The organism is Streptomyces achromogenes subsp. achromogenes, from assembly GCF_000720835.1.
Lineage (GTDB): Bacteria > Actinomycetota > Actinomycetes > Streptomycetales > Streptomycetaceae > Streptomyces > Streptomyces achromogenes.
Genome location: NZ_JODT01000044.1, coordinates 1 through 57,671, shown reverse-complemented (window position 1 = coordinate 57,671; position 57,671 = coordinate 1). Strand labels below are relative to the sequence as shown.

Genomic DNA, 57,671 nt, shown 5'->3' with positions numbered 1-57,671 from the left:
TCGACCGCCACGCCGTCCTCGGCGATGACGATCCGGTCGTGCGGGACGCCGGTCAGGGCGCCCAGCTCGGCGTTGGCCCGCAGGTGGCGCCATTCGCCGTGGACCGGCATCAGGTTTCTCGGGCGGCAGATGTTGTAGAAGTACAGCAGTTCGCCCGCGGACGCGTGGCCGGAGACGTGCACCTTGGCGTTGCCCTTGTGGACGACGTTGGCGCCCCAGCGGGTCAGGCCGTTGATCACCCGGTAGACCGCGTTCTCGTTCCCCGGGATCAGCGAGGAGGCGAGGATGACCGTGTCACCCTCCACGATGCGGATCTGGTGGTCGCGGTTGGCCATGCGGGACAGGGCCGCCATCGGCTCGCCCTGGGAGCCCGTGCAGACCAGCACCACCTCTTCGTCGGGCAGGTCGTCCAGCGCCCGGACGTCCACCACCAGGCCCGCCGGGACCCTCAGATACCCGAGGTCGCGGGCGATGCCCATGTTGCGGACCATGGAGCGGCCGACGAAGGCGACCCGGCGGCCGTACTCGTGCGCCGCGTCCAGGATCTGCTGGATGCGGTGGACATGGCTGGCGAAGCTCGCCACGATGATCCGCTTGCGGGCGCCGGCGAAGACCTGCCGCAGCACGTTGGAGATGTCGCGCTCCGGCGGGACGAAGCCCGGGACCTCCGCGTTCGTCGAGTCGGCGAGGAGGAGGTCGATGCCCTCCTCGCTCAGCCGTGCGAACGCGTGCAGGTCGGTGAGGCGGTTGTCCAGCGGGAGCTGGTCCATCTTGAAGTCGCCGGTGTGCACCACCATGCCGGCGGGGGTGCGGATGGCGACGGCCAGGGCGTCAGGGATGGAGTGGTTGACGGCGACGAACTCGCAGTCGAAGGGGCCGACGCGCTCGCGGTCCCCTTCCGCCACCTCCAGGGTGTACGGACGGATCCGGTGCTCCTGGAGCTTCGCCTCGATCAGGGCGAGCGTGAGCTTGGAGCCGATCAGCGGGATGTCCGGCTTCTCGCGGAGCAGGAACGGGACACCGCCGATGTGATCCTCGTGACCGTGGGTGAGGACGATGCCCTCGATGTCGTCGAGGCGGTCCCTGATGGACGAGAAGTCCGGCAGGATCAGGTCGATTCCGGGCTGCTCCTCCTCGGGGAAGAGCACTCCGCAGTCGACGATCAACAGGCGGCCGCCGTATTCGAACACGGTCATGTTCCGGCCGATTTCGCCGAGGCCGCCGAGCGGGGTGACCCGCAGGCCGCCTTCGGGAAGCGGCGGGGGCGGGCCGAGTTCAGGATGCGGATGACTCAAAAGACTCTCCTCAACCACGCGCGCCACGTACCGGTAGGGCACGTGGCGCGCGTGACGTTCGTGCAGAAGCAGTTGTGTGTGTGGGGTGCAGGCACCGGTGGCCTGCGTCTGCGGTTGTCGATTCAGTTGTGAAGCCCGTGCTGTGGTGCCAAGTCTTTAATCAGAGCTGTACCCCGCCGGCAGCAAGATCGATCTTGAGCTGGGCGATCTCCTCGGCGGAGCACTCGACCATGGGCGAGCGCAGCGGTCCGGCGGGCAGGCCCTGGAGCGCGAGCGCGGCCTTGGTGGTCATGACGCCCTGGGTGCGGAACATGCCGGTGTAGACCGGGAGCAGCTTCTGGTGGATCTCGGTGGCCTTGACGACGTCACCGGAGACGAACGCGTCCACCAGGGCGCGCAGGTCGGGGGTGACCAGGTGGCCGACGACCGAGACGAAGCCGACCGCGCCGACCGAGAGCAGCGGGAGGTTCAGCATGTCGTCGCCGGAGTACCAGGCGAGGCCGGAGCGCGCGATGGCCCAGCTGGCGCGGCCGAGGTCGCCCTTGGCATCCTTGTTGGCGACGATCCGAGGGTGCTCCGCGAGCCGGACCAGGGTCTCGGTGTTGATCGGGACACCGCTGCGGCCGGGGATGTCGTAGAGCATGACCGGCAGGCCGGTGGCGTCGGCGACGGTCGTGAAGTGCCGGTACAGGCCCTCCTGCGGGGGCTTGTTGTAGTACGGCGTGACGACCAGCAGTCCGTGGGCGCCGACGCGCTCGGCCTCGCGGGCCAGCTCGACGCTGTGGTGGGTGTCGTTGGTGCCGACGCCGGCGACGACGTGGGCGCGGTCGCCGACGGCCTCCAGGACGGCTCGTACCAGGTCCGATTTCTCCGCGTCGCTGGTGGTCGGGGACTCGCCGGTGGTGCCGTTGACGATCAGGCCGTCGTTGCCTGCGTCCACCAGGTGGGCGGCGAGCCGCTGCGCGCCGTCGAGGTCGAGTGCGCCGTCCGCCGTGAACGGCGTGACCATGGCGGTGAGGACCCGCCCGAAGGGGGTCTGCGGAGTCGAGGTCGGAGCCATGGGTAACACGCTACTCGGTGCGCGGTGCGGGGTCTGCTCGCGGGGTGTCGGGAAAGTCAGGACAAAGATGGAGCCCGGCACTGCCTGCTCGGGGGTTCAAGCAGTGCCGGGTCCGTTTGATCAGGCTAGATGAACTTCTCTAAATGCCGCAATACGGACACTTCGCCAGGCTGGTCCGTACGCCCGTTCCCGGTGCGGGAACAAGACTTCGTTACGGGGCCACACGACCGTTCGCGTTGAAGGCGGCGTACGTCAGCGGCATGAGCTTCGCCCACTCCGCCTCCATCTTCTCGCCCACCATCTCGATCTCCCGCTGCGGGAAGGAGGGCACCTTGGCCAGCTCGTGCTGGGTGCGCAGGCCGAGGAAGTGCATCAGGGAGCGCGCGTTGCAGGTGGCGTACATCGAGGAGTAGAGGCCGACGGGCAGGACCGAGCGGGCGACCTCGCGGGCGATGCCCCGGGCGAGCATGTCCTGGTAGGCGGCGTAGGCCTGGCGGTACGACTCCTCCATGGCCTCAGCGGCCAGGGAGTGCTGCTCCTCGGTGCCCGCCACGAAGACGTACTTGCCCGGCCGGCCCTCCTGCACCAGCTTGCGGTCGGTGTCGGGGACGTAGAAGACCGGCTGGAGCTCGCGGTAGCGGCCGGACTCCTCGTTGTACGACCAGCCGACGCGGTGCCGCATGAACTCGCGGAAGACGAAGATCGGGGCGCTGATGAAGAACGTCATCGAGTTGTGCTCGAAGGGGCTGCCGTGCCGGTCGCGCATCAGGTAGTTGATCAGGCCCTTGGAACGCTCGGGGTCCTTGTTCAGCTCGTCCAGGGACTGCTCCCCGAGGGTCGACACACGGGCAGCGAAGAGCACGTCGGAATCCGTCGCGCTGTGCTTGACCAGTTCGACGGTGACGTCACTGCGCAGGTCGATCTTCGGCTCATCCGGGGTGCGGGTCACGGTTGGACAGGTCCTTCCCACTGCTGCTTGAGGTTCGCGCCCACTGTACGGGGGGACTCGGCCGCGAACGAAAGTGACCTTGCCTGCGATTTTTTCCGGACATGGGGCACCTTTTGTGTCACTCGAACGTCTTTACCGGTGAAGCGTGCCCATTCGATCTCCGAATCCCCGAGAGGAGCGGCAGCCGCCATGTTCCGCCCCCAGCTACCGCCGGGAGGTACCCCCAGTGAACCCGTGCCCTTCGCCTTCCTGGCCGAGGCGGAAAGGTTCCGCAGCAATGTGACTCCTCCGCCCCGTCAGCGGGCGTCCTTCGGCGAGCTGGCCGGGCGCTGGCTGCTGGGCCTCACCCTCGTCGCCGGGATCGTGGGGGCCCTGGTAGCCGGCATGCCGGCGCTCTCCACGCCCTCCGACGCACCGGCTCAGCAGTCCCAGGCGTCCCAGGGGCGCTGAGCGCGGGCGCTGCCCCTTCCGGACGCGCACGGCTGGTGGGCGCACACCCGGCCGGATAGCCTCACCGGGCACAGCCCCCGCGAGGACCGAGTGAGGACCAGCCGTGCCCCTGCCCTTTCTGACAGCCGACCGCAGCTTCGAGACGGCAGCCGAGAGCGCGCTGCCCCATGACGACCCGGACCGCTGGCGGCGCCCGTACCGGCCCGGGCCCTGGCGGGTGGGTGCGGCCGCGCTGTGGCTGCTGCTCGCCTCGTTCGTGCTGTTCGGCGCGGTCCTCACCGCGCTGACCGGCTCGGTGCCCACCGCCGCGGCGGTGCTCGTCACGGGCCTGCTGATCATCGCGGGCGCGCTGCGGCTGCTGCGCATGGGGGTGTGGGTGAGCCGGCGCGGGCTGCGCCGGACCGGTTTCCTGCTGACCCGGACGCTGCCGTGGGAGCGGGTGGTGTCGGTGCGGACGGTGCAGCGGCCGGTGCGCTGGCTGGGGCTGCCGCGCACGGTGCAGGGGCAGGCGCTGGCCCTCGTCCGCACGGACCTGCCGCCCGACGACACCCCGCCGCTGCTGACCACGCACACCCTGGACTTCCTGGGCCGGCCGATGGCGTTCGACCGGGCGGCGGACACGGTGGAGGCGTGGGCGGCGGAGTGCGGGCGCGGCTGACCGCCCGGAGGCCGTGAAGGGCTCCGAGGGGCCCGGGCGGCTCGGTGGATGGGCGGCGGTGCCCGCGGGTGCGGCCGGGCGCCGCGGGGCCGGTGTCAGGCCCTGTACGGGCCGGGCCGGTGTCAGGCCCGTACGGGCTTTCCGTCGTGCAGGGCGATGGCCCTTTGCATCGCCTTGCGGGCCCGCGGGGTGTCGCGGGCGTCGTGGTAGGCGACGGCGAGGCGGAACCAGCAGCGCCAGTCGCCGGGGGACGCCTCCGTCTCGGCCTTGCGCCGGGCGAAGACCTCGTCGGCCGAGTCACGGTCGATCCGGCCGCTGGGCAGGCGTTTCAGCTCGTCCGCCGGCAGGCCGCCCTCGGCCTCCAGCTCGGCGGCCAGCTGGTTGGCCCGGCGGACGAACGCGGTGTTCTTCCACAGGAACCACAGGCCGATGACCGGCAGGATCAGCACCGCCACGCCGAAGGTGACGGTGAGCAGCCTGCCGTCCTGGATGAGCATGACGCCGCGGCTGCCGACCAGGAGGAAGTAGAAGACCAGGACGGCGGCCGTGACGAGGTAGGTGATCTTCGCGCGCATGACGTGTTCGGGCTCAGCTCAGGTCCAGGAAGTGTTCCAGGCCGAAGGTGAGGCCCGGAGTAGTCACCACGCGGCGGGCGCCGAGCAGGATGCCCGGCATGAAGCTGCTGTGGTGCAGCGAGTCGTGCCGGACGGTCAGGGTCTCCCCCTCGCCGCCGAGCAGCACCTCCTGGTGGGCGAGCAGGCCGCGCAGCCGTACGGCGTGCACGGGGACGCCGTCGACGCTGGCGCCCCGGGCGCCGTCGAGGGCGGTGGCGGTGGCGTCCGGCGCGGGGGCCGTGCCGGCCGCCCGGCGGGCCTCGGCGATGAGCTGGGCGGTGCGCGTGGCGGTGCCGGAGGGGGCGTCCACCTTGTTCGGGTGGTGGAATTCGACCACCTCGACCGACTCGAAGTACGGCGCGGCGAGCTGCGCGAACTTCATCGTGAGCACGGCCCCGATGGAGAAGTTCGGCGCGATGAGCACGCCGGTCTCCGGGGACCGTTCGAGCCAGCCCTTCAGCTGCGCGAGGCGCTCGTCGGTCCAGCCGGTGGTCCCGACGACCGCGTGGATGCCGTGGCGCACGCAGAAGTCGAGGTTGCCCATGACCGAGGCCGGGGTGGTCAGCTCGACCGCGACCTGGGCGCCGGTCTCGGCCAGGGTCTCCAGCTTGTCGCCCCGGCCGAGGGCGGCGACCAGTTCCATGTCCTCGGCGGCCTCGACCGCCTTGACCGCCTCGGAGCCGATCCGGCCCCTGGCACCGAGGACCGCCACGCGCAGCTTGCTCATGTTCCTGCTTCCTAACCGGTGGTGTTTCAGGCGACCGCGTCGTGCAGCCGGGCGGCCTGCTTGTCCTTGAGCGGGCCGATGACCGACAGCGACGGACGCTGTCCCAGGATGTCGCGGGCGACCGAACGGACCTCGTCCGGGGTGACCGCGGCTATCTTCGCCAGCATGTCGTCCACGGACATCTGCTCGCCCCAGCACAGCTCGCTCTTGCCGATGCGGTTCATCAGCGCGCCGGTGTCCTCCAGGCCGAGGACGGTGGAGCCCCGCAGCTGGCCGATGGCGCGGGCGATCTCGTCGTCCGACAGGCCCTCGCGCGCGACCTGGTCGAGTTCGTCGCGGCAGATCCGCAGCACGTCGTGGACCTGGCTGGGCCGGCAGCCGGCGTAGACCCCGAACAGGCCGCAGTCGGCGAAGCCGGAGGTGTACGAGTACACGCTGTAGGCGAGGCCGCGCTTCTCCCGGACCTCCTGGAAGAGGCGGGAGGACATGCCGCCGCCGAGGGCGGTGTTGAGCACGCCCATGGCCCAGCGGCGGTCGTCGGAGCGGGCGAGGCCGGGCATGCCGAGGACGACGTGCGCCTGCTCGGTCTTGCGGCCGAGCACGTCGACCTTGCCGAAGGTGCGGATCGTACGGCTGCCGTCGCGCGGGGCGATGGGCTTGGCCTGCGGGTCCTTCAGGGCGCCGGCCTTCTCGAAGGCCGCGCGGACCTGACGGACGACCTTGGCGTGGTCGATGTTGCCGGCGCAGGCGACCACGAGGTGGGTCGGGTCGTAGTGCTTCTTGTAGAAGCGGCGGATGCGGTCGGCGGTGAGGGCGTTGACCGTGTCGACCGTGCCGAGGACCGGGCGGCCGAGGGCGTTGTCGCCGAACATGGTGTGCGCGAACAGGTCGTGCACGCAGTCGCCGGGGTCGTCCTCGGTCATGGCGATCTCTTCGAGGATCGCGCCGCGTTCGACGTCGACGTCCTCCTCGAGGATCAGTGAGCCGGTCAGCATGTCGCAGACCACGTCGATGGCCAGCGGCAGGTCGGTGTCGAGCACGCGTGCGTAGTAGCACGTGTACTCCTTGGCCGTGAACGCGTTCATCTCGCCGCCGACGGCGTCGAGCGCGGCGGAGATGTCGAGCGCGCTGCGGCGGGCCGTGCCCTTGAAGAGCAGGTGCTCCAGGTAGTGCGTGGCGCCGTTCAGGGACCGGGTCTCGTCGCGGGAGCCGACGTGGGCCCAGATGCCGAAGGTCGCGGAGCGGACCGACGGCAGCGTCTCGGTGACGATGCGCAGGCCGCCCGGGAGGGTGGTCTTGCGGACCGTGCCGATGCCGCCTGCGCCCTGGACGAGGGTTTGGGTACGGGCGACGGCCCGCGCCTCCGAAGAGGGGCGGGCCGTCGCCTTGGAGCTACGGGACGTCACTGCTCGGCGTCGTCCTTCGCGTTCTCGTCGCCTTCTTCGCCCTCGACCACCGGGATGAGGGAGAGCTTGCCGCGGGAGTCGATCTCGGCGATCTCGACCTGGACCTTCTGGCCCACACCGAGGACGTCCTCGACGTTCTCCACGCGCTTGCCGCCGGCGAGCTTGCGGATCTGCGAGATGTGCAGCAGACCGTCCTTGCCGGGCAGCAGGGAGACGAACGCGCCGAAGGTGGTCGTCTTGACGACCGTGCCCAGGTAGCGCTCGCCGACCTCGGGCATCGTCGGGTTGGCGATGCCGTTGATCGTGGCGCGGGCGGCCTCCGCCGAGGGACCGTCGGCGGCACCGATGTAGATCGTGCCGTCGTCCTCGATGGTGATCTCGGCGCCCGTGTCCTCCTGGATCTGGTTGATCATCTTGCCCTTGGGGCCGATGACCTCACCGATCTTGTCGACCGGGATCTTGACGGTGATGATCCGCGGGGCGTGCGGGCTCATCTCGTCGGGCCGGTCGATGGCCTCCATCATCACGTCGAGGATGTGCAGGCGGGCGTCGCGGGCCTGCTTGAGGGCCGCGCCCAGGACGGAGGCCGGGATGCCGTCCAGCTTGGTGTCGAGCTGGAGGGCGGTCACGAAGTCCTTCGTGCCGGCGACCTTGAAGTCCATGTCGCCGAAGGCGTCCTCCGCACCGAGGATGTCGGTGAGGGTGACGTAGTGCGTCTCGCCGTCGATCTCCTGGGAGATCAGACCCATGGCGATACCGGCGACCGGGGCCTTGAGCGGCACACCGGCGTTCAGCAGCGACATGGTGGAGGCGCAGACCGAGCCCATGGACGTCGAGCCGTTGGAGCTCAGCGCCTCGGAGACCTGGCGGATCGCGTAGGGGAACTCCTCGCGCGTCGGCAGCACCGGCACCAGGGCGCGCTCGGCGAGGGCGCCGTGGCCGATCTCGCGGCGCTTGGGGGAGCCGACGCGGCCGGTCTCGCCGGTGGAGTACGGCGGGAAGTTGTAGTTGTGCATGTAGCGCTTGCGGGTCACCGGGGAGAGGGTGTCCAGCTGCTGCTCCATGCGGAGCATGTTGAGGGTGGTGACGCCCAGGATCTGGGTCTCACCGCGCTCGAACACGGCGGAGCCGTGCACCCGCGGGATGGCCTCGACCTCGGCGGCCAGGGTGCGGATGTCCGTCAGCCCGCGGCCGTCGATGCGCTTCTTCTCCTTGATCACGCGCTCACGGACCAGCTGCTTGGTGAGCGAGCGGTACGCGGCGGAGATCTCCTTCTCGCGGCCCTCGAACTCCGGCAGGAGCTTCTCGGCGGCGAGCGCCTTGACGCGGTCCAGCTCGGCCTCGCGCTCCTGCTTGCCGGCGATGGTGAGCGCCTGGGCCAGCTCGGGGCGGACGGCCGCGGTCAGGGCCTCGAACACGTCGTCCTGGTAGTCCAGGAAGATCGGGAACTCGGCGGTCGGCTTGGCGGCCTTGGCGGCGAGGTCGGCCTGGGCGCGGCACAGCACCTTGATGAAGGGCTTGGCGGCCTCCAGACCGGCGGCGACGACCTCCTCGGTCGGCGCCTCGGCGCCGCCCTCGACCAGCTTGATGGTCTTCTCGGTGGCCTCGGCCTCGACCATCATGATCGCGACGTCGCCGTCCTCCAGGACACGGCCGGCGACGACCATGTCGAAGACGGCGTCCTCCAGCTCGGTGTGGGTCGGGAAGGCGACCCACTGGCCGCTGATCAGCGCGACGCGGACGCCGCCGATCGGGCCGGAGAAGGGCAGGCCGGCCAGCTGCGTGGACGCGGACGCGGCGTTGATCGCCACGACGTCGTACAGGTGGTCGGGGTTGAGGGCCATGATCGTGGCGACGACCTGGATCTCGTTGCGCAGGCCCTTCTTGAAGGACGGGCGCAGCGGACGGTCGATGAGGCGGCAGGTGAGGATGGCGTCCTCGGAGGGCCGGCCCTCACGGCGGAAGAAGCTGCCGGGGATCTTGCCGGCGGCGTACATCCGCTCCTCGACGTCCACCGTGAGCGGGAAGAAGTCGAGCTGGTCCTTGGGGTTCTTGGAGGCGGTGGTGGCCGACAGCACCATGGTGTCGTCGTCCAGGTACGCCACGGCGGAGCCGGCGGCCTGCTTGGCCAGGCGGCCCGTCTCGAAGCGGATGGTGCGGGTGCCGAAGGGGCCGTTGTCGATGACGGCTTCGGCGTAGTGGGTCTCGTTCTCCACTAGCGTTTTCTCCTCGTCTTCGTCCTGTGCCTGCCCGTGTGGCAGGGGGACGGCGTGTGGAGAGGCGCTCCGTGCGGTGCGGGCCGGTCTTCGATCGAAGCACCCGGGGCGTTTTCCCCGGGGGCCACTACCGAGGACCGGCGGCGACTGGGTGCGCTTCTCCTCGTTCTGTCTCGTACGCGGTGCGTTGTGCTACCACACTACAAAGCGTGAGTGACACTCCGCACGTTTCCACCGATACCACGGTGGTCGCCAGGTATGCGGCTCAGTCCCGCATACGGCAAAGGGAGCGGTCCCCGAGGCGTCGGGAACCGCTCCCCTCATGGCGTCTTACTTGGCGCCCGCCGCACCGCGGCGGATGCCGAGGCGGTCGACCAGCGTACGGAAGCGCTGGATGTCCTTCTTCGCCAGGTACTGCAGCAGCCGGCGGCGCTGACCGACCAGGATCAGCAGGCCACGGCGGGAGTGGTGGTCGTGCTTGTGGGTCTTGAGGTGCTCCGTCAGGTCGGAGATCCGACGGGACAGCAGAGCGACCTGGACCTCGGGGGAGCCGGTGTCACCCTCCTTGGTACCGAACTCGGCGATGATCTGCTTCTTCGTAGCGGCGTCGAGCGACACGCGTACTCCTCATGGTGTGTGAGTGGCCACCGAGTGCCCCCGGTCTGCGTCTCGGGGGAGCTTCCGTTACTCGGGAGGCGGGGATCCGCTGGGCGCGGCCTCCAGAACAGCGAACGGTTCCGGGGGTGCGTACACAAACGGCCGTCACTCAGGGTACCAGGCGATGGCGGGCGGCTTACGCCCGGTCGGCGAACGCCGCCGGCACCGTGGCGGACGCCACTAGGGTGAGCCCCGGGATCGTACCTACCTCGGGAAGGGGTCGCCGCAGATGGCGGAAACGGAAGCGGAGATGAAGGCGCGCAAGGAGCGCGAGCGGGACGAGCTGTACGCGCTCGACATCTCGGGTGTGGAGTGGCACTGCGCGCCGGGTACGGAGGAGCACGAGGAGCGGGTCGAGATCGCGTACCTGCCCGGTGGCGCGGTGGCGATGCGGTCCTCCCTCGACCCGGACACCGTGCTGCGCTACACGGAGGCGGAGTGGACCGCGTTCGTGCTCGGGGCGCGCGACGGGGAGTTCGATCTGAAGCCGATGGCGCACAACGGGGGCCTGGACGTGCAGTGAGCCGCGCGGTGTGACCAGCGGCGTGGGAAAAGGGGCGGTACGCGCGCGTGCCGCCCCTTTTCGCGTCGTGATGCCGTTTCCGTGGTCCACGTTTTCCGCGTCGTGGTCCCGTCAGCTGGTCATGGCTCGGGCCTTGGCGTACACGTCGAAGACGGCCAGGGCGAGCGGGATCAGGGTGAGCAGGACGAAGCCCTCGCAGATCTCCAGGAAGCGGCCCCAGAAGGGGGTCAGGCCGCCGCGCGGCAGGATCAGGCCGAGGGCCGTCACCAGGGCGGTGGCCAGGGCGATGGCCGCGATCAGCCAGATGGTGCGGATGTCGAGGTCGGTGCGGTCGCCGGCCAGCGCGGCCCGCATGATGTGCTCCGGCGGGTTGAGGGCGAGGCCGAGGCCGAGCAGGACCAGGCAGGTGAGGCCGGCGGCGAGCACGGGGGCCACCTGGGCGGTGTAGCGGAACATGCCCGCCCGCATGAGCATGGCGATGCCGGTGGCGAGCGCGAGCAGCTGGGCCCAGACGTCGTCGGAGAAGCCGAGCACGGCCGCGGCGCCGACGGCGAGCAGCGCGCAGCCGCCGACCATGCCGACGAGGAGTTCGTGGCCGCGCCGCGCCTGCGCCTCGACGCGCTCGATGTCCACCGGTTCCTGGGCGGCGGGCTCGTTGCCGTAGGCGGGGCGGGGGGCGCCGCCGCCGCTGGGGTTCTCGAAGCCGATCGGCAGCCGGGCGAACCGCATGGACATGCCGGGCAGGAAGGCGAGGGCGCAGACGGCGACCGGGGCGCACAGGGCGGCGGTCTCCCGGGGCGCCCAGTCGGTGAGGGTCGCGATGAAGACGGCGACCAGGGCGACCGCGGAGGCGAACACGAAGGCGACGAAGGGACCGTCGCCGTGGGGTGAGCACAGGGCGAGGACGAGGGCGGCGACGAGGACGGCCGCGCACGCCAGCAGGAACTGGAGTCTGCCGATGCCCTCGCCGGCGCTCAGCGGCAGCAGTCCGCTGCCGGCGACGCCGATGTTGGGCAGCGCGCCGAGGCCGAGGGCGACGGCCGAGCCGCGGTCGTCGTAGACGCGGGCGCGGACGGCGGAGAGCACGACCAGGAGGACGCCGGTGACGGCGGCGAGGATGCCGGCCAGGCCGTGCATGTCGTGGCGCGGGTCGGCGGTCCAGGCGACGAACGCCAGCAGCGCGGGCAGCACACCGCCGCCGACGAGCCCGGCGGCCCGGGTCAGGTCGCCGCTCCACAGCTTGTGCCGCTTGGTGACGGAGGAGGCCACGGCCTCGGCGACGTCGTCGAAGACGGCCGGCGGCAGGGACTCGGCGAACGGGCGCAGGGTGAGCAGTTCGCCGTCGAGGATGCGCTGGGCGGCGAAGGACCGGGCGCTGTCCAGCACGGTGCCGTCGGTGCGGACGAGGTGGTAGCCGACCGGGGCGCCGGCCGCGGGGCTCTGCTGGGACAGCCGGAGGATCTCCGGGTAGAGGTCGGCGACCGGGACGTCGTCGGGCAGGGCCACGTCGATACGGCTGTCCGGCGCGACGATGGTGACCCGGCAGAAGCCGAGTCCGGTGCCGGACCCGGAAGGGGCTCCCGTCCCGGGTCCGCCGGTGGCGGCGGCCGTCATGCTCACCTGCTGCTCCCCCTCAGTGGTGGTGGTGATGCGTCTGTGTGGTGCTCGGTGCTGATGGTGCTGTGTCGTGCTCGGTGGTGATGGTGCGGCTGTGTCGTGAAGGTCCCGTGCCGGTTTGCCCGGCGTACGGCGGCCCGGGTGCCGCAAGCCGGGATTCCGGGGTCTTCCCGCCTCGTCCCCGAGGAGTTCGTCCCGGTATATCCGGCCTGCTCGGCGTGTGCTCACGCGAACATCCGGCACCCTACCGCCCACCCGACCCGCGTGAACTCAGTAGGATCACGCGGCGGCCTGCGCTCGCCGGACACGGGGCGGCGGGCGGAAAGCCTGGGTCGGGCAAGGGAATTGGTGAGCGGTGAGCCAGATTGTCGTCAAGCGCCCCCCTAGGGCGCTTCCGTCCGAAGTGCCCACGGAAGAGGTCGTTGTCCAGCCACCGCCCGAATTGCCGCGGGGGCATCAGGAGAGCGTGCTGATGCAGCTCCTGCCCACGCTGGGCATGGGCGGCTCGGTGGTCTTCTTCTTCACGAACGGCCAGCCGTTCATGAAGATCATGGGCATGATCATGATCGCCTCGACGGTGGCCATGTCCATCGCGATGGTGGTCCGCTTCCGCCGCGGCTCCCAGGGCCAGCTGGCCGACATGCGCCGCGACTACCTCAGCTATCTGTCGCAGACCCGCAGGTCCGCCGTGGCCACGGCGCGGAAGCAGCGGGACGCGCAGTACTACCTGCACCCCTCCCCCGAGCAGCTGTGGGCGCTGGTCGCCGAGGGCAGCCGGGTGTGGGAGCGGCGGCCCGGCGACGAGGACTTCGCGCACGTCCGCATCGGGCTGGGCGCGCAGCCGCTGGCGACCCCGCTCATCGCCCCGGAGACGGGACCGGTCGAGCAGCTGGAGCCGCTGACCGCGGGCGCGATGCAGCGCTTCCTCGCCGCGCACGGCACCGTCGGCGAGCTGCCGATGGCGGTGTCGCTGCGCGCCTTCTACCACGTCACGGTCAGCGGCGAACCGCAGTCCGTACGGTCCTCGGCCCGCGCCCTGGTCGGCTCGCTGGCCTCGCTGCACTCCCCGCAGGACCTGGTCATCGCGGTGGCCGCGGGCCGGGAGGCGCTGGCGCACTGGGACTGGGTGAAGTGGCTGCCGCACGCCCAGGCGCCCGGCGCGGTGGACGGCGCGGGTTCCCGCCGGCTGATCGGCTCCGACCCGCGCGAGCTGGAGGACCTGCTGGCCACGCGGCTGACCGGCCGGCCGCGCTTCCACCCCGCCGCCGCGCCGCTGCTGGACGAGCCGCACATCGTGCTCGTCCTGGACGACCTGTCCCTGCTGCCGGACTCGGTGCTCGCGAACCCGGAGGGCCTGCAGGGCGTCACGGTCCTGGAGGTGGTGCCCGGCGAGCTGACCACGGCGGGCGGCGACCTGTCCATCGTCGTCCAGCCCGGCCTGCTGCGCCTGGAGTCCGGGCACGGCGAGGTGTACGAGGGCAGCCCGGACGCGCTGTCCTACGAGTCCGCCGAGGCGCTGGCCCGGCAGCTGGCGCCGCTGCGCATGGCCTCCGGCGGTGACGACGACGAGCCGCTGCTCGCCAACCTGGAGTTCACCGACCTGCTGGGCCTCGGCGACGCGGCCTCCGTCGACACCAAGCGGACCTGGCGCCCGCGCGCGCTCGCCGAACGCCTGCGGGTGCCGATCGGACTCGGCGAGGACGGCCGGCCCGTGATGCTCGACCTGAAGGAGGCCGCGCAGGAGGGCATGGGCCCGCACGGCCTGTGCGTCGGCGCGACCGGTTCCGGCAAGTCGGAGCTGCTGCGCACCCTGGTGCTCGGCCTCGCGGTCACCCACTCCTCCGAGACGCTGAACTTCGTCCTCGCCGACTTCAAGGGCGGCGCGACCTTCGCGGGCATGGCGCAGATGCCGCACGTGGCGGCGGTCATCACCAACCTCGCGGACGACCTCACCCTGGTCGACCGCATGGGCGACTCCATCCGCGGCGAGCTGAACCGCCGCCAGGAGCTGCTGCGCGACGCGGGCAACTACGCCAACATCCACGACTACGAGAAGGCCCGCGCGGCCGGTGCCCCGCTCCAGCCGATCCCGTCCCTGGTGCTGGTGATCGACGAGTTCAGCGAGCTGCTGACCGCCAAGCCCGACTTCATCGAGATGTTCGTGCAGATCGGCCGTATCGGCCGTTCGCTGGGCGTGCACCTGCTGCTGGCCTCGCAGCGCCTGGAGGAGGGCCGGCTGCGCGGCCTGGAGACCTACCTGTCGTACCGGATCGGTCTGCGCACCTTCTCCGCGGCCGAGTCCCGCGCCGCGCTCGGCGTCCCCGACGCCTACGAACTGCCGAACGTCCCCGGCTCCGGCTTCCTGAAGTACGGCACGGACGAGATGGTCCGGTTCAAGGCCGCCTACGTCTCGGGCGTGTACCGCTCCGGGGGCCGGCGGACGGACCTGTCCGGCGGGCGGCTCCCGGTGGACCGCCGCCCGGTGCTGTTCACGGCCACCGAGGTGCCGGTGCAGTACACCGCGATCCCGCAGCAGCGCACCGAGTCCGAGCCCGAGGTGGACGAGGCGCTGGCCGACACCGTCCTCGACGTGATCGTGCGCCGGCTGGAGGCGCAGGGCCCGGCGGCCCACCAGGTGTGGCTGCCGCCACTGGAGAGCCCGCCCGCGCTGGACGCGCTGCTGCCGGGCCTGGCGGCGGTGCCGGGCCGCGGCCTGACCCAGCCGAACTACGAGGGCGCGGGCCGCCTGGTGGTCCCGGCCGGCCTGGTCGACAAGCCGTACGAGCAGCGCCGCGACCGCCTCATGCTGGACTTCTCGGGCGCGGCCGGCCACATGCAGATCATCGGCGGCCCGCAGTCCGGCAAGTCCACCCTGCTGCGTACCCTGATCTGCGCCTTCGCGCTCACCCACACCCCGCACGAGGTGCAGTTCTACGGCCTCGACTTCGGTGGCGGCGGTATGGCCGCGGTGGACGGCCTGCCGCACGTCGGCGGGATCGCCTCCCGGCTGGACCCGGAGCGGGTGCGCCGTACCGTCTCCGAGGTGTACGGCGTCCTGACCCGCCGCGAGGAGTACTTCCGCACGGCCGGCATCGCCTCGATCGCCGACTACCGCGCGCGGCGCGCCCGGGGCGACATCTCGGTCACCGACCAGCCCTGGGGTGACGTCTTCCTGGTCATCGACGGCTGGGGCAACTTCCGTACGGACTACGAGGGACTGGAGCCGGCGGTCCTGGACATCGCCGCGCGCGGCCTCGGCTACGGCATCCACCTCGTCATCACGGCGTCCCGCTCGATGGAGGTCCGCGCCAACCTCAAGGACCACCTGATGAACCGCCTGGAGCTGCGTCTGGGCGACGTGATGGACTCGGAGATCGACCGCAAGGTCGCGGCGAACGTGCCCGCGGGGGTCCCCGGCCGCGGTCTGTCCCCGCAGAAGCTGCACTTCATGGCGGCGGTGCCGCGCATCGACGGCCTCACCTCCGACACGGACCTGGCCGAGGCCACGGCCGCGCTGACCACCGAGGTCGGGCGGCACTGGCAGGCGCCGGGCGCCCCCAAGGTACGGCTGCTGCCGCGCCGGCTGGACGCGGCCGAGCTGCCTCCGGGCGACCGGTTCCCGCGGCGGGGCGTCGCCTTCGCGCTGGACGAGGAGAACCTGGAGCCGGTGTTCGTCGACTTCGACCAGGACCCGTTCTTCCTGATCTTCGGCGAGAGCGAGTCCGGCAAGTCCAACCTGCTGCGGCTGCTGATCAGGCAGCTGTCGCTGCGGTACGGCGGCGACGAAGCGAAGTTCTTCGTGGTCGACAACCGGCGTGCCCTGCTGGACGTGACCCCCGCGTCCCACCTGGCGGAGTACATCCCGATGTCCAGCCAGATGGACCACCACATGGCGGCGCTGGCCGACCTGATGCAGCGCCGCACGCCGACGGCGGACGTCACACCGCAGCAGCTGCGGGACCGCAGCTGGTGGCGGGGGCCGCAGGTGTTCGTCGTCATCGACGACTACGACCTGGTCTCCACCTCCAGCGGCAACCCGCTCAGCGGACTGACGGAGATGCTGCCGTTCGCCCGCGACGTGGGCGTCCGCTTCATCATCGCCCGCTCCTCCGCGGGCGCGGGCCGGGCCTCGTACGAGCCGTTCATGCAGCGCATGAAGGAACTCGGCGCCCAGGGCCTGGTCCTGGCCGGCGACCCGGCCGAGGGCGACATCCTCGGCGGCGTCCGCCACCGCCCGATGCCCCCGGGCCGCGGCGTCTTCGTCTCCCGCAAACGGGGCAAGCCGCTGGTTCAGACGGGGTTGGTGGAAGTGGAGTACTGAGGCGCTCCGCCATCGGTAGCTTGGACAGCCGAGCGTCCGGGCGGAGCACCGAGGAGACGGAAGGAAGCCGCGCATGGGCTGGGACGAGTGGGAGCGGTTGAAGGCGGAGGCGGTGCAGAACCGGTCGACGCGCCTACGCCTCGATCAACTGGCTCCCGGCGCCGCAGGCGCGGGCGGCCCGCGCGGTGACCTCACCGTCCACCAGAACGATCTGGCCGCGATCGGTTCCGCGGCACACGAGCTGTTCCAGGACTTCGGCCGGTTCAGCGACCACGCCCGCCTCTCGTCCATGGCGGCGGCCGGAGGGCTGAAGAGTCAGGGCTTCGACGTCGGGGCCGCCCTCGACCATGTCGCGGAGCGCTGGATCGGCCAGGCGCAGACGCTGCTGGACGCCTGCGCCCACATCTCGAACCACCTGCGGTACACGAAGAACCAGCACGCCGCCGACGAATCCCACATCGCCGGCACGCTCAGCAGCATCACCGAGCTGGATCACGGCTTCGACGAGCGGAACGGCAGCTGAGCACGATGGATCTCGACGCGTTACGCCACGGCCGGTTCGCCCAGCTCGGGGAGGCCATCGCCGACTGGGAGGAGATGACCAAGAAGCTCGCCACCCTCCGCGAGGACGCCCGAAACAACCTCAAGGCCCGTGCGGACAAGGCGAACTGGGCCGGCCTGAACGCCCAGGTCGGTCGCGAGTTCGTCGACAAGACAGCGAAGGAGTTCGCGGACGCCCACGTCCAGGCGGACTCCATCACGAAGATTCTCAAGGACACCCACGACGAACTCCTCGGCTACCGCGACCAGCTGAACGAGATCCTCGGGCGCGACCCGTACAAGTACTGCACGGTGATCGACACCGGCCACGGCACGTTCAGCGTCACGGGGAACCCCCGGCCCGACTGGGTGACGGGCCCCAGCGGTGACACGAGCCCCGTCAGCCAACAGGTCGTCAACGATCTCCGCGACGAGATCCAGCGTGTGCTGAGCAAGGCCACCGAGAGCGACAGCACCGCCGCCAAGGCACTCAGGCTGCTTGTCGATCAGTCCGCGTACGGATTCTCCGGCGCCCACTACGAGAACCGGGACGACGCCGCCAGGGCGATCGCGGACGCCGACCGGATGGCGGAAATCCTCGCCAAGGATCCCCATGCGGTGACGAGCACGGAACTCGCCGGACTCAATGCCGCCTTGGCCAGATACAAGAACGATCCACTCTTCGCCGAAGAGTTCGCCACACAGGTCGGCCCCAAGAAATTGCTCACCTTCTGGGCCGGCATCGCGGACCCCTACCAGAGCACTTACGCCCCGGACCGGGCCGAGCAGGCGAAGCGGCTGCAGAAGAATCTCGGGGTCGTCATCGGCCGGGCCACGTTCTCCGACAGCGACAGAATGCGGAGCTGGAAGAATCAGGTGATCGGCTTAGGCCCCGGCCAGCTCGGCATCGATGACGCGAACAACCCGACCGGCTACGCCGTCATGAGCAGTCTCATGCGTTTCGGTGACTACGACGACCAGTTCCTGAACCAGTACGGTGACAAGCTCCTCGCGTACGACAAGAAGATGAACGGGCAGGGCATCAACGCCTGGGTCAACAACGTCAACCAAGGCGACCTCAATTACTGGAATCATGAGAAAGACCGCGGCCGAGATCCTGTCACCGGGTTCCTGGAAGCTCTCGCACACAACCCGGACGCGTCCACGCAGTTCTTCGCTCAGCCCGGCGGTACGGGCGTCACCGTCGACAAGGACTCCGAGGTCAACGATCACCTGAAGTACCTGGTCAGGGAACGCGTCTGGGTGTCCGACGCCTCGCTCGGCGGCGGTCACGACCACGCCACCGGACGGGATGCGCTCGGGCGCGCCCTGGAGGCGGCCACCACCGGGTACCCCGCCGACGCCTCGCCGAAAGAGGTCGCAGCGGGTGATCGTCGTACGGCGGCCACGGCAGGTGTCATAGAGCAGGTCGTCCACCTCTACGGCGGCGAGGACGGGCCGAAGATGCTGCATGGTCAACCGGAACTCGCGGACAGCCTCGGCAAGATGGCCGGCGCGTACATCGACGACCTTGATTACGAGCTGTCCGGCATCGGTGATCACGGCAAGGACGCGGGCGACTTCCCCGCTCGTTACGGCGGGCGCGCGCGGTTCGGGAACCAAGGTGCGATCGATTTCCTGAGCGTCCTAGGGCAGGACGAACGCTCACACAAGGCCGTGACGGCGGCGCAGCACCTCTACACCTTGAGCATGCTGGACGCCCACCCGCCGACCAGCGACGCCCACATGAACCAAGCGCGGGACATCATGTCGGTGGGTGCCGAAGCCCGCGGGATCCTGGACAACTCGCGCGTCGAGCAGGCGGCGACCACCTACGGTGAGAACTCCGAGGAAGCCAACAAGGCCCTCGGGCGGTCGGCCGACTGGAAGAAACTGCTGGTGGGTTCGGTCGTCGCCGGCGGTGTCGCCTCCCTCCCGCTACCGGGCTCCACCGCCGCCGCGGTCGTCATCGCCCCCGTCGCCGCCGACACGATCACGAACGCGGCGAACACCCTGCTCGGGCACGCGATCGACAAGGCGACGGACGACGCCGAGTCCGATGCGCTCGTGCCCTCCCAAATGAGCAGTCGGCAGTTTTACGGCCGGGGTGTCGACGACATCGGATCGGTCTACGACTCGTACTTCAAGGATCACCCGACGGCTAGGGAGGTGGCCGACGAACAGCAGTGGATCCAGGAAACGAAAAGCAGTTACCTGGGCACCGGATCCCATGAGAACGACTACCGAGGCCGGCCTCCGTACAAGGACTGAGTGGGGATGAGAGTGTGGCGAGACCGAACATGTCGTGCATGTGGTGCGGCGCTTTCGCTCACTGTCGCGGTGCTGTTCACCGGAGCATGCGGCGGTACCTCCGATAAGGAAGCGACAGAATCGCCCGGTACGCCGGCGACCGCGAGCAGGGTCTGCGACGGGGCATTCGACGCTCCGGCAGCGGAAGCGTTGCGGCGCCTTGCCGGAACGGACAGGTTCGAGGAATCCGCTGGAGCGGGCACGAGGGATGAAACCACCGCGTTCTCTCTGAGGAACGCGGTCAAACACCTGCACGACGCTTACCGCCAGCGAAGCGCGTGCTGGGTGTACAAGACAAGTGACGACAGCGGGGAACCGCTCCTTGAGATCCGGTTCTCGGCCTCCCAAGGCTACCCCTCAAAGACCCGCAAGGATTCCGATACCGACAAAGTCACGTATCCGGTGGGCCGCTTTGCACAGGTGGGACCGAACGGGGCTGACCTCTTCTTCCAGTGCCCCACCAAGGCGCCTGCCGAGGGCGCTTACATGGGTGACACAGAATATGTGAAGGCGGAGCTTTTCTCGCCCCCGGGACACATGCGGGGTGACAGCATGGATCACGATCGCATGGTGATCCTCAATTCCATCTCCCGGAAAGTTGCCCACATCGCGGGGTGCGCTTCGCAGGCCGATTTGCCGGCAGTGGTTCCGACCCGCTGAGAAGCGGACGCGCTGGCCCGTCCGGCATGACAAAGGGTGGGCACCTCCCGCGCGTGCCCACCCCTTTGCGCTGCCTGTGCCGGTGTGGCTTACATGAAGTAGCTGGCGGCCTTGCGGTCGCCGCCCTGGTAGTCACCGCCGGCCGCGTGCACGACCTTGCCGATCTGGACCAGGGCCTCGTGGATGCCCTGCGCCTCGCGGTCCCAGGCGGCCTGCTGCTCGGTGTACGCGTTGTGGGCCTCGCCCTCCCACATGCTGGCCACGCCGGCGACCTTCTGCTTGATGGCCTCGAGGCCCTCTTCGAGCCGTCGCGCGTGGTTGGCCAGCTGGGTGGCGGTCTCATCGAGACTGCCGTAGGAAACTTCGAGCTCGCCGCTGTTGTTGACGCCCATGATTGCTCCGTTGCTGAGAAGTGGTGACCTGGCAGGGATCAGTAGCCGGCCAGCGCCGAGGTACCGCCACCGACGCTGACGTCGATGCTCTGGACCTGAGCGCGGACCTCGTCCTCCGTGCCGTCCTTGATCTTCCGCGTGGTGCTCATCGCCTCGATGAACTTGGCGAGGATGTTGCCGATACGCACCATGCGCTCGTTGATCTCGGTCTGCTTGGCGTTGAACGCGCCGGCGCCGATACCCTTCCAGTTGCCTTCCAGGCTGTCGATCAGGGCCTGCAGTTCCTTCAGCTGACCCTTGATGCCCTCGAAACGGTGCAGAAGCTCCTTTTCGAGGACGATGATGTCCTTGTCACTTACCTTCTGGCGCTGCGTCGCCATTTCCATGCCTTTCTCTGTGAACTGACCTTGCCGGGCGCTGAGTCGCATGACGAGCATCAGCACTCACGGCAAGCGGGTCTCTGCTCACTCGGCGAATGAGCAGGCATACGGGAGACCGCTCAGGCGTTACGGCGTGCGCGCAGCACGGCGAAACCAGCGCCTCCGATGACCAGTACGGCGGCTACGGCACCGATGATCACCCAGGTCTGAGTGCCGCTACCGGAATCGGTGTCCTTCGCGGCGGCAGCGGCGGTGGGACCGTTGGCGGAACCAGCCTCCTTGCCCGGCTTACCGGACGGACTCTTGGCCGAGGGGCTCGGGGACGCCGACAACGTGCCGTTCTCGGCGGCAAGCGGATCGACGTCGGGCGGTCCGGGGTCGATGTTCTTGTTGATCAGCACCCGGCGAGGACGGACACCGCCGTAGCCGAGGTACTTGCTGGGCGTGTCCTTCGGCCAGTCACGGGCGGCCGTGTCGACGAGGGACCGCAGGACCTGGTTGGCCGTCCAGTCCGGGTGAGCGGACCAGATCAGCGCGGCGGACGCGGAGGCGATGGCGGAGGCGGGGCTGGTGCCCCGGGTGTCGCAGTACTCCATGAACGTGCCATCGCACCAGGAAGGGATGTGCAGGCCCGGCGCCGAGAGATCCACGTAATTCCCGAACGTGGAGAACTTGGCCACGGTTCCGGTCTTGTCAAGGGCAGACACACCTACGACGCCGGGGAAGTTAGCCGGATAGGAGGGCATGTTGCCCTTGTCGCCGTCGTTACCGATGGAGGCGAAAAGCAATTTCCCCTTGGAAACCGCGTACTTAATAGCGGTGTCCGTGCCATCGTGGACGTCCCCGCCCCCAAAGGACATGTTGATGATTTTCGCATCACTGTCGGCAGCTGCCCGAATCGCCTTGGGAACGCTGGGTGTCCTGGCAATTTCCTCACCCACGAGCCTTCCACCATCAATGCGGAAGGGAATGATCTTAGCGCCCGGAGCGAGGCCCTTAATACCGCCGCCGGCTCCCGTGCCCGCGATGATCTCAGCCATGGAAGTGCCGTGCCCATCCTTGTCATGGGTGACGTGATAAGACACGGACTTGGGCACTTCGTCCACCAGCACCTGCCCCTTGAGGGAGGGAGTCGCCGGATTGACGCCACTGTCGATCACGGCGACCTTCACCCCCTTGCCCGTGCTGATCTTCCAGATGTCGTCAGCACCCATGAAGTCCAGGTACCACTCCTTGGACTGGATATCGACGGCTGCAGCCTCCGGAGCAAGCGTCGCCGACGTGACGACGAGCGCACCGAGTGCAGAACACACGGCGGACAGGCGCCGTGCGTTACGCCTCGTCAGGAGCGCCGTCATCGGGCCACGTCGGCCGGTCCCTGGCTTCATGCCTGTCTGTGTCCTCGCTCGTGTTCAGTCGCTGGTCTTCGGCGCATCGCGCCGCTGCTGCGACGGGCGGCGCTGTTCCTTCTCGGCACCCCCGCCGGTACGACCGGTCTCGCCGTCCGAGCCCCGGCGGCCGCCCACAGCACCACGTCCGAGCCCGGAGCCACTGGACTCTGAGCCCTTCGTCGAACCGCGGGGTGCTCCGATGGCACCGTCAGGGTTGCCGGCCGAGCGGAGTACCCCCTGGCCCACGCCGATTCCCGGCTTCGTCGTGGGGGCGCCGACGACGCCTCGCTGACCGATGGAGCCCTTCTGCGGCGTGGCGGAGACTGATTCCTCAGCGCCGACGACCATACCGCGCGGGACACGGGGGTTGGCCGTGCTTCCGGACGTACGGCCCGTAACGGGCTTGCCCCCCACGACGCCATTGCGCGCGGGGCCTGCGGGCCCGGTCGTTCCCGGACGTCCGCCAGGGGTGCCGGTCGCCCTCGGCGTACCGCCGGTGACGGGGCGGCCTGCCGGGGTGCGCCCGGACTGTACGGGCCCCCGTGCACCCGGCTGCCCCGCGGGGGTCGTGCGTCCCATCGCACGAGCGGCCTGGCCCATCGGTCCCTGCGGCACCCGGCTGCCCGGTACGGAACGTCCCGCCTGACCCACCGGTCCCTGCGGGACACGGCCGGTGGAGACGGTACGCCCCGGCTGGCCCGCCGGCCCCTGCGGCACTCGGCCGGTTCCGGTACCCGCAGGGCCGGTTCGTCCCTGCGCGGTCATCGGGGGCCGACCGCCCGGCCCGTAACCGGGGGTACGACCGGTCGGCACGACCGGAGGCGCCATCGGCCCGGTGGGCAGGGGCGGCATCGGCCCGCCGCCGCTGGTCGTCGGCAGAGTGGGCGTCGGAGAAGTAGGCGACGGAGCGGTGGGTACCTGCGGGGGCAGGGTGGTCGTGGTGTTGATCTCCGTGCCGACCTCGTGGCCGGAGGGCGCACCGGGCTCGTGGACTTCCCCGAGCGGCGGAACGGTCCCGTGTCCGTGGGCCGTTGTACCGTGCGACGTGGCCGCACCGGCGTAGCCTTCACCGGTATCGCCCCGGACCACAGCCCTCGGTGTCGACACGGACGACGTCGACCCTGAACCGTATCCTTCCCTACCCTCGTCAGCAAAAGATTTGGGTACCCCGATGCCCGGAATCGGCTCGATCGGCTCCGGTTCCTTCTCTTTGCTGAGGTCTATCGCCGCGACCTTGTAGTAAGAGGCCAGCCGGTTCATCTGGTTGATGGCCTCTTGCCGGTTCTTCTCGACCTTCAGCGCGGCCACGTAGTCCGGGTTGCTGTCGACCTGCTTGGCCTTGGGCAGCTCGGTGGGCAGCTTCTGCTCGGACGCCGGGCGGGTGTCCCTGGGCGGCATGGAGCTGCGGGCGGAGGCGAGTCCCGTGGCCGCTACGGAGAGGTGGGTGCCGGCCGCGTCGGCGTATCCCGCGAGGCTGTTGGTGTAGTGGATGAGCTTCTGCGTGTACTTGTGGAAGGCCTCGGCACCCTCGCCCTCCCAGTCAACCCTGAGGTGCTGCTCCAGGTCCGACGCGGCCTTGCGGATGTCCTTGCCGGCGTCGAACAGGGACTTGCTGGTCAGTTCGAGGTGCTCCGGATTGGCATGCTCGACCAGGTCGATCATGTCGTTGAGCTTGTGGCCCTCGAAGTTCGTCGATCCGACGAGGTTGACGCGGACACCGCCGAAGAACGGCATGTTCGCCAGCATGTTCTGCGCGGTCGTGATGGGTTTGACCTGCTGGCCGACCTCCTTGTCGACCTGCTGCGCAGCGGACTTGTACTCCGGTTGCTTCTTCCAGTCGTCGCTCACGTGAGGTCCGTCTTCCCCGTCGACTTGCCTTCCGCCCTCTGCTTGCCGGCGGCCTTCTGCACCTCGTCCTGGTACTGCGCGTCGAGTTCCGTACGGATCTTCCAGAACCGACGGTGGACCTCGGCCTCGGTCCCGTCATAGGTGGCATCCGCCGCGTGCGAGGCCAGCTTCAGGGCCTCGATGTGCATTCCCAGGGTCTTCGAAAGGTGAGTGAGGCGTGAGTGCACGGTCTCGTAGGCCGTGTGCAGATCGGTCGCCTCGTCGAACGGGGCATTCGTGCCTCCGAACGACGACCGGCTGAGCGTCTGCTGCGCGATCTGGGACGGACCTCCCTGGCCGCCCTCGAAGTCCTTCAGCGCGCCGTCGAGCTTGTTCTTGAACTCCTGCAGCGCATCGATGCCACGCCTCATGCCCGAGCCGCCACCGTCGCCCACCGCGACCCCTTCCCCGTTTCCCCGTTGGTAGAGCTGGACGGACCGGGCGGCACCCGGCCGCGGCACCGGTCCGTCGCGGACCACTGTAGTCACTGCGGAAATGGCGGCCAACTGAACTATGCGACGGTTCAGTTGCGAAGCTGTCCCGAAGTGACCGACTCATGAGCCACCGGATACCGACAAGGCGGTCAATAACGACAGAAGGGTTTCGTTTTCTACGCAGAAGCTTCACACGCGTACGGCGGCCGAAGCCGTCCGAGTGGCCTGGGTCCGCACTTCGCGATCCCGGAACCGCACCCCAGAGCAGCACCCTCCGCCGAATTTTCACGTCCGACAGATCGCACATGGTGGACATGGTGCAAATTTTCCATGGCGTTGGTTGCTAGGTTGTGCCGGCACCGGACTAACCACGGGGGAAGGGGCCCTTCCATGGCATGGGACGAATGGGAGCAGCTCAAGACGCAGGCTGCCCAGGGGCAGTCGGCACATATGCAGCTCAACCATGTCGACGGGGGCGGCGGCACGTACGGCCCCTATGTCATCCCCAGCAAGACCGGTGACCTCAAGGTCGGCCACAAGGACCTGGAGAAGATCGGCAGCGCCGCCCACCACTTGTACGACCAGCTGTGGGACAAGGCGCGCGTGGCGACCCCGAGCAGCGATTCCGCAGCCGGTGACCTCACCAAGCAGGGCTTCGCCCTCGGCGCAGGCCTCCAGCACGTGTCGAACCGCTGGGAAGAGCAGCTGAAGTCCCTGATGGACGCCTGCGCCCAGATCTCCAACCACATGCAGACCACCAAGGCCGTGCACGCGAACGACGAGCACTACATCCAGCGCCAGATGAGCAGCATCGACGCCCTGGACGACGGGTTCGACGAGCGGGTGGGGGCGCCGGGCGAGAAGAACTCCGTCTACGGCGAGAAGAGCAAGGGCGAGAAGAAGGAGTAGCGGCCCCGGGAGGAGCCCGCGCGGCCTCCCTCCGTACCAGCCGGCACCGCTACTTCCGAGGATGACGACACCGCATGGACTTCAACGCTCTTTACCACGCCAACTTCAAGCTGCTCGACGACGCCGTCAGCGACTGGTCGACGCTCGTGAAGCACCTCGCGGACCTGAAGAAGGACGCCGAGGACGATCTGCACAAGGCTGCCATCAAGGCCGACTGGGCCGGTGTGAACGCCCAGGTCTCCCGGGAGTTCGTGGGCAAGACGGCCGGCGAGTTCGGTGACGCCCACACGCAGGCCACCACCATCTACAAGATCCTGCTCGACACCCGGGACGAGCTGAAGACGTTCCACCAGCAGCTGACGGACGCCGTCTCGCGCGGTCAGAAGAAGAACCTGACCGTCGTCGACGCGGGCGGCGGCAAGTTCACGGTCATGGGCAACACGCGGCCCGACTGGGGCTCTGACCCGAGCGGCAACAAGAGCGCGACCAACCAGAAGGACGTCGACGACCTCCGCGACGAGATCCAGGGCATCCTCAGCAAGGCGACGGAGAGCGACAACTCCGCCAAGACGGTGCTGATGGCCATCGCCGACCAGAGCTCGATGGGCTTCTCCGACGCCAGCTACAAGGACCGGGACTCGGCGGCGCAGGCCGTCAAGGAGGCCGACGAGCTGGCGAAGCTCGCGAAGAAGGACCCGTCCAAGCTGTCGGTCGAGGACTTCGACAAGATCAACAACGGTCTGAAGAAGTACGCGAACGACCCGCTGTTCGCCGAGCGCTTCGCCACCGACCTCGGGCCGCAGAAGACCCTGGAGTTCTGGACCGGGATCAGCGATCCGCACAGCGGCAATTACGAGCTGGGGCGGAAGCGCCTCGACCAGTTCGACGACCTTCAGCGGAACCTGGGCCTGACCCTGGCCCACGCGACGCAGAGCGACTCGGCTGCCATGGCCGAGTGGAAGCGCCAGATGATAGACATCGGCGACAAGCCGCTGCACGGCGAGCGGGGCGGCGGCCCCATGGGCTTCCAGGTCATGAGCAACCTCATGCGAACCGGGGACTACGACGACCAGTTCCTGAAGGACTACGGCACCAAGCTGATGGCCACGGAACGGAAGCTCACCGGCAACGGTGACCACGAGAACCTGATGTGGCGGCTCTCGGGTGCGAGTTCATGGCTGAACCGGATCGGCGACGACAGCGGCAACGATCCGCTCACCGGCTACCTCAAGGGCCTGTCCAACAGCCCCGACGCGGCCACCGACTTCTTCAACCAGCAGTACATCTCCAAGGATGACCCGGACAACCCCTTCGAACGGGACACGGACGGCAACGGCAAGAAGGGCAAGGTGTCCTTGTCCAACTTCCAGTACCTGTTCGAGGAGCGCGACTGGCCCCCGGAGACGGACTCCCACGGGGACGACCTCTTCACCGGCCAGAACAACCTCGCCCTGGCCCTGGAAGCCGCCACTACGGGGCATCCGGCGGGCGAGATGCCCACCGACGACACGCCGCCTCACTCGGCCGATCAGGCGAAACTGATGCGGGCGATCGTCGATTCCGTCTCCGACGACCCCAGTCGTGTGAAGGACCACTCGTACATGTCGGACAGCCTCGGCCAGATCGGTGCCGAGTACCTGCCTGATATCCACCGTGCCATGGCCGACGGTCCTACGGTCAAGGACGGCAAGTCCGGTTGGGACCTGCTGTATCCGCTCGCCGGTACGGACGCCAAGCTCGACCACAGCGCCGTGACCCGGTTCCTGGTCACGGTCAGCCAGAACCCCGAGGGCTACGCCGCGCTGAGCGTCGGTGAGAAGGCGTACACGGCGAGCCTGATGGACTACCACCTGAACCCGGACCTGCCCGCTGACCAGCGCTATCCGCACGACGCGCACGACACGATCACGAGTATCTCCCGTAAGGCGGGTGAGTTCAGCGGTCTGCTCGCCCAAGGGCGGCAGGAGGCCGTTCTCGGCCCCGCCGGCGAGAAGGACAGCGACTACGACTACGCCGTCAGCCAGAAGAAGAACTTCATCTCGGGGTTCGTCGGGACGGGGGTCGGCGTGGGAACGAGCTTCATCGCCAGCCCTGCGGTCGGCGCGGGCGTGGGCGGCGCCGCAGGTACCGTGACATCCATGGTGCTGGAGGCCTTCTACAAGGACGATTCCGGCCAGTACCGTGCCGAGGCCGGTGAGGACATCGCCACTCGGTGGGAGACCATCAAGGACTCGACCACCAACATCAACTACAAGGCGGCTCACGAAGCGGCCAAGGCTCACCACGCCGACTACACCGACCAGATCGATACGTGGGTCAGCGAAGGGACAGCCACCGGCTTCAACGACGCCAACACCGACATTCACGCGATGGCCAAGGACATGGATACCGAGATCCCGGACTGAGCCGGGGCCGGTTGAACGTGCTCTCACTCACTGCGTTGGAAGGCGATATGCACAACATCTCCGGGCGCGGAGTCCGCTCCGTGGTCGCTCTTCTGGGGGCAGGGCTGCTGGTCGCGTTGACAACGTCCTGCTCGTCCTCGTCGCCTACGCGTGAGTACGCCGTGCCAAGTGATGTCTGCGGCACCCATATGGCCTCTTCATTGCTGGCGCCGCTGCTGCCACCCGGAAAGAAGGTCAGCGCCCAGCCGACGTCGTCGGTCGGTGTCAAACGCTGCCGGATTGTGGTGGACGGGAAGGTTGTCCTGTCCACCAGCATGGAGAAGCACGACGCGAACACCGGCGTCGGTGACGTCGCCTCCTCCACCTACGGTGTGGAACCGACCGACACCCGGGCGGACGGGGGCCACACCATCTACTCGAAGACCGGCGCCGTCAGTCTCGTCGAGTGTGCCGGCTCCCCCTCGGCGAACAGCACTGTCTGGGCAACCGTGCGCACCTCGCACGACGTCAAGGCGTCGTCGGTGCACGATTTCATCAAGGGCTACGCAACGGCCGTGGGCAGAGGTGACGCTTGCCGTGCTCTGCTCACCCATGGCAATGCGTAAACGACCGCTGCTTTCGCCCGCCGGTGGCGTCGTAGGTGTGGTGGGTCTTGGTTTCGGACTGGCCTACGCCTGCGGCGCTCCCCCGTTCGATGGGGAGCGGGGCGAGATCAAGGACGCGGCTGTCTGTAAGACCTTGGGGGGCTCGGCCGGGGCGGCTGACGCGTTGCGGAAGGTTTTGCCCGGCGAGTCCTCGTACTCCTTCGACGATCAGGTCATGCATCGCCGTATCGACGACACCGACCGTACGTACGAGACGTCCTGCTTCGTCAACGGTGGCGGGAAGATGCTGCTCGTGGCGACGGCCGAGATGGTGGGGTACGACAAGGCCGAGGAGTGGGTGGAGGACGTGGTCGCGAACGCGTCGGCGCCCTCGGAGGTGACGTCGTTCCAGGCCGGTGACAAGGCGGTCGCTTCGGAGAGGATCGCCGCCATTTACGTGCCGTGCCGTGACGAAGGCCCCCGTGAGCATCTGAGCGTCGTCGTGGAGCTCAAGCGGCGCGGTGATGCCGCGGATGCCGAGGTGCGAGATGGGCTGAGCTCGCTCGCTCGCGGCGCCGCGCTGTTCGCGCACCGGCAGGCGAAGTGTGACGCGCCGGCGAAGGTGGCGGGATGAACACCTGCTCCGGCCGGGTGATCCGATGCGTGTGCGCGTAGCGCTCAGCGGGATGCCGTGGCCGGGCTCAGGCTCTCGGCCGTCGGGGGGACCGCGCCGTCTCCGTTCACTCCTTCGGGTGGAATGTGGGCGCGGTCTTCGTCAGCAGCCGCCCTCTTCCGAGGACATGGTGAGGCGGTAGCCCTGGTATGTCAGGGTTCCCTCGCCGCCTGTGATGCCTGGTGGGGTGTAGTCGTCCTGCTTGGAGCGGGTGCGGGTGAGGTGGGTGCAGAAGGCGGTGTCCGTGCCGTCGGCGGTGATGGTGAAGGATGCCTTCGCGGGGGTGTTGGTCTCGGCCGGGTCCACCGTGACCCCGTAGCCGGGGGCGTCGCCGCCGCCGTACTCGAGGATCTTGTCCTCGATCAGGGACGCGTAGCCGGGGAACCCGAGCGGGGTACCCGCGTCGTCGGCCTGGAAGGTGTAGCCGTTCAGGTCGTCGGTCGTCTGCCGGACCGCGCTGGTCAGTTCGCCGTCGCTCCAGGAGGCGTCGTCGGAGACGCCGAAGCCCTGCACGGCCGTGTAGACGCCGATGCCCGCCAGGGTCAGGAAGAGGATTCGGGCGGCGACGAAGGCGGAGTCGGGCAGGTCGGGTGCCGACGGGTTGATGTTCGCGCGCCAGGAGCGCACCCGATCCGACTTCACGCAGGCCATGGCCACCAGCACGGCGGCCAGGACGAGGCTCAGCACGTTCAGTTTGTCCAGCGTGTCCATCAGGCGCCTTCCCGGAGGGCGCGGCGCCTGCGGCGGGCGTCGCGTACCGCCACCGCACCGCCGCTCAGGACCGCCACCAGGACCGCCACGGCCACGGCGACGTAGGTCGCGATGCGGGCCGTGCGTTCGCGCGGGGTCTCGCCGAGGGTGAGCTTGGCGGGGGTGGGTGCCTCCGCGTGGGTGAGGCCCGCGTCGGGGTGCGGGGACTCTACCGGGTGGTCGTCCTCGGTGAGCGCGCGGACCGGGTCCACCACGCCCCAGCCGACCAGGGGATCGTGGCCGGCGATGGAGCGTTCGGCGGTCTGCTCGATCTGGGCCACGATCTGCCGCGGCGTCCAGTTCCGGTGCTTGGCCTTGATCAGCGCGGCCACGCCGGCGACGTAGGGCGCGGAGAAGCTCGTACCGTTGTCCGGGCAGTGGCCGCCCTTCGGGACGGTGGAGATCATGTCGACGCCCGGGGCCGCCACGCCGACGAAGTCGCCGGACTGGGAGAAGGCCGCGCGTTCGTTGTTGCGGTCCGACGCGGCCACCGCGAGGACTCCCGGGTACGACGCCGGGTACGTCTTCTTGCGGTTGCCGCCCAGGCCGTCGTTGCCCGCCGAGGCGACCACGACGATGCCGGCCGCCAGGGCCTCGTTCACCGAGCGCTGGAGGTCGGGGTCCGGGGAGGCGGCGTTGGCCGTGTCCTGGGAGATGTTGATGACGTCGGCCTTGACCCGGATCGCGTGCCGGATCGCCTGGGCGAGGGTGGCGGCCGTGCCGTTGCCGTCCGCGTCGTTCTGCTTGACCGGGATGATGGTGGCCTCGGGGGCCAGGCCGACGAAGCCCGTGCCCTTCATGGGGCGGGCCGCGATGATGCCCGCCACCCGCGTGCCGTGCCCCACGGTGTCGGTGGTGCCCTTGTTGTTGCCGCGGTCGATGGGCTGGCCCTTCTTGTCCTTGGCGGGCAGGAAGTTGGCGCCCGAGGACGCGTCGACGGCGTGGGCGAGCTGGGGGTTGGCCGTGTCCACGCCGGTGTCGATGACGGCGACCCTGACGTTCTTGCCCTTGGACTGGGTCCACAGCTCGTCCAGGTTGACGCGTTGCAGGGCCCAGGGCGTGCCGGCGTACTTGTGGTTGGTCTTGTCGAACGTGCACTGGTCGGAGGCGGTGTCCGCCGCGGCCGCGGGTGCCGTCAGGAGGGTGGCGGCCATCGCCGCGGTCGCCACCACGAGAGTCGTACGGGTCAGGGTCGTACGGGTGGCCGTGCGGGTCAGGGGGGTCGGGGTCGTACGGGTGCGGGTCGGGGACGTCATCGGCGTGCCCCTCACGAGCCCTGCGGCTGGCGGGCTGCCGCGGTCGACAGGCGGGGGCCGGTCGGCAGGAACTTCGACCAGGGCGCGGGGATGGGCGCCGGGTTCACGTCGGCGTAGCCGAGGCGGGTCTGCGCGAGCCTGGCCTCCTGCTGGAGCTGCTTGCGCTGCTTGTCGCTGACGCCGATGCCCTTGTCGACGCCGGCGCTGTCGTCGTTGGACTGGAGCGCGTAGCGCAGGCCGGTGTCGGTGACCAGGAAGACCGGGCCGGCCTTGGTCTCCCGGCCCTGGAACTGGCGGTAGAGCTGGCCGGAGCCGGCGGTGACGTAGGCGCTGGAGGAGCCGGTGGGCAGCACCGCGGGGAAGTCGGTGCCGGCCCAGGTGCTCAGGGTGGTGGCGCCGTTGTCGGGGTCGACGTGGTTGAGGATGGTGCAGACGGTGTTGCGGCTGCCGTCGGCCGTGGCCGGGTTGTTGACGGCGCTGGGCTTCTCGGTGGGCCAGGTGTGCTCGGCGGCGAACGGCTCGCCCCGGGTGATGGCGCCCGCGCTGACCTCCTGGGCGTGCCCGGCCTGGCCGAGCTTCACCAGGTCCGTGCTGGCCAGCAGGAGCTGGGCGACGAAGTCGGAGACGGGCGCGACCCGGCCGGGCAGGACGACGAAGTACTGCTCCTGGCCGTTGACGGGGGCCCGCAGCACCATACCGACGCGGTTGGCCTGAGCGTCCAGCTGGCCGGGGGCGTTCGCGGCGGCGCCGGGCACCCCGGTGACCGACGGGAAGCTGATCGGGTCGCCCGGGTGCAGGGTGTCGATCCACTCCTTGGTCACCCGCTGCGGGGTGCGGTCGGCGCCCACGATGGTCTGGAGCAGCAGGCTGTCGTCGGCGTCCACGGGGTAGGCCCGGCCCTGCGCGTCGATCACGTACTGCTTCTTGTCGGGCGTGGCGACGTAGAGGAGTTCGCCGCCACGCAGCTTCTGCCGGCCGCCCTTCAGCTTGTCCTGGTCCCGTTCGGCCAGGACGAACGCGGCCTTCTGGACGGAGCCGCCGCTGCCGCTCGGGCGCTCGCACACGGCCCACTCCTTGGCCGCGCCGGCCTCCTTGCCGGAGGGCAGCCGGTCGGGGGCGTAGGGGATGCCGATGGTGACGCCGTGCGGGATCTTGCCGTTGTCGAGGACCGACTCGTCGACGGTGACCACGTCGACATCGCTCTGGGTGTCGAGGACGAGCTTGGCCGACGCCATGTTGAGGACGGGGTGGAGCTGGACCTTGCCCTCGGTCTTCAGGACGACGTACCGGGTGGTGGACTTGCTGGCGATGATCACCTTCTGGCCGGGGGCGTCCCAGCCCTGCGGGGCCGTCGGTTTGAACATCCCCCAGGCACCGAAGGCCGCGAGCACGACCACGCCGACGATCGCGCCGGGCAGGATGGCGCGCAGCGGCCGGGGCGCTCCCTCGTCGGAGGCATCCGGTGACGACTGCACGAACGACGCGAGCATGCGGCGCTTCGCGAAGGTGTAGGCGTTGAGTTGGTCCCGCCGAGATGCCATCTGTGCCTGTTTCTCCCCGTGACTCACGCGGAGCGCGCCCGGGGACCACGCTCCCCCGCCCTCCGTTGTCGGACCCGGCCCCTACTATGCCTGGTACGGAGCGGCTCTCGTGGAGCGGGTAGGGTACCTGGGCCCTCAAGGGCCTTGTTCAGTGGCCTGGTTCCAGCGAGTTGTGAGCAAAACGGGGGGATGCAGTGATGGCTTCCGGAACGCGGACGCGAGCGCGCGGCCGGTCGGCGGCGCGAGGTCGTGCGGCTCGGTCCGGGTCCGCGCCGCGCGCCGCGTCCGCCCGGCGCGGAGCGGACCGCCAGCAGGTCACGCCCGGGCTCAGGCAACGGCCGGGCCAGGCGGGGTCGTTCCGTTTGCAACGGCTTGTGCTGGTGGAGCTGGCGGCGGCCGTGCTGCTCGTCGGCTGGGCCGTCGGCATGGCGGCCCTGGTGCCGGCGGCGGTGGTCGCGCTGGTGCTGCTCCTGCTGGCCTTCGTACGGCGGCGGGGCCGGTCCCTGCCGGAGTGGCTCGCCACCGCGCGGGAGCTGCGGGCGCGGCAGAAGCGGGCCGCGAACACCCCGATACCGCCGGGCACGGAGCCCGGTCTGGTCCCGGCGGTGGAGTGCGAGCCGGCCCTGCGCACGTACTCGTACGGCGCGCGTGACCGCCGGCCGGTCGGCATCGCCGGGGACGGCACGTTCGTCACGGCCGTGCTCCAGGTGGAGGCCGACGCGACCGCGCTGCGCGCCGAGCGCAGCCGCCAGCCGCTGCCGCTGGGCCTGGTGCGGGACGCGCTGGAGGTGGACGGCATCCGCCTGGAGTCGGCGCAGATCGTGCTGCACACGCAGCCGGCGCCCGCGCTGCACCTGCCCCAGCAGTCGGTGGCGGTCGCCAACTACATCCCGTTGCAGGAGCAGACCGGCGCCCCGGCCGTGCGCATCACCTGGATCGCGCTGAAGCTGGATCCCGAGCTGTGCGCGGAGGCCGTGGCCGCGCGCGGCGGCGGGCTGGAGGGCGCGCAGAAGTGCGTCGTACGGGCCGCGGACCACCTGGCGAGCCGGCTCACCGGCGCCGGGTTCCGCGCCCGGGTGCTGGACGAGGAGGAGCTGGTCGCCGCCCTCGCCACCTCCGCCTGTGCCAACCCGCTGGTCACCGCGGAGGCGGGGCGCAGCGAGACCCGGGAGCGGCGCACGGAGGAGTCGGGGCGCAGCTGGCGCTGTGACAACCGGCGGCACACCACGTACTGGGTGCGGCGCTGGCCCCCGCTGGGTGGCGGCCGGGCCGAGTCCCTGCCCCAGTTCGTCGCCCGGGTCACGGCGATACCGGCCCTGGCGACCACGTTCAGTCTGACGCTCGCGCCCGGGGAGCGGCAGGAAGTGTCGCTGTGCGGGCATCTGCGGGTGACCGGGCGCAGTGACGACGAACTCGTGGCGGCGCGGCGCGCGCTGGAGGCCGCCGCCCGGCAGTCCGGTGCGGGCCTGGCCCGGCTCGACCGCGAGCAGCTGCCCGGCATGCTGGCCACTCTGCCCCTCGGAGGTGCGCGGTGACGACGATTCCGACGACGTCCCCGGTGGCGGGCCAGGCGGCACCCGCGGCAGAGGAGCCGTCCGGGCTGCGGCGGACGGTGGACCGGCTGCGGCACGGGCTGGGCCTGATCGGGCCCCGGCACGGCCGGCACGGGCTGCCCGTGCAGCAACTGGACGCGCTCGCCCTGCCCATCGGGGACGACGGGGTGGTGGCCGGTGTCGACGCCGAGGGACAGCCGGCCGTACTGGGCATCAACCGGCCCACGCCCTACGACGTCGTCCTGATCGGCGGCCTGTGGACCGCGCAGGTACTGGCGCTGCGCTCGGCCGCCACCGGCGCCCGGGTGGCCGTGGAGACCGGCCGGCCGCAGGCCTGGATGCAGATGGTGCACGCGATGGGCGGCGGGCAGAACGGCCTGTCGGTGTACGACGTCGGGCGGGTGCCGCCGCAGGGTGCCTCCGCCGGTACGCCGGTGCTGGTGGTGCGGGACTGCGGTATGCGGCCCCCGCGCGGCCGGGTGGTCTCCGGTCCCTGGCAGTCGGTGCTGACGCTGCTGCCGTATCTGAGCCCGGTCGCGCCCCGGCTGCTGCGGCAGGCGCGGCTCGCCGGCATCCAGCGGGTCTCGCCGGACGAGGCGGCCGAACTCGGGCGCACCATGGGGCTGTCGCGGACCGAGGTGGAGTCGCTGCCCGCGCTGCCCGACGGGGTCACCCTGTGGTGCACCGACCGTGACCGGCAGTACGTGCTGACGCAACCCACGGACGCCGAGATCGGATTGTTGGGCACACCGCGCCGGATGGACTGAACTGCCCTTGCGCGTCCCTTTTGTTCGGGTGTCCTGGTGGCCCGGTGGGGCGGTTGAGGCGTCTTCGGGCGGGTGCCGGCCTGCCCGGCGGGCGCGGAGAGGCGGGCGGGCCTGCCGAGGTGCGGCGTCCGGTGATTAGGCTGGGAGCGGGCGCGATGGCAGGACCCGTGGACCGGCGTCGGTGTCCCGGGGGGAGGTCCGGTGCGCCGGACCGCCCCGAACGACTACGGACGACTCGGTACGACACGACATGGTCGCCCCGGCACGGCATGAGGGTGCTCGACCACACCAGGAGGAATTGTGAGCAGCGATCGGGACGGGATGCGCGGGGGCTGGGACACACCCGGCGATGACCAGCCCGACGCGGAGGCCGTCGAGACCACCGGCGAGTTCACCATCGACTACGCTCCCCCCGCCTGGTACACGCAGAACGCCTCCGGTACGTCGGGAGGCGCGAGCGGTTTCCCCGGCTCCGCGGATCCGGGCGCTCCGGCCGGCTCCTCGGTGCCGTCGTTCCCGACGAGCCCGCCGGCCCCGACCCCGGCACCGGCCCCCGCCCCGGGTGCCGCGCCGCCGGCCGCCCAGCCGACGGGCACGCCCGCGCAGGGCACTCCGTTCGCACCGCCGCCGGGCGCTCCGTTCACCCCGCCGCAGGGGACCGCGTATCCGCCGCCCGCTCCCGCGCAGGGGCCTTCGGGCGCGCCCGCGCAGCCGTACGCCGAGGGTGCGCCGTACGCCGCGCCCGCGCAGCCCGCGCCGTCGGCCGGCGGCGCGGTTCCGATGCCGCGGCTGCCCGAGGGCTTCGAACCGCAGCAGCCACAGCAGCCGCAGCCGGCCGGGCAGGAGGCGCCGGCCGCCCCCGCCGCGGTCGAGCCGGAGACGGACAACGGGGACCTGGAGAGCGGGGCGACCATGCGGTTCTCCGCCGTCGCCCTGAAGCGCGAGATGGCCGAGTTCGCCGAGCGCGTGGCGGCCGAGACCAAGCCGGCCGAGGGGGCCGACGGTTCGGCCGAGGGGGCCGGTACCGGGGATTCGGGGGACCGGAAGGACGGCGAGGGCGCGGTGGCCGAGGCCGCCGGCTCGGAGACCGTCGCGTCGGACTCCGTCGCCTCGGGTTCCGGTGGGTCGTCGGACGCCGGTGTCCCGGGTGACTCCCCGTCCGAGGGAGGCGAAGCCGGTCAGGGGGACACGGGGTCCGCCGCCGCCGACGGTTCCGGCGCGGAGGAGGACACGGGCGGGAAGCCTGCCGAGGCGGACGCCGGGGAGGTCGCCGCCGGCTCCGCGCGGGCCGACGCCTCGGCTCCCTCGGCCGCCGTACCGGCCGACGCCACCGCCGTCCAGGACGGCACGGCGGCCCAGGACACTACTGGCCGGCGGAACGCTCCCGAGGACGGCGCCCCCAAGGACAGCGCTCCGGGCGACGGCACCCCGGACGGCAGCACCGCGAGTGACGGCACCGCGAGTGACGCTGCCCCGGGCGCCGACGCCTCGGCCGCCGACGCTTCGGTCAACGCCGCCCAGCAGCCCACGGACGCCCAGTCGCCCGCCGCTCCCCAGCCGGGCGGTTACGGCTTCCCCCAGCCCCCGGCGTCCCAGCAGCCCGGCGGTTACGGCTTCCCGCACCCCCCGGTGCCCCCGCAGCCCGGAGCGCCGCAGCCCGGTGGCTACGGCTTCCCGCCGCCCCCGGCGACCCCGCAGCCCGGCGCCCCCCAGCCCGCCCCTGGTGCCCCGTACGCCGCCGCGCCGCCCGCTCCCCCGGCTCCGCAGGGGGCCCAGCCCGGCTGGACGCCGCCGCCCGCGCCGCAGACCGGGGTGCCTCCGCTGCCGCCCGCGTACCAGCCCGCCGCTCCGGCGCCCGCCGCCCAGTGGCCGCAGCAGCCCGGGCCGATGCCGGGTCAGCAGCCTCAGCCGGTGGACGGCCAGGGCCCGGCCGGTGCGCCCGGTGGACAGCCGCCGTTCCAGCCGCAGGCCCCGCAGCCCGCGCCCACCGCGTGGCAGCAGCCGAACCACCCCGACCAGCCCGGCCACCCCGGCAGCCCCGGCCGGCCCACCGCGCCGGCGGCCGGTCCGCAGCCGGTCCCCAACGGCCCCACTCCGCCCGGCGGCTACGGCTTCCCGCACCCCGGCGCCCCCAACCCCCCGGCCCAGCCCGGCGGTTACGGCTTCCCCCAGTCGCCGCAGGGCCCGGAGTCCGGCGCGCCGCAGGCTCCGGTCGATCCGCGGTCCGGCGCGGCGTGGCCGCAGCCCGTGCAGCACGACCAGCGGCAGCCGACCAATCCCGGTGCCGCGCCGCTCGGTTACACCGCGGCCGTGGAGCTGTCCTCGGACCGGCTGCTCAACAACAAGAAGCAGAAGGCGAAGAGCGGCCGACCCGCCGCGGCCGGCGGCCGGTTCAAGCTGGGCGGGAAGAAGGAGGAGGCCGAGCGGCAGCGGAAGCTGGAGCTGATCCGCACGCCGGTGCTGTCCTGCTACCGGATCGCGGTGATCAGCCTCAAGGGCGGCGTGGGCAAGACGACCACGACGACCGCGCTCGGCTCCACCCTGGCCACCGAGCGGCAGGACAAGATCCTGGCCATCGACGCCAACCCGGACGCGGGCACGCTCGGGCGCCGGGTGCGCCGGGAGACCGGGGCCACCATCCGTGACCTCGTCCAGGCCATCCCGTACCTGAACTCGTACATGGACATCCGGCGGTTCACCTCCCAGGCGCCCTCCGGCCTGGAGATCATCGCCAACGACGTGGACCCGGCCGTCTCGACCACGTTCAACGACGAGGACTACCGACGGGCGATCGACGTCCTCGGCCGGCAGTACCCGGTCATCCTGACCGACTCGGGCACCGGTCTGCTGTACAGCGCCATGCGCGGGGTGCTGGACCTCGCCGACCAGCTGATCATCATCTCCACGCCCTCGGTGGACGGCGCGAGCAGTGCCAGTACGACGCTGGACTGGCTGTCCGCGCACGGGTACTCCGACCTGGTCTCCCGGTCCCTGACCGTGATCTCCGGGGTCCGCGAGACCGGCAAGATGATCAAGGTCGAGGACATCGTGGCGCACTTCGAGACCCGTACGCGCGGGGTCATCGTGGTGCCCTTCGACGAGCACCTGGCCGCCGGCGCCGAGGTCGACCTGGACATGATGCGGCCGAAGACCCGTGAGGCGTACTTCAACCTGGCCGCGATGGTCGCCGAGGACTTCACCCGGCACCAGCAGTCGCAGGGGCTGTGGACGAGCGACGGCAACCCGCCGCCGGTGGCCGCCCCGCCGATGCCGGGCCAGGCCGTGCCGGGCCAGCAGCTGTACGGCGCGGGCCAGCCGCCCCAGGCACCGGGCCAGCCTTACCCGCAGGTCCCGGGCCAGCCGTACCCGCAGGCGTCCGCGCCCGGACAGCCGTACGCCCCGGCGCAGCAGCCGTACCCGCCGCAGCAGGGCCAGCCGCAGCCGTACCCGGGCCAGTCCCAGCCGGGCGGCTACCCGCAGCCCGGACAGCAGCCGCCGCAGGCCCAGCCTCAGCCGTACCCGGATCAGGGCCAGGCCCAGGCACCGGGCCAGCAGCCGCCGCAGGCTCCGCCCCCGCAGTAGCGGGCAGGGGCAGCTGAAAGGGCGGCCGGTGCGCATCGCACCGGCCGCCCTTTCGCGTCGTGGAACCCTCGTGGAACCGTTGTGAGAGCCGACTACCCCTCCGCCGCCACGATCTCCCGGCAGCGCTGCACGTCCACGGCCATCTGCTCCAGCAGGGCGTCCAGGGACTCGAACTTCGCCTGGCCGCGCACATAGGCGAGGAAGTCGACGGCGACGTGCAGCCCGTACAGATCGAGGCCGACGCGGTCGATGGCGTACGCCTCCACCGTGCGCTCGGTGCCGTCGAACTGCGGGTTGGTGCCCACCGAGATGGCGGCCGGCATGACCTCGCCCTGGGCGTGCAGGAAGCCCGCGTACACGCCGTCGGCGGGGATGGCGGTGTGCGGGAGCGTCTCGACGTTGGCCGTCGGGAAGCCCAGTTCCCGGCCGCGCTGGGCGCCGCGGACGACGACGCCCTCGACGCGGTGCGGGCGGCCCAGGATCTCGCGGGCGCCCGCCACATCGCCCTCGGCGACCAGACGGCGGGTCAGCGTGGAGGAGAACGGCTCGCCGCCGCCGGCCTCGCCGGTGACGTAGAGGTCGACGACGTCCACCTCGAAGTCGTAGGTCTTGCCCTGCTCGGTGAGGAACTCGACGTTGCCGGCGGCCTTGTGGCCGAAGCGGAAGTTGGGGCCCTCCACGACCGCCTTGGCGTGCAACTTGTCCACCAGCACCTTCACCACGAAGTCGGCGGGCGACAGCTTGGAGAACTCGGTGGTGAACGGCAGGACGAGGACCGCGTCGACGCCCAGCTCGGCCATCAGCTCGGCGCGGCGGTGGTGCGGGGCGAGCAGCGGGGGGTGGCTGCCGGGGCGGACCACCTCGCTGGGGTGCGGGTCGAAGGTGACGACGACGGCCGGCACGCCCAGTTCGCGGGCGCGGTCGACGGCGTGCTTGATGATCAGCTGGTGGCCGCGGTGGACGCCGTCGTAGGAACCGATGGTGACGACGCTGCGCCCCCAGTCCTGGGGGATGTCCTCCAAGCCACGCCAGCGCTGCACTGTGACCGCTCCTCGAACCCTTGTCCGTGTCTGTCTTGACCTCGTTGTGCAGGTCTAAGGGTGCCATGCCGGGTGCTCCGCGCCAGCATCGGCATGGGGGCTGTGACGGGGCGCACGTCCTCGGCGGCGCCCGGGCGGTGCGCGTATGCCCCGTATCCGCCCAGGCCGGTCCGCGCACGGGCCGCGCACGGGCCGCGTACCCGTAACGCGCGTCCGCGTACGCGCCCTACGCACGCCCACTCCCCGCTCACGCGGATACGCGTACGCCCGCCAGGTTCTCGATCATGCGGCGGGTGCCGGGGCCGAGCATCGCGGCCCAGTCGTCCGGGGCGCCGGTCAGCCAGCGGGCCAGGCGGGCGGCGAAGCCGGGCACGTGCCGGACGAGGTCGGCCAGGCCCCGGTCGCAGCGGGCGGCGCCCTCGGGTGTACGGAGCAGGAGCAGGCCGGTGCGGTGGACCAGGTCCCGGATCTCCGCCTCCCCCGGCGCCGTCCCGGCGTCGTCCCGGGCCACCGCCGCGCGCAGGACGGCGTCCAGGACGGCCGGGTCCCGCTCCCGGTCGAGCAGGAACTCCAGCAGTTCGCGGCGGAGCGGACGGGAGGCGGGCGTGCCGGCGCCGGCCAGGACGGTGGCGAGGGAGGCCCGCAGGGGTTCCGGACCGCCGTCGAGCAGGGCGGTGACCAGCGGCACCAGGACGGGGCGGGCGGCGGCGCCGAGGCCGAGCCGGCGGTCGACGCGGCGGGCGAGGCGTCCGGCGGTCTCCGGGCGCCGCCGCACCGCCTCCTGGAGCAGCGCGGCGACCGGACGGGCGAGGGCCGGGGCGGTGATCTCGGTGAGGGTGCGCAGATCGGCGTCCTCGGGAGCGCGCAGCCGGGCGCGGAAGGCGTCCAGGACCGGTTCGGGGTGGGTGGTCAGGGCCGGGACGAGGGCGCCGGGCGGGATGCGCGGGTCGCCGTCGGCGAAGTGGCGCAGGGCGGCGGACAGATGGCGGTCGCGGGTGTCCGGGTCGTGGACCAGGACGGCGAGGGCGGCGCCGTGCAGGGTCCGGTCGGCGGGGCTGGTGAGCAGGGCGAGGGCGGCGCGGCGGAGCAGTGCGCGGTCCTCCGCCGTACGGACGTGGGGGGCGGCGCGCAGTCCGTAGGTGACGGCCGCGGCCCGGCGGTCGGGGCGTTCGTCGTGAGCCCAGCGGTCGGCGGCCCGGCAGACGGCCGACGGCTCGTCCTCGGCGAGGGCCGCGAGCAGTTCCGCCGCGCGGGGGTGGAGGCAGGCCACCAGTACCTCGGTGAGGTCGTCCGGGGCGCGGTGCCGGTGGGTGTGCAGCAGGGCCTGCGCGGCCGTGGCCACGGTGGCGTGCGGGGCCGCGGCCAGCGGGCGCTCGTCGGTGAACCAGCCGGTCAGGAGGGGCTGTACGGTCTCCGGCGCGGCGGCGAGCAGTCCGGCGACGGCGTCCAGACAGCGGAGGGCCGACGCGGACGGCGCCGGGTCGGCCGGCACCAGGCGGCGCAGCAGGTCCAGGCGCTCGGCGGCGGGGAGGGGCAGCGCGGTCCAGAAGGCGGGGCCGAACTCGGCGGGTACCGGCCGCCGGTCCTGCCGCCAGGCGGCGATCCGGTCGGCGAGCAGCCGCAGCACCTCGGTGTACGGCGTCGCGTCCGGGACCTGGAGCAGGGTGCGGGCGAGCAGCCGGGCGGGCCACCAGGAGCCGGTGTCGCGGTCCAGGGCGTCCGCCAACTCCCGTAACCGCTCGGCCAGTCGGTGGCTGCCGTGCTGGCGGGCGAGGTACAGCAGGGCCTGGACGACGGGGCCGACGCGGTGGTGCGGCACCGGAACCGGGACCGGGCGGGCGCCCTCGGGCCGCTCGCCGGGCGGGTGCACCAGGGCGCGCAGGGCCTCGTCGAGGTCCAGGTGCATGCCGTGCAGCCAGTCGGCCAGGTCCTCGTGGGCGAAGCGGTAGCCGCCGCCGGCCGGCACGAGGAGGCCCTCGGCGAGGACGGCGGAGGCCCAGCCGGCGCCCGCGCCGAGGCGGGCCGGGGCGGGCCCCCACGGGAACACGGCTTCGAAGGACTCCCGGTCCAGTTCGCCCTGGACCGGGCCGAGGCTGCGCCGGGCCGCCTCGTGCACCTGCCCGGCCACCCGCGCGGCGAGCCGCCGAACGGCCGTACCGCGCGGCCCGCAGGCGGCGGTGAGCCGGACCGCCACGCGCAGGCACACCAGGTCGAGGTAGGCGGCGTAGACGTCGTGGCGGTCCACGGGCCCGGCGAGCGGGGCGGCCGGGGCTGCGGCCCGTACCTCGGACAGCAGCCGGAGGGTGAGCGGATGCCGGGCGTCCCGCTCGGCGAGGACGCCGTCCGGAATGCCGTACCGGGCGCGGGCCCGGCGTGCCTCGTCGGCGGCGAAGTCGCCGATGGGGAGGCAGGGGGGCGAGGGGGTGGCGGAAGCGCGGCCTGCTTCAAGCGTTGGCGCGTGGAGCAGGCCGTCGGGGAACGCCCGCCCCGCGCGTTCCCAGTGTTCCTCCCGGCAGGCCACCAGCAGGCGGGCTCCGGTGTCGTGGAGCCAGCTCGCCGTGCCGCGGGTCCACTCGGGCAGGCGGTGGGCGAGGGCCGGGGGCATCTCCTCGGGGCCGTCGAGAAGGATCAGCAGCGGGCGGCCGGCCCGGGCGGCGAGGCGGGCCAGGTGCTCCGGGGTGACATCGCCCAGGTCCTCTGGACGGACGGCGCGGGACGCGGCGACGATCCGGGCGGCCCGGGCCAGGGCGCGGCGCGCGGCGTCGGCCACCGAGCCGTCGCTGTCCGCCAGGTCGGCGCCGCGCAGCCAGAGGGTGGGCGCGGGCCCCTCGCCCCGGGCGCGGCGGGCGGCGAGGGCCGCGAGCTGGGTCGTACGGCCGCTGCCCGGGGCACCGACCAGGCCGAGCACGGGCCGGTCGCCGCCGGTGAAGGCGGCCAGCTCCCGCGCGATGCCGGGGCGCTCGACCGGGTCGGCGGCGCCCGGGGGGCCGTCCTGGCCCACGGAGGTCGTGGTCAGCTGGAGGATGCCGGCGAGGTTGAGGTCGGCGCCGTAGGCGGGCACGGTGGCCGCGTTGCGGGCGAGGAGTCCGGCGAGGGCGTCGTCGGCGGGCCGCAGCGGGACGGCGAAGCCCGCGTCGCGCCCGGCGCTGCGCAGGGCGGTGCCGAGGACGCCGACGACCGCGCCGGTGCGGGCGTCGCACACCGGTCCCCCGGCCGCGCCGCCACCGGGCCTGAGCGCGTCCCGGCCGGCCGTGCCGATGGCCAGCTCCAGCACGTCCGCCAGGAGGTACGGGCCGTCCCCGGCGGTGTAGGTGGCGCGGGCGGCGGCCAGGACCCGCGCCTGCCGCCAGCAGCCGGCGGCGACCTGTACGTAGGTGCCCGCGTCGATGCGCTCCCGTACGGTCAGCGGCAGCGGGTCCGCGGCGAGGCCCTCGGTGCGGATGAGGGCGAGGCCCAGGCGGGGCAGCGGGGTGACCGCGTCGGCGGTGACCGTGCGGGTGCGCTCCCCGGGGGCGTGCAGCAGCAGCCGGGGGCGGCCGTCGACGGTCTCGTGGCTGGTGAGCAGGGTGCCCTCGTGGTCGGCGAGGAAGCCGAGGCCGAGGGGGCGGCCGGCCAGGTCCCGGATGCGTACGAGGGCGGCGTCGGTGCCGGTGGGGCGGACGGTGTCGGGAAAGCCGCCCGTCGGGACCGGTGCGCCGGGTTCCGGCTGCCCGTGTCCCTCCCGTTCCCGGCGCCCGCCTTCGGTGCGCGGGCCCCGTTCCGCCATGGCCGTACCTCCCCGCCCTTCCCTGTGCCTGACCCGACGGTAGGCACGCGGGGCGCGGCGGGACCGTTCTCGAGTGAACGCGCCCCCTTGCGCTCCCCCGGTTCGCTCCGAGCGCCCGGCCGCTCGGGTGAATAGGCGGGGGCTGCTGGAGAACCTTAGGGAGGGGGAAGAGGGGGGACCGTGGAGCGGCGGCAGGGCCCGGCTCATGGCCGGCCGCCGCTCCACGGCAAACGCCTTACGGCAAACGCCTTACGGCAAACGCCTTACGGCAAACGCTCTACGGCGGCCCCTCACGGCACAGCCGACACACGACACAGCAGGGCCGATGGGGCACGGCCGCTACGGCGTCCCCGCCGGTTCAGCCGAAGACGGCCAGGCTCTTGGCCTTGCCCCGGTGTTCTTCGACGAGCGCGAGAAAACGGCCCTCGGGGTCGAACACGGCCACCGGTCCGGCGCCCGCGTACTCCTCGGGGATCTCCAGCCGGACGCCGTTCAGCAGCAGCCGGGCCCGCTTGGCGTCGACCTCCCAGCGGGGGAACGCGGCGCCGGCGGCCTCGGCGATCGGCATCACGCCGAGCTCCTGCTGGAGCTGGTCCAGCGTCTTGGCCGCGTCCAGCTTGTAGGGGCCGACCCGGGTGCGGCGCAGCGCGGTGAGGTGCCCGCCGACGCCGAGACCGGCGCCCAGGTCGCGGGCGAGGGCGCGGATGTAGGTGCCGGAGGAGCAGACCACCGAGACCACCAGGTCGAGCACCGGTGTGCCGTCCTCGGCGACCGCGTCCCGGACGTCGTAGACCGCGAAGGAGGAGACGGTCACCGGGCGGGCGGGGATCTCGAACTCCTCGCCCTCGCGGGCCCGCTTGTACGACCGTACGCCGTCGATCTTGATGGCGCTGACCTTGGACGGGACCTGCATGATGTCGCCGGTCAGCTTGGCGATGCCGGCGTCGATGGCGTCCCGGGTCACCTTGGAGGCGTCGGTGGACGAGGTGATCTCGCCCTCGGCGTCGTCGGTGACGGTGGTCTGGCCCAGGCGGATGGTGCCCAGGTACTCCTTCTCGGTGAGCGCGAGGTGCCCGAGGAGCTTGGTGGCGCGCTCGACCCCGAGGACCAGGACGCCGGTCGCCATCGGGTCGAGGGTGCCGGCGTGGCCGACGCGGCGGGTCCTGGCGATCCCGCGCATCTTGGCGACCACGTCGTGCGAAGTGAAGCCCGACGGCTTGTCGACGATGACAAGGCCGTCGGGCGTGGTGTGCTTCTGGGTCATTCGGTGGCGTCGCCGTCCGTGTCGCTGTCGTCGTCCGCCGGCTTGCGGTAGGGGTCGGCACCGGCGGCGTACGTGGCGCCGGTGGCCGCCTCACGCACCTTCTCGTCGGACTGCCGGGCCTTGTCGAGGAGGTCCTCGATGGTCCGGGCGGTGTCCGGCAGGGCGTCCGCGACGAAGGTCAGGGTGGGGGTGAACTTCACCCCGGCCGCTCGGCCCACCTCGGAGCGCAGGATGCCCTTGGCGCTCTCCAGGCCCGCCGCCGCGGCCTTCCGCTCCTCGTCGTCGCCGTAGACCGTGTAGAAGACGGTCGCCTCCCGCAGGTCACCCGTGACCCGGGTGTCCGTGATGGTGACGTGCGAGCCGAGCCGCGGGTCCTTGATCCCGCGCTGCAGCTTCTGGGCCACCACCTCCCGGATGAGGTCCGCCAGCCTTTTCGCCCGCGCGTTGTCGGCCACTGGTCCGTCTCCCGTTCTTTCTTCTTGCTTGCGTTCTGTGGTCTGGTCGTCGTCAGTCGTCTTCGCCGTGGAAGCGGCGTCGGACCGACAGCAGCTCCACCTCGGGGCGGGCGGCGACCAGCCGTTCGCACCGGTCCAGTACGTCGGTGAGGTGCGCCGCGTCGCCGGAGACCATGGCGAGGCCGATGACCGCCCGCCGGTGGAGGTTCATGTGGTCCACCTCGGCCGCGCTCACGGCGTACTTCCGCTGGAGCTCGGCGACGATCGGGCGGACGACGGAGCGCTTCTCCTTCAGCGAGTGGACGTCGCCGAGGAGGAGGTCGAAGGACAGAGTCCCCACGTACATGTGTGTGCCGGGTTTACCCGCCGGTACGGGATCGATGGCCTGGAGCCACGTTACCCCGTGCCCGCCGACGGCTCGACCGGGTTTTCCGGCGCCCGGAGCCGGGGTGCCGCCCCTCCCGGCCGGCCGAGAGGGCGGCCCTGGGCGGGAAACGGCGCGCTGGCCGGCGGGACCGAGATCCCGCCGGCCAGCTTCGGATGCCGTCGGCCGTTACGCCCGCGGCTTCTCGCGCATCTCGTACGTCGCGATGACGTCGTCGACCTTGATGTCGTTGAAGTTTCCGAGGTTGATACCACCCTCGTAGCCTTCGCGGATCTCGGTGACGTCGTCCTTGAAGCGACGCAGGCCCTCGATGGTGAGGTTCTCCGCGACCACCTTGCCGTCGCGGATGAGGCGCGCCTTGGTGTTGCGGCGGACCTCGCCGGACCGGATGAGGACACCGGCGATGTTGCCCAGCTTGGACGACTTGAAGACCTCGCGGATCTCCGCCGTGCCCAGCTCGACCTCTTCGTACTCCGGCTTGAGCATGCCCTTGAGGGCCGCCTCGATCTCCTCGATCGCCTGGTAGATGACCGAGTAGTACCGGACGTCCACGCCCTCGCGCTCCGCCATCTGCGCGGCACGGCCGGCCGCACGGACGTTGAAGCCGATGACGATGGCGTCCGAGCCCATCGCCAGGTCGATGTCGGACTCCGTGACCGCACCGACGCCGCGGTGCAGGACGCGGATGTCGACCTCTTCGCCGACGTCCAGCTGGAGCAGGGAGGACTCCAGGGCCTCGACGGAACCAGAGGCGTCACCCTTGATGATCAGGTTCAGCTGCTGGATCTCGCCGGCCTTGAGCACCTTGTCCAGGTCCTCCAGCGACACGCGGCGCGTGCGCTTGGCGAACGCCGCGTTGCGCTCGCGGGCGGCGCGCTTCTCGGCGATCTGACGGGCCGTACGGTCCTCGTCGACCACCAGGAAGTTGTCGCCCGCACCCGGGACGTTGGTCAGGCCCAGGACCTGGACCGGCGTCGACGGGCCGGCCTCGGCGACGTTGTTGCCGTTGTCGTCGAGCATGGCGCGGACTCGGCCGTAGGCGTCGCCGACCACCATGGTGTCGCCGACCCGCAGGGTGCCTCGCTGGACGAGGACCGTCGCCACGGCACCGCGGCCGCGGTCGAGACGGGACTCGATCGAGATGCCCTGCGCGTCCTGGTTCGGGTTGGCCCGCAGGTCGAGCGAGGCGTCGGCCGTGAGGATCACGGCCTCCAGCAGCGAGTCGATGTGCAGACCCTGCTTGGCGGAGATGTCGACGAACATGGTGTCGCCGCCGTACTCCTCGGCCACGAGGCCGTACTCGGTCAGCTGACCGCGCACCTTGGTCGGGTCGGCACCCTCGACGTCGATCTTGTTGACCGCGACCACGATCGGCACGTCGGCCGCCTTGGCGTGGTTGAGCGCCTCGACCGTCTGCGGCATGACGCCGTCGTTGGCCGCGACGACCAGGATCGCGATGTCGGTCGACTTCGCACCGCGGGCACGCATGGCGGTGAACGCCTCGTGACCCGGGGTGTCGATGAAGGTGATCTTGCGGTCTTCGCCGTTGACCTCGGTCGCGACCTGGTAGGCACCGATGTGCTGGGTGATGCCGCCGGCCTCGCCCGCGATGACGTTCGTCTTGCGGATCGCGTCGAGCAGTCGGGTCTTACCGTGGTCGACGTGACCCATGACGGTCACCACCGGCGGACGGACGACCAGGTCCTCCTCGGAGCCCTCGTCCTCGCCGAACTCGATGTCGAAGGACTCGAGCAGCTCGCGGTCCTCCTCCTCCGGGCTGACGATCTGAACCGAGTAGTTCATCTCGTCGGCGAGGAGCTGAAGGGTCTCGTCGGAGACGGACTGGGTCGCGGTGACCATCTCGCCGAGGTTCATCATGACCGCGACGAGGGACGCCGGGTTGGCGTTGATCTTCTCCGCGAAGTCGGTGAGCGACGCGCCGCGGGAGAGACGGATGGTCTCGCCGTTGCCGCGCGGCAGCATCACGCCGCCGACGCTCGGGGCCTGCATGGCCTCGTACTCCTGGCGCCGCTGCCGCTTCGACTTGCGGCCACGACGCGCCGGACCGCCGGGACGGCCGAAGGCGCCCTGCGTGCCACCACGGCCACCGGGACCGCCGGGACGGCCGCCGAAGCCGGGACGGCCACCGCCGCCACCGCCGGGACCACCCGGACGGCCGGCGAAGCCGCCGCCACCGCCACCGGGACCAGCCGGACGGCCGGCGAAGCCACCGCCGCCACCACCGGGACGGCCGGCGAAGCCGCCGCCGGGACGACCGCCGCCGCCACCGGGACGACCACCGGCACCGGGACCGCGACCGCCGCCACCGGGGCCGGGACGCGGGCCGGCAGCGGGACGCTGCGGCATCATGCCGGGGTTCGGACGCGGACCGGCCGGGCCGGGACGCGGACCGCCCTGCGGGCGGGGCATGCCGGCCGGGGACGGCCGGGAACCGCCGGGAGCCTGCGGACGCGGACCGCCGCCCTGGGCGCCGGGCGCCTGCGGACGCGGGGCGCCGCCGGGACCGCCGGGGCCGGGACGCGGGCCGCCCTGCGGGCGCGGGGCCTGCGGACGGGCCATGCCGGCGTTGCCGCCGGACGTGAAGGGGTTGTTGCCCGGACGCGGACCGGCCGGACGGGCACCCGGACGCGGGGCCTGGCCGCCGGGACGCTGACCGCCCTGGCCCGGACGGGGCGCCTGGCCCTGGCCGGGAGCGGGACGGGAGCCGCCGGGCTTCGGGGCGCCGGGACGGGCGCCGCCGGGACGCGGACCCTGCGCGGCCGGAGCCTGCGGGGTCTGCTGCGCGGCCGGGGCGGCCGGCGGAGCGGTGAACTCCGGGGCGGCCGGGGCCGGGCGCGGCGCGGGCTTGGGACCCGGCACCGGACGCGGGCCGGGAGCGGCCGGCGCGGGCGCCGAGGGGGCCGACGGGGCGGCCGGCTGCTGGGCAGCGGGCGCCGTCGGAGGCTTGGGGGCAGCCGGCCTGGGGGCCGGAGCAGCCGGACGGGCCGCCTGCGCCGGAGAGGGCGCGGCGGGCCTGGGGGTGGCCTTGCGCGGGGCGGGCTTCGCGGACTTGCCGCTGCCACCGCCCTGGAAGGCGTCGGTCAGCTTACGTACAACCGGCGCTTCGATGGTCGAAGACGCCGAACGGACGAATTCACCGAGTTCCTGGAGCTTGGCCATGACGACCTTGCTCTCGACACCGAACTCCTTGGCGAGTTCGTATACCCGGACCTTAGCCACTTCGCTCCTTTGAGGTCCGGGTTGAAGCCGGACCGTCGCTAGTTCATGGGCGTACTCATCGCGTACTCATCGAGTGCTCATCGCAATCTCGACCTGCTTTCGACTCGCGAGGTACCAAGCCGTACGGGGTTCCGTACGACACGTCTTACGGCGTTGCCTGCTCGGCAACTGTTGTCTGCTCGACGTATCGGCGCAACGCCTTTGTGTCGAGCGGTCCCGGGACGCGCAGTGCCCGCGGGAACGCCCGGCGGCGAACCGCCTGGTCGAGACAGACCAGGGCGGGGTGCACATAAACACCCCGGCCGGGCAGCGTACCGCGAGGATCGGGGACGCATGCATCCTCGATTCCCACGATCCGCAGGAGATCGTTCTTGGCCGCCCGCTCCCGGCACCCCACACAGGTGCGTTCAGGGCATGCTCGGGTGTGCGTCCGGCCAGACACAGTTAAGTCTACCTCCCCGTACCGACCTCACCCCTTTGGGGCAAGAATCGAACGGCTGTTGTCGTGATCTCAGCGTCGGGCGGCCGGGATCTGTTCCCCGGCCCCGGGTCCGCCGTGCGGCTCCGGGGCTGGTCAGGGCGCCCTCGGTGGGTTACGCGGCTACGCGTCGGCCTGTTCGGTGTCTGGCCGGATATCGATCCTCCAGCCGGTGAGGCGGGCGGCGAGGCGGGCGTTCTGGCCCTCCTTGCCGATCGCCAGCGACAACTGGTAGTCCGGCACGGTCACCCGTGCGGAGCGGGCGGCCAGGTCCACGACCTCCACCTTGCTCACCCGAGCGGGTGACAGCGCGTTCGCGACCATCTCCGCCGGGTCGTCCGACCAGTCGACGATGTCGATCTTCTCACCGTTCAGCTCGCCCATGACGTTGCGCACCCGGCCGCCCATGGGGCCGATGCAGGCGCCCTTGGCGTTCAGGCCCGAACGGGTGGACCGTACGGCGATCTTGGTGCGGTGACCGGCCTCACGGGCGATCGCGGCGATCTCCACGGAGCCGTCGGCGATCTCCGGCACCTCCAGGGCGAAGAGCTTCTTCACCAGGTTCGGGTGGGTGCGGGAGAGGGTCACGGACGGGCCGCGCACGCCCTTGGCCACGCGGACGACGTACGACCTCAGGCGCATGCCGTGCGGGTAGGTCTCGCCGGGCACCTGCTCCTGCACCGGCAGGATGGCCTCCAGCTTGCCGATGTCCACGAGCACGTTCTTCGGGTCGCGGCCCTGCTGGACCACGCCGGTGACGATGTCGCCCTCGCGGCCGGCGTACTCGCCGAGCGTCGCGTCGTCCTCGGCGTCGCGCAGCCGCTGCAGGATCACCTGCTTGGCGGTGGTGGCGGCGATACGGCCGAAACCGGACGGGGTGTCGTCGAACTCACGGGGCGCCTGGCCCTCGGCGAGGTCCTCGGGGTCCTCCTTCGCCCACACGGTCACATGCCCGGTCTCCCGGTTGAGCTCCACGCGCGCGTGTCGGCGGCTTCCCTCGGTGCGGTGGTAGGCGATGAGGAGGGCCGACTCGATCGCCTCGACCAGCAGGTCGAAGGAGATCTCCTTCTCCCGGACCAAGCCCCGCAGGGCGCTCATGTCGATGTCCACGGCTACGCCTCCTCCTCTTCCTTCATGTCCTTCTTGGTGTCCTTGCGGTTGAACTCGACCTGCACGCGCGCCTTGGCGATCTCGGGGAAGGCCAGTCTGCGGGTGGTGGCCTTGCGGCCCTTCACCCCGGGCACCTCCACGCCGACGCCCTCGTCGTCGACGTCCAGGATCCGCGCGACCAGCTCGCCGCCCTCCGTGAGCTGGAACTTCACGAGCCGGTCGGTGGCGCGCACGAAGTGCCGGTGCTCGGTGAGGAGGCGCTCCGCGCCGGGGGTTCCGACCTCCAGGTCGTACGCGCCCTCGCCCATCGCGTTCGTCTCGTCCAGCTTCGCCGAGAGCGCGCGGCTCACATCGGCGATCCGGTCCAGGTCCGCTCCGGTGTCGGAGTCCACCACGACGCGCAGCACCCGCTTGCGTCCTACGGAGTCCACGGCGATCTCTTCGAGATCCAGCCCATGGGAGGTGACGAGCGGTTCCAGCAGCTCTCGCAGCCTCTCGCTCTGGGTGGTGCTCATCCGGGTGACTCCTCGGCCGCGTGTGCTGTTGTGGGATGGGTCGCGTGTCTGGTCAAAGCGTACTGCCTCCGGCGGGGGGTGCTTCGCAGCGGAGCCCGGGGCCGCGTGCCGACCGGCCGCGTGCCCTCGGGTGGGACCGCTGAGCCGGTGACATGCGGTGGGCGGCTGCGCGGGTACCGTGATCAACGGCGGGTGCCGTCCCGCCCGTGTGTTCGTACGAGCCCCCCGAGGACGTCAGCCGTGCCGTACCCCCCGCCGTCGCGCACCCCCTCGGGGCCGCGCAGAAGAACCCTGCTGGCCTCGGCCGCCGGCGCCGCCCTGCTGGCGGGCTGCTCGGCCGGGGCGGACTCCGGCGACGACGGCCCGTCGGCCGCCGCGCGGGCACGCGCGCGTGCGGCGCGGGACAGCCGGGGGCTGCTGGCGCGCTACGACGCCGTGCTCGCCGCGCATCCCGCCCTGACGGACCGGCTGCGCCCGCTGCGGGCCGAGGTCGCGGCGCACGCGGCGGCGTTCGAGGAGGGCACGAAGCCCTCGCCGGCGGCGTCGAAGCCCCCGGCCTCGGCCGCGCCCGCCGCCGTACCCGCCGCCGAGAAGGACGCCGTGACCCAGCTGGCCACCGCCGAGCGCGCCCTGGCCGACCGGCGGGCCAAGGAGCTGCTTCAGGTGCCGGGCGAACTGGCGCGGCTGCTGGCGTCGGTGGCGGCGGCCGGGGCCGCGCACGCGTACCTGCTGACGGAGGTGGCGAAGTGAGCGAGGAGGCACGGCAGGCCGAGGTGACCGCGCTCCAGGCGGCACTGGCGGCGGAGCACGCGGCGGTGTACGGCTACGGGGTCGTCGGCGGGCGGATCGGCGAGCGGCGCCGGACGGAGGCGCGGACGGCGTACGACGCCCACCGGGCGCGCCGGGACGCGCTGGTGCGCGCGGTGCGCGATCTGGGCGCCGCCCCGGTCGCCGCGAGCGCCGCGTACGAGCTTCCGTTCCCGGTCGGGGACGGCGCGGCGGCGGTGCGGCTGGCCGCGCGGCTGGAGGAACGGCTGGCCGCGGTCTACTCGGACCTGGTGCGGGCGGCGACCGGGACGCGGCGGGCCGACGCGGCCGGGGCGCTGCGGGAGGCCGCGGTGCGGGCGGTGCGCTGGAGCGGGGAGAGCGTAGCCTTCCCTGGGCTCGCCGAACGGTCCGGCGCCCGGACCGACGAGCGGACCGGTGCGGCCGGCACGACTCCGTCGGCCACCGCGTCCATCACGTCCGGCACGTCCGCCACGGCTCCGGCGAGGCACTGAGGCACCGCGGCACCGGCACGGCTTCCGTACGCCCGTCGCAGGACGGACCGGGAGCCGGCAAGGACCCACAGGAAGGGAACGACTCGCGCATGGCTTGGGAAGCGCCGCCGCGTCTGGTGCGGGCGCTCGGTGAGACGGCACCGGCCGGGGACGACTGGCTGGCGCGGCTGCCCGCGGCGGCCGAGGAGGCCGTCGCCCGGCGCGGGTTGACCGTGGAGCGGGTGCAGGTGCCGGGCGGGCGCAGCAGCCTGGTGCTGCTGGTACGGCAGCCGGACGGCAGCCCGGCCGTGCTGAAGCTGGCGCCGCCCCGGGCCCGCCCGGAGGGCGAGCGCGCCGCGCTGGCGCGGTGGGCCGGGCTGGGCGCCGTACAGCTGCTGGAGGACGACGCCCGGGACGGGGCGCTGCTGCTGGAGCGGCTGCACCCGGATGTGTCGGTGCGTTCGCTGCCGGAGGCCAAGGCGCTGCTGGAGGCGGCGGGGACGCTGCGCAGGTTGTGGGTGGAGCCGCCGGCCGGGCACGCCTACGAGACCGTCGCCGAGCGCACCGGACGGCAGGCGGCGGCCATGCGGGCGAGCGCCGGGGCCGAGCCGGAGGTGGCCCCGCTGGTGGAGGCGGCGCTGGCCGCCCGCGAGGAGCTGCTGGCCGCGCCGCCCGAGCAACGGCTGCTGCACGGCACGTTCCGGCAGAGCAAGGTGCTGTCGGGCGAGCGGATGCCGTGGCTCGCGGTGGGACCGGACCCGGTGGTCGGCGAGAGCGCCTTCGACCTGGCGCGGCTGGTCCGGGACCGGGTGGAGGACCTGATCGCCCAGCCGTCCGGCCCGGCCACCACCCGCCGCCGGATCAAGCGCCTCGCGGAGTCGCTGGAGGTCGACCAGGACCGTCTGCGCGGCTGGACCCTGTTCCGGGCGGTGGAGTCCGGCGTACGGGCCCTGCGCGTGGGCCGCCCGGCGGACGCGGAGCTGCTGCTGGAGTTCGCGGGCTGGCTGTAGCGATCAGTTGTGGCGACGCCCCCGGGGAAGCCCCGGGGGCGTCGTCGTAGGCCGGGGGGTCAGGCCGTCAGGCGGGCGATCGCTTCCTCGACCGTCAGTTCCTCGCGCTCGCCGGTCTTGCGGTCCTTCAGTTCCAGGACGCCCTCGGCGGCGCGGCGGCCGGCGACCAGGATCCGGGGGACGCCGATCAGCTCGGAGTCGGTGAACTTCACGCCCGGGGAGATCCCGGCCCGGTCGTCGACCAGGACGCGGACGCCCGCGTCGGCGAGCTTCCCGGCGACGTCCAGCGCCAGCTCGGTCTGGAGCGCCTTGCCGGCGGCGACCACGTGCACGTCGGCCGGGGCGACCTCCTTGGGCCACACCAGGCCCTTGTCGTCGGCGGTCTGCTCGGCGAGCGCGGCGACGGCGCGGGAGACGCCGATGCCGTAGGAGCCCATGGTGACGCGGACCGGCTTGCCGTTCTGGCCGAGGACGTCCAGCTTCAGGGCGTCGGCGTACTTGCGGCCCAGCTGGAAGATGTGGCCGATCTCGATGGCGCGGTCCAGCTTCAGGCCGGTGCCGCACTGCGGGCAGGGGTCGCCCTCCTGGACCACGACGACGTCCACGTACGCGTCGACCTCGAAGTCACGGCCGGCGACGACGTTCTTCGCGTGCGTGTGCTCCTTGTTGGCGCCGGTGATCCAGGCGGTGCCGGGGGCCACGCGTGGGTCGGCGATGTACGTGACCTTCTCGCCCAGGCCCTGCGGGCCGACGTAGCCGCGGACCAGCTCGGGGTGGGCGGCGAAGTCGGCCTCGGTGACCATCTCGACGGCGGCCGGGGCGAAGTGCGCCTCCACCTTGTCCAGGTCCACCTCGCGGTCGCCGGGCACGCCCACGGCGACGATCTCGCCGTCCACCTTGACCAGCAGGTTCTTCAGCGTGGCGGAGGCGGGGACGCCGAGCGAGGCGGCCAGCGTCTCGATGGTCGGGGTGTCGGGGGTGGGGATCTCCTCCAGCGCGGGCACGGCGGAGCCGTCCACCGGCTTCAGCTGGTAGGTGATCGCCTCGGTGTTGGCGGCGAAGTCGCAGTTCGGGCAGTCCGCGAAGGTGTCCTCGCCGGCCTCGGCCGGGGCCAGGAACTCCTCGGACTTGGAGCCGCCCATGGCGCCGGCGGTGGCCGCGCAGATGCGGTAGTCGAGGCCGAGGCGGGCGAAGATCCGCTGGTAGGCCTCGCGGTGCAGGGCGTAGGAGGTGCCGAGGCCCTCGTCGTCCAGGTCGAAGGAGTACGAGTCCTTCATCAGGAACTCGCGGCCGCGCAGGATGCCGGCGCGGGGGCGGGCCTCGTCGCGGAACTTGGTCTGGATCTGGTACAGGATCACCGGCAGGTCCTTGTAGGACGTGCACTGGTCCTTGACCAGGAGGGTGAAGATCTCCTCGTGGGTGGGGCCGAGGAGGTAGTCGCCGCCCTTGCGGTCCTTGAGCCGGAACAGCTCCTGGCCGTACTCGTCCCAGCGGCCGGTCGCCTCGTAGGGCTCGCGGGGCAGCAGGGCGGGCAGGGAGACCTCCTGGGCGCCGATGGCGTCCATCTCCTCGCGGACGACGCGTTCGACGTTGGCGAGGACCTTCTTGCCGAGGGGCAGCCAGCTCCAGATGCCGGCCGCCGTGCGGCGGACGTAGCCGGCGCGGACGAGGAGCTTGTGGCTGAGGACCTCGGCGTCCGCCGGGTCGTCGCGCAGCGTCTTCGCCATCAACTGGGACATGCGCTGGACCGGTGCCTTGGCCATGGTTCTCGTACTCCTGCCGGGTAAAGGTGGTGGCATGGAGGTTATCCGGGCCGCCCGCACCGGCGGAAATCGGTTAACGCCGGCGCAGCGGCAGCGGGGCGCCCATCACGGCGTAGGGGCGGGGCGCGCTCGGGAAGTGCACCTGGCGGGCGAGGTCGGTGTAGCCGAGGGAGTGGTACAGACCCCGGGCGGGGCTGTCGGTGTCGATCGCGGAGAGGATCGAGCGGGGTTCGTCGGCGGTGTCGGTGATGGTGGTGATCAGCTTGCGGCCGATGCCCAGGTTCTGGTGGTCGGGGTGGACGTGCAGTTCGGTGATGACGAAGGAGTCGTCCAGCCAGAAGTCGTTGCCGTTGGCGCGCAGATAGGGCTCCACCACGGTGGACCACCAGTGGATGCGGCTGTTGGGCATGCCGTAGACGAAGCCGACGAGCCGGCCGCCGGCGGTCGCGCCGTAGGCCCGGGCGCCCTGGTACTGCATGTGGCGCTGGACGATCTGCCGGCGTACGGCGACCTCCTCGGGGCCCAGGCCGAAGGCGAGGGCTTGGACGGCCAACGCCTCGTCCACGTGGGCGGTGAGGTCCAGGGGGCCGATCACTGGGTCCATGCGGGGAGCGTACAGGGGTGTCAGAAGAGCACACTCATGAAGGCGCCGACCTCTTCGAAGCCCACACGCCGGTACGTCCTTCTCGCCGCGGTGTTGAAGTCGTTGACGTAGAGGCTCGCGACGGGGGCGAAGTCCGCGAGGGCGTAGCGCAGCACGGCGGCCATGCCGGGGGCCGCCAGTCCCCTCCCCCGGTACTCGGGGGCCACCCATACGCCCTGGATCTGGCAGGCCTGGGGGGTGGCGGCGCCGATCTCCGCCTTGAAGACGACCTTGCCGTGCTCGTCCACGCGGGCGAAGGAGCGGCCGGCGCCGACGAGTTCGGCGACGCGGGCCTGGTAGAGCAGGCCGCCGTCGCCGGCCAGCGGGGAGACGCCGACCTCCTCGGTGAACATCGCCACGCACGCCGGCATGATCGTTTCCATCTCGTCCTTGCGGACGCGGCGGACGTAGGGGTCCGGGGCGATGTCGTCGGGCATGCGGTCGGTGACCATCAGCGGCTGGTGGGCGCGGACGTCGCGGGCCGGGCCCCAGTGGGGCTCCAGCAGCCGCCACAGTTCGGCGGTGGCGTCGGCGGGACCGACGATGGAGGAGCAGCGGCGGCCGGCCCGGCGGGCGCGGTCGGCGAAGGCGCGCACGGCGCGGGGGGTGGCGCAGACGGGGACGAGGTTGGCGCCCGCGTAGCAGAGGGACGTGAGCATGCCGTCCTCGTACCAGCCCCACATCTCGCCGCCGAGCCGCCAGGGGTCCAGTCCTGCGACCCGGACCCTGGACGTCACGAAGGCGTTGGCGACCGGCTCACGGTCGAGCACGGCGAGCGCCGCGTCCAGGTCGTCCGGTTCCAGGACCCGGGTGGTGGTCTGGGTCAGCACTACGGGGCCTCACGGTGGGGTTCTGCTGGTCCCGGCACTGTACCCCGGGCGCCCGTGAAGCGCTCCCCACCGGTCCCGGACCGACCTGCGGTAATCCTCCGGAGGCAAATACGAGTGATCCTCCACGTAATGGACAATCATGGCGGGGGACGCGTAGGTGACCCCTCTCCCGTTCGGCACGTGGATCTCTCCGCATCCAGCGATAGCCAGCCCACGTTGAGCATTTCCCGGCCGCCGGCATCGTACGAGTAGGGACTGAGGTCGGGATAGTAGGCCATTACGTCACCAAGGTTCACGCGAAGCCTCGGTCATCCGGCCTCCGGATCCAGCGAGCGAGCCATGGCCCGGAGGACGGAATTCGGGGTGGACCTGTCCGCCGGATCGTCCATACCCAGGAGAGGGAGGTCGAAGACCACCGTCTCGATCTTGGACGAGTCATTGCGCGAGTTCCAGCGCTCCATCGCCTCGAATGCCCGAGAGGTGGCGTAGTAGGCGGGACTCTCGGTTGCGAACTCCGGAACCACTTCCAGCGTTCCCGCGGCTGTGCGCCGCAAGGGCCGGGAGGGTGGCACCACAACGAGCGAAGGGAGGCCGTCGTTGCGAAGGTTGTCCAGAATCTGCGCCACGTCGTTTCGCGGAGCTCCCCCGTAGCGCTCCAGGGCGTAAACACCCGACATACAGATGGCATCCGCCCGCAGAGACCTCGGATACGATTCGACGAATTCAATCTCGTCAAACCGAGGAAACACAGACTGCCACGATCGGATGGTCTCGGAACTCTTTGACGTGATAAGGATGTGCATGGCTTCCCTGTTTACGGAATGGGCATGGAGGGCAGGATGCGAACCCTGCCTATTTTGGCCACTTCGCCGTTCGACAGGGCCATGGGGGCATCCACCTTACCGCCCGCGTCCGCGAGGTGCTCAATGATGCTTTCAGGATTGATATCACTCTCGCGGATGATCCCTCGCGTAAGAGTGTACGGGCTGCCGTCACCAAATGTATGGAATGCCTGCCGCGCATAGGCGGCAGCACCTTCCGGAGTGGTGGAGAAGTACTTCACCTCGGCACCACCGAGATTCCTGTACCGGCGCGCCGCCGGCCCCACAATGTCGTCCAGTTCGTTATCCATCACCGCACGGTAGACATAGATCTCTCCTGGTTTGAGTTTGCGCTCCGCTCCGGCTTCTCCCTCTGGGCAGACGACCGGAGCGAGGCCCAGCGGATCGACCCAGACATGCGGGTTATGGATGTACGTGACCGGGTTCGGGGCGGGTGCCAGACCCAGCGGGTCCGGGGTGAGGTAGCGGGCTGTTTCGGGGTCGTAGTGGCGGAAGTAGTTGTAGTGGAGGCCGGTTTCGGGGTCGTAGTACTGGCCTGGGAAGCGTAGGGGGGTGTAGGTGGTG

General features: G+C 71.3%; 49 protein-coding genes (1 of these 49 running past the window's edge). 17 read left to right on the top strand and 32 right to left on the bottom strand.

Annotated elements, in window-relative coordinates:
• The 3 genes from IH25_RS0132790 to thyX form a co-directional block, all read right to left on the bottom strand.
• Positions 1–1,295: the 5' portion of a ribonuclease J gene (locus tag IH25_RS0132790; RefSeq protein ID WP_030619163.1), read on the bottom strand. Its footprint begins 391 nt before the window's first position; 1,295 of the gene's 1,686 nt are visible here — the first part of the coding sequence; the start codon lies at positions 1,293–1,295; its stop codon lies beyond the left edge, outside the window.
• 160 nt (positions 1,296–1,455) lie between these two features.
• Positions 1,456–2,355, bottom strand: a complete 900-nt coding sequence (gene dapA / locus IH25_RS0132785; protein WP_030619160.1) for a 4-hydroxy-tetrahydrodipicolinate synthase — start codon at positions 2,353–2,355, stop codon at positions 1,456–1,458.
• 211 nt (positions 2,356–2,566) lie between these two features.
• Positions 2,567–3,304, bottom strand: a complete 738-nt coding sequence (thyX, locus tag IH25_RS0132780) for an FAD-dependent thymidylate synthase (protein WP_030619156.1) — start codon at positions 3,302–3,304, stop codon at positions 2,567–2,569.
• A gap of 189 nt (positions 3,305–3,493) precedes the next feature.
• Between thyX and IH25_RS0132775 the strand changes: the two genes are divergently transcribed.
• Positions 3,494–3,754, top strand: coding sequence for a hypothetical protein (locus tag IH25_RS0132775; protein WP_051754324.1), 261 nt, complete (start codon positions 3,494–3,496; stop codon positions 3,752–3,754).
• Between the two features lie 103 nt (positions 3,755–3,857).
• Positions 3,858–4,412, top strand: coding sequence for a hypothetical protein (locus IH25_RS0132770; protein WP_030619152.1), 555 nt, complete (start codon positions 3,858–3,860; stop codon positions 4,410–4,412).
• Positions 4,413–4,534: 122 nt separating this feature from the next.
• On the opposite strand, the gene IH25_RS0132765 is transcribed toward IH25_RS0132770, so the two are convergent.
• From IH25_RS0132765 to rpsO, 5 genes are all read right to left on the bottom strand, one after another.
• Complete coding sequence (locus IH25_RS0132765; protein WP_030619150.1) at positions 4,535–4,987, bottom strand: hypothetical protein; 453 nt, start codon at positions 4,985–4,987, stop codon at positions 4,535–4,537.
• A 13-nt stretch (positions 4,988–5,000) separates the two neighbouring features.
• Positions 5,001–5,753, bottom strand: a complete 753-nt coding sequence (gene dapB, locus IH25_RS0132760) for a 4-hydroxy-tetrahydrodipicolinate reductase (protein ID WP_030619148.1) — start codon at positions 5,751–5,753, stop codon at positions 5,001–5,003.
• 26 nt (positions 5,754–5,779) lie between these two features.
• The gene (locus tag IH25_RS0132755; protein WP_030619147.1) at positions 5,780–7,159 is read right to left on the bottom strand and encodes a M16 family metallopeptidase; all 1,380 of its coding nucleotides are present in this window, start codon (positions 7,157–7,159) and stop codon (positions 5,780–5,782) included.
• Complete coding sequence (locus IH25_RS0132750; protein ID WP_030619143.1) at positions 7,156–9,375, bottom strand: polyribonucleotide nucleotidyltransferase; 2,220 nt, start codon at positions 9,373–9,375, stop codon at positions 7,156–7,158. Before IH25_RS0132750 ends, IH25_RS0132755 begins: the two co-directional genes overlap by 4 nt.
• A 330-nt stretch (positions 9,376–9,705) precedes the next feature.
• Positions 9,706–9,993: a 30S ribosomal protein S15 gene (gene rpsO / locus IH25_RS0132745; protein ID WP_030619140.1), complete on the bottom strand. Its 288-nt coding sequence runs from the start codon at positions 9,991–9,993 to the stop codon at positions 9,706–9,708.
• Positions 9,994–10,261: 268 nt separating this feature from the next.
• Between rpsO and IH25_RS0132740 the strand changes: the two genes are divergently transcribed.
• Positions 10,262–10,555 (top strand): DUF397 domain-containing protein, encoded by a 294-nt coding sequence (locus IH25_RS0132740; RefSeq protein ID WP_030619136.1) that lies wholly within the window; start codon positions 10,262–10,264, stop codon positions 10,553–10,555.
• A gap of 111 nt (positions 10,556–10,666) precedes the next feature.
• Here IH25_RS0132740 and eccD read toward each other — a convergent pair whose 3' ends face one another.
• The gene (gene eccD, locus IH25_RS0132735) at positions 10,667–12,169 is read right to left on the bottom strand and encodes a type VII secretion integral membrane protein EccD (protein ID WP_037656093.1); all 1,503 of its coding nucleotides are present in this window, start codon (positions 12,167–12,169) and stop codon (positions 10,667–10,669) included.
• A gap of 358 nt (positions 12,170–12,527) precedes the next feature.
• Here eccD and eccCa point away from each other — a divergent pair, with 358 nt between their 5' ends.
• The 4 genes from eccCa to IH25_RS0132715 all read left to right on the top strand — a co-directional run bounded on the left by eccCa (position 12,528) and on the right by IH25_RS0132715 (position 20,003).
• A complete protein-coding gene (gene eccCa, locus IH25_RS0132730) occupies positions 12,528–16,493 on the top strand; it encodes a type VII secretion protein EccCa (protein ID WP_030619132.1) in 3,966 nt (1,321 codons plus the stop codon).
• 73 nt (positions 16,494–16,566) lie between these two features.
• Entirely contained in the window at positions 16,567–17,016 is a 450-nt protein-coding gene (locus IH25_RS0132725) for a hypothetical protein (RefSeq protein WP_030619130.1), read from the top strand.
• A gap of 5 nt (positions 17,017–17,021) precedes the next feature.
• Positions 17,022–19,304, top strand: coding sequence for a DUF6571 family protein (locus IH25_RS0132720; protein ID WP_030619127.1), 2,283 nt, complete (start codon positions 17,022–17,024; stop codon positions 19,302–19,304).
• A gap of 69 nt (positions 19,305–19,373) precedes the next feature.
• Positions 19,374–20,003, top strand: coding sequence for a hypothetical protein (locus IH25_RS0132715; RefSeq protein ID WP_157847063.1), 630 nt, complete (start codon positions 19,374–19,376; stop codon positions 20,001–20,003).
• Positions 20,004–20,092: 89 nt separating this feature from the next.
• Here IH25_RS0132715 and IH25_RS0132710 read toward each other — a convergent pair whose 3' ends face one another.
• The 5 genes from IH25_RS0132710 to IH25_RS0132690 all read right to left on the bottom strand — a co-directional run bounded on the left by IH25_RS0132710 (position 20,093) and on the right by IH25_RS0132690 (position 24,559).
• Positions 20,093–20,395 carry a WXG100 family type VII secretion target gene (locus IH25_RS0132710; RefSeq protein WP_030619120.1) on the bottom strand — a complete coding sequence of 101 codons (303 nt, stop codon included), beginning with the start codon at positions 20,393–20,395 and terminating at the stop codon, positions 20,093–20,095.
• Positions 20,396–20,433: 38 nt separating this feature from the next.
• Complete coding sequence (locus tag IH25_RS0132705) at positions 20,434–20,775, bottom strand: WXG100 family type VII secretion target (RefSeq protein WP_030619118.1); 342 nt, start codon at positions 20,773–20,775, stop codon at positions 20,434–20,436.
• A 119-nt stretch (positions 20,776–20,894) separates the two neighbouring features.
• Entirely contained in the window at positions 20,895–22,133 is a 1,239-nt protein-coding gene (locus IH25_RS0132700; protein ID WP_078844543.1) for a S8 family serine peptidase, read from the bottom strand.
• A gap of 54 nt (positions 22,134–22,187) precedes the next feature.
• A complete protein-coding gene (locus IH25_RS0132695; protein ID WP_030619111.1) occupies positions 22,188–24,014 on the bottom strand; it encodes a WXG100 family type VII secretion target in 1,827 nt (608 codons plus the stop codon).
• Positions 24,011–24,559 carry a hypothetical protein gene (locus IH25_RS0132690; RefSeq protein WP_157847062.1) on the bottom strand — a complete coding sequence of 183 codons (549 nt, stop codon included), beginning with the start codon at positions 24,557–24,559 and terminating at the stop codon, positions 24,011–24,013. The genes IH25_RS0132695 and IH25_RS0132690 overlap by 4 nt, the downstream gene beginning before the upstream one ends.
• Before the next feature lie 318 nt (positions 24,560–24,877).
• On the opposite strand from IH25_RS0132690, the gene IH25_RS0132685 reads away from it, so the two are divergent.
• The 4 genes from IH25_RS0132685 to IH25_RS0132670 all read left to right on the top strand — a co-directional run bounded on the left by IH25_RS0132685 (position 24,878) and on the right by IH25_RS0132670 (position 29,019).
• On the top strand, positions 24,878–25,396 hold the full coding sequence (locus tag IH25_RS0132685; protein WP_030619105.1) for a hypothetical protein: 519 nt from the start codon (positions 24,878–24,880) through the stop codon (positions 25,394–25,396).
• A gap of 74 nt (positions 25,397–25,470) precedes the next feature.
• Positions 25,471–27,801: a hypothetical protein gene (locus IH25_RS0132680; RefSeq protein WP_030619103.1), complete on the top strand. Its 2,331-nt coding sequence runs from the start codon at positions 25,471–25,473 to the stop codon at positions 27,799–27,801.
• Between the two features lie 47 nt (positions 27,802–27,848).
• Positions 27,849–28,406 (top strand): hypothetical protein, encoded by a 558-nt coding sequence (locus tag IH25_RS41435; RefSeq protein WP_157847061.1) that lies wholly within the window; start codon positions 27,849–27,851, stop codon positions 28,404–28,406.
• Entirely contained in the window at positions 28,393–29,019 is a 627-nt protein-coding gene (locus tag IH25_RS0132670; protein ID WP_245172958.1) for a hypothetical protein, read from the top strand. The genes IH25_RS41435 and IH25_RS0132670 overlap by 14 nt, the downstream gene beginning before the upstream one ends.
• A gap of 141 nt (positions 29,020–29,160) precedes the next feature.
• On the opposite strand, the gene IH25_RS0132665 is transcribed toward IH25_RS0132670, so the two are convergent.
• From IH25_RS0132665 to eccB, 3 genes are read right to left on the bottom strand one after another with little or no spacing between them, the layout of a single operon-like run.
• Entirely contained in the window at positions 29,161–29,769 is a 609-nt protein-coding gene (locus tag IH25_RS0132665) for a hypothetical protein (RefSeq protein WP_051754321.1), read from the bottom strand.
• Positions 29,769–31,064, bottom strand: coding sequence for a type VII secretion-associated serine protease mycosin (gene mycP / locus IH25_RS0132660; protein ID WP_051754317.1), 1,296 nt, complete (start codon positions 31,062–31,064; stop codon positions 29,769–29,771). Before mycP ends, IH25_RS0132665 begins: the two co-directional genes overlap by 1 nt.
• 11 nt (positions 31,065–31,075) lie before the next feature.
• The gene (gene eccB, locus IH25_RS0132655) at positions 31,076–32,605 is read right to left on the bottom strand and encodes a type VII secretion protein EccB (protein WP_030619089.1); all 1,530 of its coding nucleotides are present in this window, start codon (positions 32,603–32,605) and stop codon (positions 31,076–31,078) included.
• Between the two features lie 197 nt (positions 32,606–32,802).
• Here eccB and eccE point away from each other — a divergent pair, with 197 nt between their 5' ends.
• The 3 genes from eccE (at position 32,803) to IH25_RS0132640 (ending at position 38,507) form a co-directional block, all read left to right on the top strand.
• Positions 32,803–34,140 (top strand): type VII secretion protein EccE, encoded by a 1,338-nt coding sequence (gene eccE, locus IH25_RS0132650; RefSeq protein WP_078844542.1) that lies wholly within the window; start codon positions 32,803–32,805, stop codon positions 34,138–34,140.
• On the top strand, positions 34,137–34,925 hold the full coding sequence (locus tag IH25_RS0132645) for a hypothetical protein (protein WP_051754315.1): 789 nt from the start codon (positions 34,137–34,139) through the stop codon (positions 34,923–34,925). Before eccE ends, IH25_RS0132645 begins: the two co-directional genes overlap by 4 nt.
• A 300-nt stretch (positions 34,926–35,225) precedes the next feature.
• Positions 35,226–38,507 carry an SCO5717 family growth-regulating ATPase gene (locus tag IH25_RS0132640; protein WP_030619083.1) on the top strand — a complete coding sequence of 1,094 codons (3,282 nt, stop codon included), beginning with the start codon at positions 35,226–35,228 and terminating at the stop codon, positions 38,505–38,507.
• 92 nt (positions 38,508–38,599) lie between these two features.
• Here the strand turns inward: IH25_RS0132640 and IH25_RS0132635 are convergent, their stop codons facing one another.
• The 9 genes from IH25_RS0132635 to rimP form a co-directional block, all read right to left on the bottom strand.
• Positions 38,600–39,547, bottom strand: a complete 948-nt coding sequence (locus tag IH25_RS0132635) for a bifunctional riboflavin kinase/FAD synthetase (RefSeq protein WP_030619080.1) — start codon at positions 39,545–39,547, stop codon at positions 38,600–38,602.
• Positions 39,548–39,794: 247 nt separating this feature from the next.
• Complete coding sequence (locus IH25_RS0132630) at positions 39,795–43,313, bottom strand: trypsin-like peptidase domain-containing protein (RefSeq protein WP_030619078.1); 3,519 nt, start codon at positions 43,311–43,313, stop codon at positions 39,795–39,797.
• Between the two features lie 358 nt (positions 43,314–43,671).
• Positions 43,672–44,577: a tRNA pseudouridine(55) synthase TruB gene (truB, locus tag IH25_RS0132625; protein WP_030619076.1), complete on the bottom strand. Its 906-nt coding sequence runs from the start codon at positions 44,575–44,577 to the stop codon at positions 43,672–43,674.
• Positions 44,574–45,032 (bottom strand): 30S ribosome-binding factor RbfA, encoded by a 459-nt coding sequence (gene rbfA / locus IH25_RS0132620; RefSeq protein ID WP_030619071.1) that lies wholly within the window; start codon positions 45,030–45,032, stop codon positions 44,574–44,576. The genes truB and rbfA overlap by 4 nt, the downstream gene beginning before the upstream one ends.
• 52 nt (positions 45,033–45,084) lie before the next feature.
• Entirely contained in the window at positions 45,085–45,378 is a 294-nt protein-coding gene (locus tag IH25_RS0132615; protein WP_030619068.1) for a DUF503 domain-containing protein, read from the bottom strand.
• Between the two features lie 207 nt (positions 45,379–45,585).
• A complete protein-coding gene (gene infB, locus IH25_RS40205; protein ID WP_078844541.1) occupies positions 45,586–48,657 on the bottom strand; it encodes a translation initiation factor IF-2 in 3,072 nt (1,023 codons plus the stop codon).
• 145 nt (positions 48,658–48,802) lie between these two features.
• The gene (locus IH25_RS40200; protein WP_078637567.1) at positions 48,803–49,099 is read right to left on the bottom strand and encodes a YlxR family protein; all 297 of its coding nucleotides are present in this window, start codon (positions 49,097–49,099) and stop codon (positions 48,803–48,805) included.
• A 159-nt stretch (positions 49,100–49,258) separates the two neighbouring features.
• On the bottom strand, positions 49,259–50,245 hold the full coding sequence (nusA, locus tag IH25_RS0132605; RefSeq protein WP_030619063.1) for a transcription termination factor NusA: 987 nt from the start codon (positions 50,243–50,245) through the stop codon (positions 49,259–49,261).
• 2 nt (positions 50,246–50,247) lie between these two features.
• Complete coding sequence (gene rimP, locus IH25_RS0132600; RefSeq protein WP_030619061.1) at positions 50,248–50,760, bottom strand: ribosome maturation factor RimP; 513 nt, start codon at positions 50,758–50,760, stop codon at positions 50,248–50,250.
• A gap of 240 nt (positions 50,761–51,000) precedes the next feature.
• Here rimP and IH25_RS0132595 point away from each other — a divergent pair, with 240 nt between their 5' ends.
• The 3 genes from IH25_RS0132595 (at position 51,001) to IH25_RS0132585 (ending at position 53,029) form a co-directional block, all read left to right on the top strand.
• On the top strand, positions 51,001–51,510 hold the full coding sequence (locus tag IH25_RS0132595) for a hypothetical protein (RefSeq protein WP_030619060.1): 510 nt from the start codon (positions 51,001–51,003) through the stop codon (positions 51,508–51,510).
• Complete coding sequence (locus IH25_RS0132590; protein WP_030619058.1) at positions 51,507–52,040, top strand: ferritin-like domain-containing protein; 534 nt, start codon at positions 51,507–51,509, stop codon at positions 52,038–52,040. The genes IH25_RS0132595 and IH25_RS0132590 overlap by 4 nt, the downstream gene beginning before the upstream one ends.
• A gap of 89 nt (positions 52,041–52,129) precedes the next feature.
• The gene (locus tag IH25_RS0132585; protein ID WP_030619056.1) at positions 52,130–53,029 is read left to right on the top strand and encodes an aminoglycoside phosphotransferase family protein; all 900 of its coding nucleotides are present in this window, start codon (positions 52,130–52,132) and stop codon (positions 53,027–53,029) included.
• 59 nt (positions 53,030–53,088) lie between these two features.
• On the opposite strand, the gene IH25_RS0132580 is transcribed toward IH25_RS0132585, so the two are convergent.
• From IH25_RS0132580 to IH25_RS42665, 6 genes are all read right to left on the bottom strand, one after another.
• Positions 53,089–54,792, bottom strand: a complete 1,704-nt coding sequence (locus tag IH25_RS0132580) for a proline--tRNA ligase (protein WP_030619055.1) — start codon at positions 54,790–54,792, stop codon at positions 53,089–53,091.
• A gap of 73 nt (positions 54,793–54,865) precedes the next feature.
• Complete coding sequence (locus IH25_RS0132575) at positions 54,866–55,396, bottom strand: GNAT family N-acetyltransferase (protein ID WP_030619054.1); 531 nt, start codon at positions 55,394–55,396, stop codon at positions 54,866–54,868.
• Positions 55,397–55,416: 20 nt separating this feature from the next.
• Positions 55,417–56,265, bottom strand: coding sequence for a GNAT family N-acetyltransferase (locus IH25_RS0132570; RefSeq protein ID WP_030619052.1), 849 nt, complete (start codon positions 56,263–56,265; stop codon positions 55,417–55,419).
• A 9-nt stretch (positions 56,266–56,274) separates the two neighbouring features.
• Positions 56,275–56,469 (bottom strand): DUF7919 family protein, encoded by a 195-nt coding sequence (locus tag IH25_RS43320; protein ID WP_457852791.1) that lies wholly within the window; start codon positions 56,467–56,469, stop codon positions 56,275–56,277.
• A 104-nt stretch (positions 56,470–56,573) separates the two neighbouring features.
• On the bottom strand, positions 56,574–56,891 hold the full coding sequence (locus tag IH25_RS41430; RefSeq protein ID WP_157847060.1) for a hypothetical protein: 318 nt from the start codon (positions 56,889–56,891) through the stop codon (positions 56,574–56,576).
• A gap of 188 nt (positions 56,892–57,079) precedes the next feature.
• Positions 57,080–57,671 (bottom strand): RHS repeat-associated core domain-containing protein (locus IH25_RS42665; protein ID WP_037656087.1); only part of this gene is annotated, 592 nt, incomplete at its 5' end.

Bases quoted from the DNA above. Each gene is read 5' to 3' on its own strand.
- IH25_RS0132630 (WP_030619078.1), bottom strand. From the start codon at position 43,313: ATGGCGGAACGGGGCCCGCGCACCGAAGGCGGGCGCCGGGAACGGGAG.
- IH25_RS0132740 (WP_030619136.1), top strand. From the start codon at position 10,262: ATGGCGGAAACGGAAGCGGAGATGAAGGCGCGCAAGGAGCGCGAGCGG.
- IH25_RS0132615 (WP_030619068.1), bottom strand. From the start codon at position 45,378: ATGTACGTGGGGACTCTGTCCTTCGACCTCCTCCTCGGCGACGTCCAC.
- eccB (WP_030619089.1), bottom strand. From the start codon at position 32,605: ATGGCATCTCGGCGGGACCAACTCAACGCCTACACCTTCGCGAAGCGC.
- IH25_RS0132680 (WP_030619103.1), top strand. From the start codon at position 25,471: ATGGACTTCAACGCTCTTTACCACGCCAACTTCAAGCTGCTCGACGAC.
- eccE (WP_078844542.1), top strand. From the start codon at position 32,803: ATGGCTTCCGGAACGCGGACGCGAGCGCGCGGCCGGTCGGCGGCGCGA.
- IH25_RS0132580 (WP_030619055.1), bottom strand. From the start codon at position 54,792: ATGGCCAAGGCACCGGTCCAGCGCATGTCCCAGTTGATGGCGAAGACG.
- IH25_RS0132575 (WP_030619054.1), bottom strand. From the start codon at position 55,396: ATGGACCCAGTGATCGGCCCCCTGGACCTCACCGCCCACGTGGACGAG.
- rimP (WP_030619061.1), bottom strand. From the start codon at position 50,760: ATGAGCACCACCCAGAGCGAGAGGCTGCGAGAGCTGCTGGAACCGCTC.
- IH25_RS0132720 (WP_030619127.1), top strand. From the start codon at position 17,022: ATGGATCTCGACGCGTTACGCCACGGCCGGTTCGCCCAGCTCGGGGAG.
- dapA (WP_030619160.1), bottom strand. From the start codon at position 2,355: ATGGCTCCGACCTCGACTCCGCAGACCCCCTTCGGGCGGGTCCTCACC.
- IH25_RS0132665 (WP_051754321.1), bottom strand. From the start codon at position 29,769: ATGGACACGCTGGACAAACTGAACGTGCTGAGCCTCGTCCTGGCCGCC.
- eccD (WP_037656093.1), bottom strand. From the start codon at position 12,169: ATGACGGCCGCCGCCACCGGCGGACCCGGGACGGGAGCCCCTTCCGGG.
- dapB (WP_030619148.1), bottom strand. From the start codon at position 5,753: ATGAGCAAGCTGCGCGTGGCGGTCCTCGGTGCCAGGGGCCGGATCGGC.
- IH25_RS0132685 (WP_030619105.1), top strand. From the start codon at position 24,878: ATGGCATGGGACGAATGGGAGCAGCTCAAGACGCAGGCTGCCCAGGGG.
- IH25_RS41435 (WP_157847061.1), top strand. From the start codon at position 27,849: ATGCACAACATCTCCGGGCGCGGAGTCCGCTCCGTGGTCGCTCTTCTG.
- IH25_RS0132725 (WP_030619130.1), top strand. From the start codon at position 16,567: ATGGGCTGGGACGAGTGGGAGCGGTTGAAGGCGGAGGCGGTGCAGAAC.
- IH25_RS0132670 (WP_245172958.1), top strand. From the start codon at position 28,393: ATGGCAATGCGTAAACGACCGCTGCTTTCGCCCGCCGGTGGCGTCGTA.
- IH25_RS0132705 (WP_030619118.1), bottom strand. From the start codon at position 20,775: ATGGCGACGCAGCGCCAGAAGGTAAGTGACAAGGACATCATCGTCCTC.
- IH25_RS0132765 (WP_030619150.1), bottom strand. From the start codon at position 4,987: ATGCGCGCGAAGATCACCTACCTCGTCACGGCCGCCGTCCTGGTCTTC.
- IH25_RS0132775 (WP_051754324.1), top strand. From the start codon at position 3,494: ATGTTCCGCCCCCAGCTACCGCCGGGAGGTACCCCCAGTGAACCCGTG.
- IH25_RS0132585 (WP_030619056.1), top strand. From the start codon at position 52,130: ATGGCTTGGGAAGCGCCGCCGCGTCTGGTGCGGGCGCTCGGTGAGACG.
- truB (WP_030619076.1), bottom strand. From the start codon at position 44,577: ATGACCCAGAAGCACACCACGCCCGACGGCCTTGTCATCGTCGACAAG.
- IH25_RS0132700 (WP_078844543.1), bottom strand. From the start codon at position 22,133: ATGACGGCGCTCCTGACGAGGCGTAACGCACGGCGCCTGTCCGCCGTG.
- mycP (WP_051754317.1), bottom strand. From the start codon at position 31,064: ATGACGTCCCCGACCCGCACCCGTACGACCCCGACCCCCCTGACCCGC.
- IH25_RS0132710 (WP_030619120.1), bottom strand. From the start codon at position 20,395: ATGGGCGTCAACAACAGCGGCGAGCTCGAAGTTTCCTACGGCAGTCTC.